Origin of the sequence: Arthrobacter sp. 179 (assembly GCF_052379645.1) — a bacterium.
Lineage (GTDB): Bacteria > Actinomycetota > Actinomycetes > Actinomycetales > Micrococcaceae > Arthrobacter_H.
The window spans coordinates 1-57,671 of the sequence record NZ_JBQSYU010000006.1; the positions used below are offsets into that span (position 1 = coordinate 1).

Annotated in this window: 47 protein-coding genes (1 of these 47 running past the window's edge); 14 read left to right on the forward strand and 33 right to left on the reverse strand. The window is 64.8% G+C overall.

Features of this window, described 5'->3' with window-relative positions:
• The 5 genes from ACT3UE_RS05355 to ACT3UE_RS05375 all read right to left on the reverse strand — a co-directional run.
• The coding region (locus ACT3UE_RS05355; RefSeq protein ID WP_444566329.1) for a BCCT family transporter at window positions 1-339 on the reverse strand (339 nt) is incomplete at its 3' end.
• Window positions 340-693: 354 nt separating this feature from the next.
• Window positions 694-1,479 (reverse strand): SDR family oxidoreductase, encoded by a 786-nt coding sequence (locus ACT3UE_RS05360; protein ID WP_444566330.1) that lies wholly within the window; start codon window positions 1,477-1,479, stop codon window positions 694-696.
• Window positions 1,476-1,976 carry a MarR family winged helix-turn-helix transcriptional regulator gene (locus ACT3UE_RS05365; RefSeq protein WP_444566331.1) on the reverse strand — a complete coding sequence of 167 codons (501 nt, stop codon included), beginning with the start codon at window positions 1,974-1,976 and terminating at the stop codon, window positions 1,476-1,478. Before ACT3UE_RS05365 ends, ACT3UE_RS05360 begins: the two co-directional genes overlap by 4 nt.
• The gene (locus ACT3UE_RS05370) at window positions 1,966-2,715 is read right to left on the reverse strand and encodes an SDR family NAD(P)-dependent oxidoreductase (RefSeq protein ID WP_444566332.1); all 750 of its coding nucleotides are present in this window, start codon (window positions 2,713-2,715) and stop codon (window positions 1,966-1,968) included. Before ACT3UE_RS05370 ends, ACT3UE_RS05365 begins: the two co-directional genes overlap by 11 nt.
• 112 nt (window positions 2,716-2,827) lie before the next feature.
• The gene (locus tag ACT3UE_RS05375; RefSeq protein WP_443411686.1) at window positions 2,828-3,718 is read right to left on the reverse strand and encodes a LysR family transcriptional regulator; all 891 of its coding nucleotides are present in this window, start codon (window positions 3,716-3,718) and stop codon (window positions 2,828-2,830) included.
• A gap of 139 nt (window positions 3,719-3,857) precedes the next feature.
• Between ACT3UE_RS05375 and ACT3UE_RS05380 the strand changes: the two genes are divergently transcribed.
• From ACT3UE_RS05380 to ACT3UE_RS05395, 4 genes are read left to right on the forward strand one after another with little or no spacing between them, the layout of a single operon-like run.
• Complete coding sequence (locus tag ACT3UE_RS05380) at window positions 3,858-5,225, forward strand: LCP family protein (RefSeq protein ID WP_443427313.1); 1,368 nt, start codon at window positions 3,858-3,860, stop codon at window positions 5,223-5,225.
• The gene (gene ftsW, locus ACT3UE_RS05385) at window positions 5,213-6,373 is read left to right on the forward strand and encodes a putative lipid II flippase FtsW (RefSeq protein WP_444566333.1); all 1,161 of its coding nucleotides are present in this window, start codon (window positions 5,213-5,215) and stop codon (window positions 6,371-6,373) included. The genes ACT3UE_RS05380 and ftsW overlap by 13 nt, the downstream gene beginning before the upstream one ends.
• Window positions 6,374-6,382: 9 nt before the next feature.
• Window positions 6,383-7,603: a multidrug effflux MFS transporter gene (locus tag ACT3UE_RS05390; RefSeq protein WP_444566334.1), complete on the forward strand. Its 1,221-nt coding sequence runs from the start codon at window positions 6,383-6,385 to the stop codon at window positions 7,601-7,603.
• Complete coding sequence (locus ACT3UE_RS05395) at window positions 7,600-8,814, forward strand: MFS transporter (RefSeq protein WP_444566335.1); 1,215 nt, start codon at window positions 7,600-7,602, stop codon at window positions 8,812-8,814. Before ACT3UE_RS05390 ends, ACT3UE_RS05395 begins: the two co-directional genes overlap by 4 nt.
• A 25-nt stretch (window positions 8,815-8,839) precedes the next feature.
• On the opposite strand, the gene ACT3UE_RS05400 is transcribed toward ACT3UE_RS05395, so the two are convergent.
• The 4 genes from ACT3UE_RS05400 to ACT3UE_RS05415 all read right to left on the reverse strand — a co-directional run bounded on the left by ACT3UE_RS05400 (window position 8,840) and on the right by ACT3UE_RS05415 (window position 12,232).
• Window positions 8,840-9,490, reverse strand: a complete 651-nt coding sequence (locus tag ACT3UE_RS05400; RefSeq protein ID WP_444555156.1) for a LysE family translocator — start codon at window positions 9,488-9,490, stop codon at window positions 8,840-8,842.
• Between the two features lie 67 nt (window positions 9,491-9,557).
• Window positions 9,558-9,719: a hypothetical protein gene (locus ACT3UE_RS05405; RefSeq protein ID WP_441380806.1), complete on the reverse strand. Its 162-nt coding sequence runs from the start codon at window positions 9,717-9,719 to the stop codon at window positions 9,558-9,560.
• A 158-nt stretch (window positions 9,720-9,877) separates the two neighbouring features.
• On the reverse strand, window positions 9,878-10,771 hold the full coding sequence (locus ACT3UE_RS05410; RefSeq protein WP_444555155.1) for a diacylglycerol/lipid kinase family protein: 894 nt from the start codon (window positions 10,769-10,771) through the stop codon (window positions 9,878-9,880).
• Between the two features lie 63 nt (window positions 10,772-10,834).
• Complete coding sequence (locus ACT3UE_RS05415) at window positions 10,835-12,232, reverse strand: DUF222 domain-containing protein (protein ID WP_444566336.1); 1,398 nt, start codon at window positions 12,230-12,232, stop codon at window positions 10,835-10,837.
• 185 nt (window positions 12,233-12,417) lie between these two features.
• On the opposite strand from ACT3UE_RS05415, the gene ACT3UE_RS05420 reads away from it, so the two are divergent.
• From ACT3UE_RS05420 to ACT3UE_RS05440, 5 genes are all read left to right on the forward strand, one after another.
• A complete protein-coding gene (locus ACT3UE_RS05420) occupies window positions 12,418-13,239 on the forward strand; it encodes an alpha/beta fold hydrolase (protein ID WP_086994457.1) in 822 nt (273 codons plus the stop codon).
• Between the two features lie 158 nt (window positions 13,240-13,397).
• Window positions 13,398-14,525 carry an AI-2E family transporter gene (locus ACT3UE_RS05425; RefSeq protein ID WP_087000793.1) on the forward strand — a complete coding sequence of 376 codons (1,128 nt, stop codon included), beginning with the start codon at window positions 13,398-13,400 and terminating at the stop codon, window positions 14,523-14,525.
• A 32-nt stretch (window positions 14,526-14,557) separates the two neighbouring features.
• Window positions 14,558-15,094: a TetR/AcrR family transcriptional regulator gene (locus ACT3UE_RS05430; RefSeq protein ID WP_444566337.1), complete on the forward strand. Its 537-nt coding sequence runs from the start codon at window positions 14,558-14,560 to the stop codon at window positions 15,092-15,094.
• On the forward strand, window positions 15,091-15,450 hold the full coding sequence (locus ACT3UE_RS05435; protein ID WP_441380753.1) for a DMT family transporter: 360 nt from the start codon (window positions 15,091-15,093) through the stop codon (window positions 15,448-15,450). The genes ACT3UE_RS05430 and ACT3UE_RS05435 overlap by 4 nt, the downstream gene beginning before the upstream one ends.
• Window positions 15,447-15,770 carry a DMT family transporter gene (locus ACT3UE_RS05440; protein ID WP_443348668.1) on the forward strand — a complete coding sequence of 108 codons (324 nt, stop codon included), beginning with the start codon at window positions 15,447-15,449 and terminating at the stop codon, window positions 15,768-15,770. Before ACT3UE_RS05435 ends, ACT3UE_RS05440 begins: the two co-directional genes overlap by 4 nt.
• On the opposite strand, the gene ACT3UE_RS05445 is transcribed toward ACT3UE_RS05440, so the two are convergent.
• From ACT3UE_RS05445 to ACT3UE_RS05500, 12 genes are all read right to left on the reverse strand, one after another.
• Window positions 15,767-16,870, reverse strand: coding sequence for an AI-2E family transporter (locus ACT3UE_RS05445; RefSeq protein WP_444566338.1), 1,104 nt, complete (start codon window positions 16,868-16,870; stop codon window positions 15,767-15,769). The two genes, ACT3UE_RS05440 and ACT3UE_RS05445, sit on opposite strands and share 4 nt — an antisense overlap.
• 36 nt (window positions 16,871-16,906) lie before the next feature.
• Window positions 16,907-18,634, reverse strand: coding sequence for a long-chain-fatty-acid--CoA ligase (locus ACT3UE_RS05450; RefSeq protein ID WP_444566339.1), 1,728 nt, complete (start codon window positions 18,632-18,634; stop codon window positions 16,907-16,909).
• Window positions 18,635-18,710: 76 nt separating this feature from the next.
• On the reverse strand, window positions 18,711-19,853 hold the full coding sequence (locus ACT3UE_RS05455; RefSeq protein ID WP_444566340.1) for a GH25 family lysozyme: 1,143 nt from the start codon (window positions 19,851-19,853) through the stop codon (window positions 18,711-18,713).
• Between the two features lie 181 nt (window positions 19,854-20,034).
• Window positions 20,035-22,557 carry a DUF5129 domain-containing protein gene (locus tag ACT3UE_RS05460; RefSeq protein ID WP_444566341.1) on the reverse strand — a complete coding sequence of 841 codons (2,523 nt, stop codon included), beginning with the start codon at window positions 22,555-22,557 and terminating at the stop codon, window positions 20,035-20,037.
• Window positions 22,554-24,029 (reverse strand): hypothetical protein, encoded by a 1,476-nt coding sequence (locus ACT3UE_RS05465; RefSeq protein WP_444566342.1) that lies wholly within the window; start codon window positions 24,027-24,029, stop codon window positions 22,554-22,556. The genes ACT3UE_RS05460 and ACT3UE_RS05465 overlap by 4 nt, the downstream gene beginning before the upstream one ends.
• 113 nt (window positions 24,030-24,142) lie before the next feature.
• Window positions 24,143-24,895, reverse strand: coding sequence for a copper homeostasis protein CutC (locus tag ACT3UE_RS05470; protein ID WP_444566343.1), 753 nt, complete (start codon window positions 24,893-24,895; stop codon window positions 24,143-24,145).
• Window positions 24,895-26,250: an alpha-L-fucosidase gene (locus ACT3UE_RS05475; protein ID WP_444566344.1), complete on the reverse strand. Its 1,356-nt coding sequence runs from the start codon at window positions 26,248-26,250 to the stop codon at window positions 24,895-24,897. Before ACT3UE_RS05475 ends, ACT3UE_RS05470 begins: the two co-directional genes overlap by 1 nt.
• Window positions 26,243-27,781 carry a M81 family metallopeptidase gene (locus ACT3UE_RS05480; protein WP_444566396.1) on the reverse strand — a complete coding sequence of 513 codons (1,539 nt, stop codon included), beginning with the start codon at window positions 27,779-27,781 and terminating at the stop codon, window positions 26,243-26,245. The genes ACT3UE_RS05475 and ACT3UE_RS05480 overlap by 8 nt, the downstream gene beginning before the upstream one ends.
• A 53-nt stretch (window positions 27,782-27,834) precedes the next feature.
• Window positions 27,835-28,809, reverse strand: coding sequence for an ROK family protein (locus ACT3UE_RS05485; RefSeq protein WP_444566345.1), 975 nt, complete (start codon window positions 28,807-28,809; stop codon window positions 27,835-27,837).
• A gap of 1 nt (window position 28,810) precedes the next feature.
• Window positions 28,811-29,782, reverse strand: a complete 972-nt coding sequence (locus ACT3UE_RS05490) for a carbohydrate ABC transporter permease (RefSeq protein WP_444566346.1) — start codon at window positions 29,780-29,782, stop codon at window positions 28,811-28,813.
• Entirely contained in the window at window positions 29,772-30,695 is a 924-nt protein-coding gene (locus ACT3UE_RS05495) for a carbohydrate ABC transporter permease (RefSeq protein ID WP_444566347.1), read from the reverse strand. Before ACT3UE_RS05495 ends, ACT3UE_RS05490 begins: the two co-directional genes overlap by 11 nt.
• Before the next feature lie 18 nt (window positions 30,696-30,713).
• Window positions 30,714-31,970 carry an ABC transporter substrate-binding protein gene (locus ACT3UE_RS05500; protein WP_444566348.1) on the reverse strand — a complete coding sequence of 419 codons (1,257 nt, stop codon included), beginning with the start codon at window positions 31,968-31,970 and terminating at the stop codon, window positions 30,714-30,716.
• Window positions 31,971-32,186: 216 nt separating this feature from the next.
• Between ACT3UE_RS05500 and ACT3UE_RS05505 the strand changes: the two genes are divergently transcribed.
• Entirely contained in the window at window positions 32,187-33,347 is a 1,161-nt protein-coding gene (locus ACT3UE_RS05505; RefSeq protein ID WP_444566349.1) for an ROK family protein, read from the forward strand.
• 107 nt (window positions 33,348-33,454) lie between these two features.
• On the opposite strand, the gene ACT3UE_RS05510 is transcribed toward ACT3UE_RS05505, so the two are convergent.
• From ACT3UE_RS05510 to ACT3UE_RS05565, 12 genes are all read right to left on the reverse strand, one after another.
• Complete coding sequence (locus ACT3UE_RS05510) at window positions 33,455-34,627, reverse strand: acyl-CoA dehydrogenase family protein (RefSeq protein ID WP_444566350.1); 1,173 nt, start codon at window positions 34,625-34,627, stop codon at window positions 33,455-33,457.
• A 13-nt stretch (window positions 34,628-34,640) separates the two neighbouring features.
• Entirely contained in the window at window positions 34,641-35,900 is a 1,260-nt protein-coding gene (locus ACT3UE_RS05515; protein ID WP_444566351.1) for a beta-ketoacyl-[acyl-carrier-protein] synthase family protein, read from the reverse strand.
• Complete coding sequence (locus ACT3UE_RS05520; protein WP_444566352.1) at window positions 35,897-37,405, reverse strand: class I adenylate-forming enzyme family protein; 1,509 nt, start codon at window positions 37,403-37,405, stop codon at window positions 35,897-35,899. The genes ACT3UE_RS05515 and ACT3UE_RS05520 overlap by 4 nt, the downstream gene beginning before the upstream one ends.
• 216 nt (window positions 37,406-37,621) lie before the next feature.
• Complete coding sequence (locus tag ACT3UE_RS05525) at window positions 37,622-38,230, reverse strand: hypothetical protein (protein ID WP_444566353.1); 609 nt, start codon at window positions 38,228-38,230, stop codon at window positions 37,622-37,624.
• A gap of 245 nt (window positions 38,231-38,475) precedes the next feature.
• Window positions 38,476-42,348, reverse strand: coding sequence for a C-terminal helicase domain-containing protein (locus ACT3UE_RS05530; RefSeq protein ID WP_444566354.1), 3,873 nt, complete (start codon window positions 42,346-42,348; stop codon window positions 38,476-38,478).
• Window positions 42,345-44,207, reverse strand: a complete 1,863-nt coding sequence (locus tag ACT3UE_RS05535) for a phospholipase D family protein (RefSeq protein ID WP_444566355.1) — start codon at window positions 44,205-44,207, stop codon at window positions 42,345-42,347. Before ACT3UE_RS05535 ends, ACT3UE_RS05530 begins: the two co-directional genes overlap by 4 nt.
• Window positions 44,200-45,381, reverse strand: coding sequence for a DUF6361 family protein (locus tag ACT3UE_RS05540; protein ID WP_444566356.1), 1,182 nt, complete (start codon window positions 45,379-45,381; stop codon window positions 44,200-44,202). The genes ACT3UE_RS05535 and ACT3UE_RS05540 overlap by 8 nt, the downstream gene beginning before the upstream one ends.
• Window positions 45,382-45,402: 21 nt before the next feature.
• Window positions 45,403-46,281, reverse strand: coding sequence for a GIY-YIG nuclease family protein (locus ACT3UE_RS05545; RefSeq protein WP_444566397.1), 879 nt, complete (start codon window positions 46,279-46,281; stop codon window positions 45,403-45,405).
• A 121-nt stretch (window positions 46,282-46,402) separates the two neighbouring features.
• The gene (locus ACT3UE_RS05550) at window positions 46,403-47,770 is read right to left on the reverse strand and encodes a hypothetical protein (protein ID WP_444566357.1); all 1,368 of its coding nucleotides are present in this window, start codon (window positions 47,768-47,770) and stop codon (window positions 46,403-46,405) included.
• A gap of 754 nt (window positions 47,771-48,524) precedes the next feature.
• Complete coding sequence (locus tag ACT3UE_RS05555) at window positions 48,525-49,301, reverse strand: TM2 domain-containing protein (RefSeq protein WP_444566358.1); 777 nt, start codon at window positions 49,299-49,301, stop codon at window positions 48,525-48,527.
• Window positions 49,302-49,378: 77 nt separating this feature from the next.
• Window positions 49,379-49,990 carry a hypothetical protein gene (locus tag ACT3UE_RS05560; RefSeq protein ID WP_444566359.1) on the reverse strand — a complete coding sequence of 204 codons (612 nt, stop codon included), beginning with the start codon at window positions 49,988-49,990 and terminating at the stop codon, window positions 49,379-49,381.
• 32 nt (window positions 49,991-50,022) lie between these two features.
• Complete coding sequence (locus ACT3UE_RS05565) at window positions 50,023-50,538, reverse strand: hypothetical protein (protein ID WP_444566360.1); 516 nt, start codon at window positions 50,536-50,538, stop codon at window positions 50,023-50,025.
• 238 nt (window positions 50,539-50,776) lie between these two features.
• Here ACT3UE_RS05565 and ACT3UE_RS05570 point away from each other — a divergent pair, with 238 nt between their 5' ends.
• The 4 genes from ACT3UE_RS05570 to ACT3UE_RS05585 form a co-directional block, all read left to right on the forward strand.
• Complete coding sequence (locus ACT3UE_RS05570; RefSeq protein WP_444566361.1) at window positions 50,777-52,852, forward strand: hypothetical protein; 2,076 nt, start codon at window positions 50,777-50,779, stop codon at window positions 52,850-52,852.
• A gap of 41 nt (window positions 52,853-52,893) precedes the next feature.
• The gene (locus ACT3UE_RS05575) at window positions 52,894-54,468 is read left to right on the forward strand and encodes a class I SAM-dependent DNA methyltransferase (protein WP_444566398.1); all 1,575 of its coding nucleotides are present in this window, start codon (window positions 52,894-52,896) and stop codon (window positions 54,466-54,468) included.
• Complete coding sequence (locus ACT3UE_RS05580; protein WP_444566362.1) at window positions 54,461-55,576, forward strand: restriction endonuclease subunit S; 1,116 nt, start codon at window positions 54,461-54,463, stop codon at window positions 55,574-55,576. Before ACT3UE_RS05575 ends, ACT3UE_RS05580 begins: the two co-directional genes overlap by 8 nt.
• Before the next feature lie 150 nt (window positions 55,577-55,726).
• Window positions 55,727-57,671, forward strand: partial view of a type I restriction endonuclease subunit R gene (locus ACT3UE_RS05585; RefSeq protein WP_444566363.1) — the 5' portion only. It continues 1,268 nt past the right edge of the window; the window shows 1,945 of its 3,213 coding nt (coding positions 1-1,945); its start codon is at window positions 55,727-55,729; its stop codon lies off the right edge, out of view.

A 57,671-nucleotide genomic window follows, 5' to 3' on the forward strand; every position in this document is an offset into this window, starting at 1 on the left:
GGAGATGTAGTGGGCGATCGGCTCGGCAGCGGCCCAGAACACGCCACCGCCGGCCAGCAGGGTGCACATGATCATGGAGACCCATTTGAACCTGCTGAATTCCGGCTTTTCGAATCCCAGGCGCGCCTTCGCGTACGGGGTGAAGGCCAGGATGATCGCCACGAAGAAGGTGATCAGCAGCAGGTACTGCCAGTAGGCGCCGAACCATTTGGCGGCACCGCTGAAACCGGAGTTGATGACGTTGGCGGTCCAGTCGGGGAATCCGAGGCTTGCCGCGACGAAGAGGACGACGATGCCGATGCTGATGCCGGCGACCTTGCGGTCAAGCCCCGCAGCCAAAGCGGAGGGAGGCGCATCAGCCTCGGGGGTGGTCAGGGGGGGTGGGCTCAGTCATGTGTGTCTCACTTAGCTGATTGAACGCAGCCGGGTGCGAAGCGACTACCGAATAAAGTTCTTGGAGACCCGCGCCATGGTGCGCGTTCGGCACGCGGACTGCGACACAGTCCGGCCACCCGGGTCAGGAAGGGGTTCCCCGGGATTGCTCCCGGAAAATGGCGAACCTATACGTTAGCATTTTTTCGTCGGTTGGACCCAATCGGCCTCCTGGCCACACCCCTCACCCGACCACGCACGACGCCTCCGGCGGCCCGTGGGAGCGGGGGCGTCGGAGGCGTCGTGGTGGACCGGAAGAGGCTAGCTCCAGATATCGTCTCCGCGCAGCGAGGCGTCTGCGCCGCCATCGGCGTAGATCGTCTGACCGGTGACGTGCGTATTTTCCACGCTCGTCAACCAGGCCAGCAGCCGGGCCAGCACGATCGATTCCGAGTGGTAATTCAACGGCATCGGCACGTGCTGATCCACCATGGCCCGGCCTTCGGGGGTGGAGAGCAGCTCAGTGGTCATCGGGGAGATCACGGTGCCCGGTGCGATCGCATTCAACGGGATGCCGGCGCCGGCGTACCGCTCGGTGATGCAGGCCCGACGCACCCAGCGGGAGAGGGCCCGCTTGCTGGAGGGGTAGTTCAGGTAGCCCTGCTCGGGGCCGGCCTCGGCCAGTGCGGTGCCGATCTCCACCGCGCGGTCCTCGTCCCCGGCGAGCAACGCGTCGACCAGCTCGGGGGAATTGGGCTGCAGCGAGGCCATGGAGCTGACGACGACGGCTCGGGGGGAATCGCTGTTGGCCAGGGTCGGTGCCAGCTGATCGAGGAACTCGGTAACCCCGAAGTAGTTGACCTTCACGGTGAGCGGTTTGGGCATGGAGATCCCGGCGCAGGCGATGACGGCGTCGATGCGGCCTTCGGCCAGGTCTATGGCGCGTTCGACGCCCGAGCTGCGGCCCTCGGGGGTGCTCAGATCGGCATCGATCTCTGCCCCCTTCAGGTCCACGCCGATGACGATTTCCCCGCGTTCGCGCAGCAATTGCGCGGTGGCGGCCCCGATGCCCGATCCTGCTCCGGTGATGACATAAGTGCGGCTCATGATATTTCTCCTGTGGTGGGTGGTTCGGTGGTTCCGAGCGTTCCTGCGAAGGATGTTGAGGCGACGGCAAAACGTTCGAGCAAGGTCACGAACGTCCGCCGGTCGGCTTCGCTCCATCCTTCAAGTAATTCGTCGACCATCCCGTCTCCGGCTTTCACGAAAGCCGCGGCGACGTGCTCTCCTGCGGGCGTCAGCTGCACTCGCTGAGCCCGGGCATCCTCGGGGTCGGTGGCCCTGACGACCAGCCCGGCCTCGGAGAGGCGCCGGATGATCTTGCTGATGTTGGAGGGGCCGGTCACCAGGTGGGCGGCGAGCGCCGAGGGGCGTTGGGGGCCCTTCTGGGCGATCACGGTGACCATGACGATCGCCGGCGGGTCCAGATGGACTCCTTCACGGGCGGCGACCCCTGTAAGGAATCCCGGCGCCGTCCATTCGCCCAGGATGCGGGTCAGGGCGGCAATCAGTGCCGGCCGGTAGTCCGTCTCGTTAGTCGTCATGGACGGTTCCACCATCGACGGGGAGCACGACGCCGGTCACGAAGCTGGCTTCGTCGCTGAGCAGCCAGGCCACGGCGTTGGCGATCTCCGCCGGCTGTCCCAGGCGCTTCATCGGGATCTTGGAGCTGTGCTCGGCCTTGGCCTCGGCCGGCAAGGAGGCCAGCGAGGCGGTTTCGATGGCCCCGGGGGCCACGGCGTTGACCCGGATGCCCTCGGGCGCATTCTCCATGGCGACGCTCCGGGTCAGGCTGACCACCCCGTGCTTGGACGCCCCGTACGGGGTGAGCATCGGCGTGGACTGCACGCCGGCGATCGAGGCGACGTTGACGATGGAGCCACTCCCCTGAGAGCGGAAGTGTCCGATCTGGGATTTCATCGCCAGGAAGGTACCGCGCAGAGTGACTGACATGACGCGGTCGAAGTCGGAGTTCTCGGTCTCTTCGATCCGGCGTGGCATGACGCCGATGCCTGCGTTGTTTACCGCGAGGTGAAGCCCGCCAAAGGTCTTCACGGCGACGTCGATCAGGCCTGCGACTTCCTCCGGATCGGCGACGTTGGCCCGCTGGTAGACGGCCCGTCCTCCGGCTTCGACGATTTCGGCGACCACCGCTTCACCGGCCTCGTCATTGATATCCGAAACGACGACCGCGGCGCCCTCGGCGGCCAGGCGGACCGCAATGGCCTTGCCAATTCCCGCACCGGCGGCCGTCACCAGTGCCACGCTGTCTTCGAAAAGCATGTTCATCCCCTACTTCCCGGTCGCTGCTCTGGGCAGTGGCCTCATTTGATGTCCTGAAGACACAATACCACCATTACTGTCTTCGCGACATCAGTTAATGGAGCACGTTCGACTAGGGCCGAGTATTGAGTTCAAGAAAACGCCTCAAGACCGGCGAAAGGAAGGCATCGCCGCGGTAGATCAACCCGATGGGGCGGTTGACCCGGTGGTTGAAGGCGCCTAGGCGGGCTCCGCTGGCGTGGGTGGCTTCGGCTAGAATCCGCGGCACCACAGTCAATCCCCCGGCGGCGATCGCCAGGTGGATCAGGGCATCGCGTTGCGTGGTCATGATGACCTGCGGCGGCTGGACACCCCAATGCGCATAGACAGCGTCGGTGACCGAGCGGGTGGAGGTGCCACGCGGCAGGGTCACCAATGTCCGTTCGGCCAACACCCTGGCATCCACCTCCATCGGCTCTCCGGCGTGCAGGTCGGCGGATTCGTCGGCGCCAGCCAAAACGGCCACAAACTCCTGGCCTTCGAGCGGCAGGACGGCGAGGTCATCGCCCACATGGGAGGTATCTCCGACGGCGATGTCAAAGCGGGCCAGCCGCACCGCGTCCACGAGCTCCTGGGGGTCATCCACGCCGGTAACCTCGACGCGCACATCCGGATAGCGCCGATGGAACCTGCCCAGCAGTCCGGGGACATGGGTGGACACCAGGGACGGAAGACCGGCGATCCTCAGGGTGCCAGCAGTCAGACCGCGCGTTGATTGCGTGACGGCCCGGACCTCGGCCACTTCACGCACCATCCGTCGTGCCGGAGCGAGAATATCGCGTCCGAAGTCGGTGATCATCATCTTTCGCCCGACCCTGACGAACACGGGAACTCCCAACGACTGTTCCAAATGCTTGAGGCGCTTCGAGAGCGAAGGCTGGCTGATCTGCAACAGATCAGCGGCGGCGGCATAGGACCCGTGGTCGACCACGGCGAGCATCGCTTCCAACTGGCCATGGTTCATGCCCCCACGCTAGCCCAGTGCGCAGACTTGCAGCATCCGCATGATTCCGGACGTGGAGGCTATTGGACGTCCCAACGAAAACGAAACTACGGTATGTCGAAACGTGCGGGCCAATCGTGCCCACCCCCACAATTTCGAGGTGGAAGAGATCTCCAGCCATATGCCGACCGGTCTCGGACCGCGCCGTAAACCGCTGAATGAGCAGTTGATGATCCGTGCCCGACGGCGACGACGTCGCCGTACCACCATCCTGGCCATGACCGTGGTTGTCCTCCTCCTCCTGGCTGGCGGTTTCGTTGCGGTCAAATACGTCTCCTTCGAGAACGGTCTGCATCGTTCGGATGTCCTGTCCGATGCCTCTGCCGCCGAGACGGGAGAACCGGTAGTGCCGTTATCCGAGGACACCAACATCCTGCTCATGGGGCTCGATAGTCGGCTCGACCAGCAGGGCAATGCATTGGCTGCCGCGGACTACGAAGCTCTGCACTCCGGCGACGCCTCAACCGGTGGGTTTAATTCCAATGTCCTGATGCTGCTCCATGTCCCGGCCTCCGGTGGGCACGCGACCATCATGTCGATACCCCGCGATGACTTCGTCTCCATGGAGGGTCTTTCTGCGGGTCCGCGGCAGGCCAAGATCAAGCAAGCTTATGGATATGGTTTCGCCGAAGAGCACCAGCGACAGGTCAGTGAAGGAACCGACGGCGAGCCAGAGGCTCACCAGCGCAGCCGTGACGCCGGACGAAAAGCCCAGATCGAGACGGTCTCGGCCTTCCTCGACGTGAACGTCGACCATTTTCTCGAAGTCACCATGGTCGCCTTCCTCGACCTGGCCCGTGCCGTAGCCCCCATGACAGTCTGCCTGAACCAGAACACCTCAGACACGTATTCCGGTGCCGATTTCGTTGCCGGAGAGCAGGAGATCGACGCCGAGGAGGCAGTCGCCTTCGTCCGTCAGCGTCGCGACACCGCCCACCCGGAGCTGAACTTCACCGATCTGGACCGCAGCCGTCGCCAACAGGCATTCATCGCCTCCCTGGCCCATCAGCTGAAACAGACCAGCACGTTGACCAACCCGGCGAAGCTCCAACGCATCCTTGATGCCGCCGATTCAAATATCGCCGTGGACTCCGACCTGAACATCATCCGGTTTTCGCGTCAGGCCACGTCCTTGCTCGGCGGGAACGCCGAGTTCGTCACCCTGCCCATCGAAGGCTTCGGCACCTCAGCCTCCGGCGAGTCCATCAACCTCGTCGACAGTGAAAAGATCCGCCGCACCGTGAAGGATCTCATCGCCGTCCCCGGCTCCGAGGCCTCCTCGCCGGAACATGCCGGGGGCCCCTCCACTGACGGCCCAGCTTCCAAGTCTTCTCCGCCGACTCCAGCCCGGAGTCCCGGCAGCCCCGCCGCCGATCAAACCCCAGCGGATTCCACTTCAGAGGGCAGTCGGTCCTACGACGATTGGCACGGCCCATTGCGGGGAGGTGCACTGCCTTGCGTGAAATAGACCCTGACGTCCAGCCAACCGCCCGCCGTGCTTCCTCCGGCCCCGAGTACCGGATCATCATCATCGTCACCGTGATCCTGACAGCCCTGGGCCTATTCATGGTGCTCTCCGCCTCAGCCGTCGGAGATTCCTCCACCTCCTACCGGCACCTCATCAAACAGGGTCTGGCCGCAGCGCTGGGGTTGGGAGCGATGTGGTTGCTTTCGCGCCTGCGGATCCAACAGCTCAGGAAACTGGCCTGGCCACTCTTCGGTGGCACCCTGGTGCTGTTGTTGCTGGTTCAGACCCCGCTCGGCCAGGAGGTCAACGGGGCTCGACGGTGGATCTCCTTGGGCGCCATCAGTCTCCAGCCCTCGGAACTGGCCAAGCTGGCCGCCCTCCTCTGGGGGGCCCAGATCATCGACGCCAAACGTTCCCTGCTGGGTCGTTGGTCGCATCTGATCGTCCCCTACCTCCTCGGGATCGGTGCCATGGTGGTCCTGGTCCTGCTCGAGAAGGACCTGGGCACCACCATGATGCTGATGCTCATCATGCTCGCCACCCTGTTCTATGCCGGCCTCCCCCTGCGCAAGCTGGCGGTGCTCCTCGCCGGATCCGGTCTCATCGCCGTGGCCGCTGCCCTGCTGAGCCCCAACCGGCTGATGCGCCTATTGAGCTGGGCCAACTGTGCCGAGGGCGCGGAACTCTGCCGGCAAGGCCTGCAGGGTCAGTATGCGTTGGCTTCCGGAGGCTGGTGGGGCGTCGGGCTCGGACAAAGCCGGCAGAAATGGCATTGGATTCCGGAGGGCCACACCGACTTCATTTTCGCCATCCTCGGTGAGGAACTCGGATTGCTCGGATCCTTGGCGGTACTGCTGCTCTTCGGAGTCTTGGCCGTGGCGATCCACAAGGTCTCCCTGCGGACCACGACGACGTTTTCCCGCTGCATCTGCTCGGTCACCCTCATCTGGTTGGTGTTCCAGGCCATCCTGAACATCGCCATGGTCATCGGGCTGACCCCCGTGACCGGGGTCCCCCTGACCTTCATCTCCTACGGCGGCTCATCGCTCTTGGTCTCGCTGGCCGCCATCGGGCTGGTGCTCTCCGTGGCCAGGAACACCGCGTCACACGTCGTCCAGAATCCCGCGCGTGACAGGCAGCGGCGATAGCATCGGCCCATGCCCGAGAGCCGATCCACCGCAGTCGAGGGGCGCTCGTTCAGGTTCCCGGCACTGTTGCTCACCGCGCTGGCGTTGTTGTCGATGGCAGGTCCGGTAGCCACCGACCTCTACTTACCGGCCTTCCCCGAGATGGCCCGCGAGTTCGGAGTCAGCGCCTCGGCCATCCAGCTGACCCTGACCGGCTTCCTGCTGGGCATGGGCGCCGGTCAGCTGCTCTTCGGCCCGCTCTCTGACAGGTTCGGGCGGGTCCGCCCCCTGCTGATCGGCTCCTCCGTTTTCGTCCTGTCCTCCGTCGCGGTGGCCTTGGCCCCCACCATTGAAACCCTCACGGCATTCAGGTTCCTGCAGGGGCTCAGTGCGGCAGCCGGCGTCGTCCTCTCCCGCGCAGTGATCTCCGACCGCGCCGTGGGCGGGCAGGCAGCCCGACTGTTTTCCATCATGATGACCATCAGCGGGGTGGCGCCGGCGGTGGCCCCCTCGGTGGGCAGCCTGATATTCACGACCTCAGGTTGGCGGGCCGTCCTCTGGGCGATCGCCGTGATGTCGGTGGTGATGCTGCTCGGCGCCCTGTGGCAGGTGCGCGAGACGCTGCCGGTGGCCCACCGACGCACCGGACCGCTGTTCGGGGGCCTGGCCGAAGCCATGAGGCATCGCCGATTCGTGGGCTACATCGTCCTCTTCGGGGCGGCGTTCGGGATCCTCATGGGGTACATCTCGGCCTCCCCGTTCCTCTACCAGGGGGTCCTCGGTTTGAGCCCCGGAACGTTCGCCCTGCTCTTCGGCGCCAACGCCCTGGGCATGATGAGCGCCGGGTTGGTCTCCGCCCGGCTCGCCACCCGGATCCCCCTGCGCAGCACCGTCACCGTCGCCGTCTCCACCTTGGTCACCGTCACCGTGGCCTTCACCCTCTGCGCGCTACTCGCCGCGCCCGGCTGGATACTCGCAGCACTGATTTTCGCCACCACCTGCAGCATCGGGTTCGTCATGGGCAACACCACCTCGCTGGCCTTGGCCGAGGTCAGGCAGATATCCGGCAGCGGTTCGGCCTGGCTCGGTGGCGCCCAATTCACCCTGGGGGCGATCGTCTCCCCGTTGGGCGGCCTCGGCGGTTCAACGAGCGCGCTCCCCCTCGGGTTCGTCCTGCTCGGGTGTTCCCTGCTGGCCGCCGGTGCCCTCGTCGCCACCTCGGACCGTTTCCATACCGAGGCCACCCGATGAGCCCGCCGACCGCTGTTCGGCCCGCCCTGCCGTGGGTCATCGCCGGGATCGTCATGGTCGCGTTGAGCCTGCGCGCCCCGATCATCGCCCCCACCGCGGTGATCGCCGACATCCGCGAAGGCACCGGGCTCAGTGCCGCCGGGGCGGGCCTGCTGACCGGCCTGCCGGTGCTCCTCTTCGCGTTGGCCACCCCGCTGGCGTCGCGGGTGATCCGCCGTTTCGGCCCCGAAACCACGATCGTGCTCTGCCTGGCCGGGATCATGGCCGGCACGCTCATCCGCTCCTCGGGGCCGGCCCTGGTGGTGCTCGGCGGCACCGCGGTCATCGGCGCCGCCATGACGCTGGGCAATATCGCGGTCCCGGTGCTGATCCGCCGGGACGTCCCCTGGAATAAGGTCTCCTCGGCGACGGCCGCCTATTCGGCCACGATGAATGTCGGCTCGATGGCGACCCTGCTGGGCACCGCACCGTTGGCCGGGGTGGCCGGCTGGAGGTGGGCGATCGCCGCCTGGTCGATCGTCACCGCCGTCGGACTCATCTATTGGGTCCTGCGACGGCGCAACGCCCCGGGGGCCCCGTTTTCCCCCGGCATGGCGGGCAAGACGACTGGCCCGGCGGCGGCCCCGACCCGCAGCCCGGAACAGCGGGCCCACACCCAGCGCATCGTGGCGCTGCTGGTCTTCGCCTTCTGCGGGCAGTCGGCGGCCTACTACGCCACCACGGCGTGGCTGCCGCTGCTACTCACCGAGACCCGCGGCCTGGCCCCGGCGGCCTCGGGGGCCTCGGCCTCGCTGTTCCAGGTCGCCGCGATCCTCGGCGCCTTCGGGGTCCCGTTGCTGGCGAACCGCACCAGGTTGTCGGTGGCGGCGATCGTCGTGGCCGTCTTCTGGATCATCCTGCCGGTGGGGCTACTGATCGCCCCGCAGGCCTTCGTGCTGTGGTCGATCATCGGCGGCATCGCCCAGGGCGGCGGGTTCACCGTGATCTTCTCCGTCATCCCGCGGATCTCGCATTCCGACGCCGAAGCAGCCTCGGTGTCGGCCCGCGTCCAGGGTGGCGGCTATCTCGCAGCGACAGCAGCCCCGCCGTTGGTCGGTTGGCTGAACACTCTCACCGGGGGCTGGACCGCTCCCCTGGTCCTGGTCCTGGCAGCAACCCTGACCTACACGACCGGTGCCGTGACCGCGGCCCGGCTCTCCGACCGGGACTGACCCCGGCCGCAGGCCAAACGCAGGACTATCTGCTATTCACCGCCAGCGAGGCCCCGAACCCCAGCAGTGCGACTCCCGCGCCGCGGTCGGTCCAGCGGATGAAGCCCGGCTTCTGGAAGGTTCCCCGGGCCAGATGGGTTCCGTTGATGAGCAGCGAGAACCAGATCAGCGCCAACAGGTTGTGCACCCCGGCCAGCGCAATGCCCATGAGCAGTGTCGAGGTTCCTGCGGGGATGAACTGCGGGATCATCGCGATGTAGAAGACCCCGACCTTGGGGTTGAGCAGGTTCGTGCCCGCACCCTTGGCCCAGGAGAACAGCAGCCCTCGGCTGGCCCGCGCGACGGGTTGATCGGCAACGACCGTGGGTGGGGTGCGACCCAGCGAACGCCAGAGCATGGTCGCGCCCAGCCAGGCCATATACAGGGCACCGACCAGTTTGAGGATCGTGAACGCCGTTTCGGAGGCGGCCAGCAAGGCCGATGCCCCGACGGCAGCGGCAATGCCCCAGAGCATGGCACCCGAGTTGACGCCCAATGCGGTCGCGTAGCCATGGCGGCGTCCTTGGCTGATCGAAGCGCGCAGCACCAGCACGGTGTCCAGCCCCGGGATGATGGTCAACAGGGCGGCCACGACGGCGAAGGACAGCAGGGCCGATTCGATGCTCACGACTGCCATGCTAGGGCCACCGCAGCCAGGACCGCATCCGGCACGTCGCCGGGCGGGCCATCTGGAAGCAGACTACCTAGAAACCGCGCCCCGGCGTCGTGCTGTGGTCTTCGGAGAGATCATCGAACTCGGCGTCGATGGCGTTGGCGTTGGCGTTCCGATCTTTTTTGATCACCGCGGACACCACCCCCGCGACCATTGCTAGACCAAGAATGTTCATGACGATCGTAAAGACCATGGCCGACGCCCTCCCCAGTTGTTGATACGTTCTCGCAGGCGACAGAATTCATCCAAGAACCTGTCTTAAGCCCCAAGGTACAGTCTCGACCCGCCCGGCAGGGGAGGCAAGGCCGCCAGATGTCGAACCGTGACCAAGGCAACCCTGCAGGTACCGCCTTAGCGCAGAATCTGGACGGCAGCAGGCACAACGTCGATCAGTACCGCCCCGCTGCCGACCATTCCCTCGGTTTCGCCATCGCCCCCGTAAAGAATCGCCGGCTCGGCCGAAAGTGTGATGGATCTGCCGCGGAAGGTGTGCACCGTGGGCAAGTCGACGTGGGTACCTCCGTAGACCTTCGGCAAGGCCCGGATCATGTCCAGCCGGCCGAAGGCCTCAATCACCACGATGTCCAAGAGTCCATCGTCGATGCTGGCTTCCGGGGCAATGCGCATACCCGAGCCGTAGTAGGCCGAATTGGCAACGGCCACGCAGGCCGCTTTGAAGATCCGCTCGGTCCCGTCGATGCCCACGGTCAACCGGGTGGGACGGAACGTGGCCAAGGCGTACAGGCCGTTCAGCGGATACTGCCACGACCGTGGCAGCCAGTGCCCGCGGGCGACCCGGTCGGCGACCACTGCGTCGATGCCTGCGTAGATCGAACCCGCCACCACTCGTGAGGTGCCGTCGGGGGCGGTGGTGGTGATGAGGTCGGTTTCCGCGGGTTCCTCGTCGAGCAGGATGGTTGCCACGGCGTGAGGATCCGTGGGCAATCCCAGCATCCTGGCGAAGTCGTTGCCCCGTCCGGCGGGGATGACCCCCAGGATCCCGCCGAGCCGGGCCACTTCTCCGGCGAGCGCCGAGACGGTCCCGTCACCTCCGACAGCGACCACCACATCGCCGCGGATGACGGCCTGGGCAAGGGCTCTTTTGCCCTCCGCCGGCCCCGAGGGGGCCACGGTTTCGACCCGGGCCCCGGACTCGCGTAGGATCCGCTCCACGCGGGCGGCCGCGGCCAGAGGGTCGCCGCTGCCGGCAGCCCGGTTGACCAGGAGGGTAAAGGATCGATTCACGCGGACCAGACTACGGTGCCGCGGGCGGCCCGCCGCTTTTCGCGTGCCGCGGTTGCTGTCGCCTCAGTCGGCGGTTCCGGGGAGTGCTGGTGCTTGCGAGCGGTAGACGTGTCCTGTCGGCGTTGTGGTTTCCACCATGTGCCGGGCTCCGGCGACCTTGCGGGAGTGCCAGTTCAGCGCTTCCTTCGTGTGGTTGCAGCGGACACAGGTTCCCTGCCCGTTTTCCGCGACGGTCGCCCCGCCTCCGGCCCAGGCCAGGATGTGATCCATATGCCGGATGGGAGCATCGCACCACGGGCGGGTGCAGGTCTGGTCCCGTACTTCGATGAAGCGCCGCAAGCCGCGCGGGAACAGTCTGGCCCGCGAATCCAGGCCCACGAGTTCCCCCGTGGCAGGCGCCGTATAGAGCCGTCGGATCCAGGCCAGGGAGTCGGGCCCGGGCGGCGCGTTGGACTCTTGCCCGTCGGTGGGTTCCTGGGGTGTCGCTGTCGACAGACGGGCAGCCCGAGTCGCTTCGCGGATCATGTCCCGGGCGACCTGCGCCGGAACGACCCCATAGCCCTGCAGGTGTGCCGGTTCCGTATCGCCCTGGAACAGCGTCCGGTCCGTCATCACCAGCTGGATCTCCACGCGCATACCCTCGGCCCGCTGCTGCCCGGTGACCCGTTCCACCAACGTGTCGGCCATGATCTGGCCGCGGCTGCGCGCATCCCCGGTTGCCGTCGCGAGATCCGCGGCCCGGGTCAGTGCCTTCAGCACCGCGACCCCCTGGCCCACGGGCAGGGACCCGGTCAGGATGGCCATGGTGTCCGGGGCCGGACGTAGGCTCACATGCCGGTCCCCCACGGCCCGGCGGGCGCGTTCGACCGCTGCTTTCGGGCTGGCCTGCTCGGCCAGATGCCGTGCCATGGCCTTCAGCTTCCGATTGCCGACCCCCTCGATGGTGCGTGGATCGGCCATCAAGGCCGCATCGACCTTTTTCCGGTCCTCCAACTCCAGGCAGGCGGTCTCACCCACCAGCAACGTGGCGCGCCATTCGCTGATCTCCCCGGCGCGGAACGCCTCATGGGTATGGGGCATTTCATCCACCATGGCCCGGGCGAAGCCCAGGAGCCGGGAGCCCTCATGCGGGGACTCACGCCGGGCCAATGCCACCTGCGCGCCGACCCCCTGTCCACGCTTTTCGGGGTCGACACCGGCGGCCGCTTCGCGTCTGACCGCCCGCTCACGCAGGGCCACGGCCGCCCGCGCCGGATAGGCGCCGGCAGCCGACTTCACCGCTTCCAACCCGGAAAGCAGATCCACCAGACCCGCTTCGCCCAACCGGGTTCCCCCGAGCGCCAGGGCCGCCCTCACCGCCTCGATCCGGGCGAGCGCGGGCTCCGCAACCGCCGCGGCGTCGGACACCCCGGGGGAGCCCGGGGCTCCGCCGGCATTTTCTCCTACCTCATACTCGAACATGTATTCGAGTTTAGTTTTCTTCCTCCGACCCCATCCCGACGGGATCCCGCCTGTGCACAGCCATCACCGGCACGGATCCTGTGGAGGGGACGAGCAGGGCTCCTGTACTTCACCGGGAGCTTATGCGTACGTTGGCTGGAAGGGGATGCCACCCCACCCATCCGACCAGGAAGAGGATGATTTCCATGCCACAGATCACCGGAGCCGACGGAAACACGCTGAACTACCAGGACACGGCGGGCGAAGGCCGTCCGGTCGTCCTGATCCACGGCTGGCCGCTCGATGGCACCTCCTGGGCCAACCAGGTGGGCCCGCTGGCCGAGAAGGGCCATCGCGTCATCACCTACGACCGTCGCGGTTTCGGCGCCTCCGAGCCGGCCGCACGCTACGACTACGACGCGCTGGCGGCCGACGTCGCGGCACTACTGGAGGGGCTTGACCTCAAGGACGTCACCCTCGTCGGGTTCTCCATGGGTGGCGGCGAGGTCGCCCGCTACGTCTCGGCCCACGGCGAGCAACGCCTCCACTCGATCATCTTCGCCGCGGGGGTGCCGCCCTTCCTGCTCAAGACCGACGGGAACCCGGACGGTCCGCTGGAGGAGGCGCAAGCCAACGAGATGAAGTCCCAACTGACAGCGGACCGCAACGCCTTCTTCGAGGGGTTCACCCCCGGCTTCTACTCGGCCGGGGACCAGTTGTGCGTCAGCGAGGACCAGCTGAAGGAAACCATCGCCGTGTCCTGCCGGTCCAACGAGGCGGCCGCAGTGGCCTGCATGGATGCCTTCGGCACCACCGACTTCCGCGAGGACCTACCCAGCATCACGGTGCCTACACTCGTGATCCACGGCGATAGCGACGGCGTCGTACCCTTCGAAGGCTCTGGCCAGCGCACCCACGAAGCCATCGGCCACAGCGAGCTCGTCGTCATCGAGGGAGCACCCCACGGACTCATCGTGTCCCACGCCGGGGAATTCAACTCCGCGCTGCTGGACTTCCTCGATCGCTAGCCGACACATCTGTCTGGAGGCCCACGGTCGTTGTGATCCCCTGCAGGGGGTGTGAGACTGGGCCCTGACCCGTCGACTCCAAGGAGGGGTGTGATGCCGAAAACCGGCCTCGAGAAGGAACGTTTCGCCGCATCCCTGGACCTGCCGGGGGCCGGCTCATGAGCGAGGCCCCGCCCCGCTCATTGGCCCGCGGCCTCACCACGGCCAGTCGCTGGACCGCCAAGTCCCTGGTGCTGGTCGTCGGGTTGGTGGTGTTGTGGCTGCTGCTGCGCACCTTATGGGCGGTGGTCTTCCCTTTGTTGCTGGCCCTGCTGCTGTCCTCGTTGTTGTGGCCGCTATGCCGGGGACTCCACCGGGCAATGCCCCGCGCGCTGGCCGCCCTACTGTCGTTGCTGGTGTTGTTGGCCGTCGTGGCGGGCGTCATCTGGGCGGCCATCCCCGCCCTCGGTTCAGGGACCCGCCGCCTGGGCGCACTCGCCCAGGAGAACCTCACCAGCTTCACCACGCAACTGCGCGATTTGCCGCTGGATCTGAGCGGGGTGGACCTGCAGCAGAACCTGGAGGACATCCTGGGCTGGGTGGGCGGCCGCTGGCAGGACATCCTGTTCGGCATCGCCTCGGGTCTGGGATCGGTGACCAGCCTCATCGTCGTGCTGCTGCTGACCCTGGTGCTGACCTTCTTCTGCCTCAAGGACGGCGAGCGCTTCCTGCCCTGGGTGTTCCACTGGACCTCGCCGGAGACCCACGTCCATGCCGGACGTCTGGGCGAACAGGCCTGGCAGGCCCTGTCCGCCTACCTGAAGACGCAGATCATCGTGGCCCTGGTCGACGCCGTCTTCATCGGGTTGGGCCTGTGGCTGCTGGACGTCCCGCTGGCCTTCCCGCTGGCGCTGCTGATCTTCTTCGCCGGATTCATCCCCGTGATCGGCGCCGTCTCCACCGGCCTGCTGGCCACCCTGGTGGCCCTGCTGGCGCACGGCTGGGCCACCGCCCTGGCGACCCTGGTGGTGGTGCTGGCCGTCCAGCAGCTCGAGGCGAACCTGCTGCAGCCCTACATCGTGGGCAAGGCCCTGCATCTGCATCCGGCCGTCGTCATCGGGGCCGTCACACTCGGCTTCACTCTCTTCGGCATCATCGGGGCCTTCCTCGCCGTGCCGGTGACCGCCGTTGCAGTCGTCGTCCTGCGCTACCTGCGCGAACAAACCCAACCCGCTCCCCCACCGGAAGCCCCCGAGACGCCCTCGGACGCGGCCGACGAGGATCCGGCGTCACCCACCCCGGCATGACGAACCAACCTTCCGGTTGGTAAAGTAAGGGCATGAGTGCCGATACCCGCGACCAGATCATCGATTCCTCCCTGCGCCTGCTGCGCCAGGGGGACACGGTCTCCCTGGAATCGGCGGCCCGCGAGGCGGGGCTGACCAAACCCGGGCTGATGTACCACTTCCGGACCAAGGAAGCGCTCATGCTCGGGCTGGTCGACGCGGTGATCGATCAATGGGTCGTCGAACTTTCGGCCCGTCTGGGAGATACCCCGGAACAGGCCACGGCCACCGACCGGGTCACGGCCTATCTGGAATGGACACTGGAGCGGAACTTCGACGCCTCCGATCTGGTGATGCTCACCGATCCGCGCCTGCGCGACCCGCTGACCGAACGGTGGAGTAAACGCTTCGGCCCGTGGTTCGCCGTGCCCGACGGCGCATCGGCGGCCCTGCGCGGACGGTTGGCAGCGGTCAGGCTGTTGGCCGACGGCATCTGGTTCGCCAGCGCCACCGACATCCTGCCCCCAGCGCAGGACGAGCTGGAGACCATCCGCACCGCCGCCGTCTCACTGTTGGAGGACCAGCCATGAAGAAGTGGCTTCTGTTGACCGGGGCCATCCTCACCGAGGTCACCGGCTCGGTGTCACTGAAGGCCGCCGTCGAACACCCCGGCTGGTATTTCCTCACCGCCGTCGGATTCGTGGTGGCCTTCGTCTTCCTCGCCGCCGTCCTGCGCGAAGGGATGCCCTTGGGCGTGGCCTACGGCATCTGGGGTGCCAGCGGTGTCGCCCTGACTGCTGCCCTGTCGGCAATCATCTTCGGCGAACCATTGACGGCCACCATGCTCGCCGGGATGGGGCTGATCATTGCCGGGGTGCTGACCATCGAACTCGGTTCCCAACGCGCCGCGGAGCGTGCACCTGAACAGCAAGGGACTCCAGCATGATCGGCTGGGTCCTGTTGGGTGCGGCCATCGTCAGTGAAGTCGCCGGCACCTTGTCCTTGCGCATGGCCACGTCCGGGAGTCGCCGCTGGTACGGCGCCGTCGCCACCGGGTACCTCGTCGCCTTCTCCTGCCTGGCCTTGGCACTGCAGACCGGGCTGGCCCTCGGCGTCGCCTACGGGATCTGGGCCGCCGTGGGGGTGGCGTTGACCGCTCTGGCCAGCAAGGTCCTCTTCGGTGAACCGCTGAACTGGGTCATGACCTGCGGCATCATCCTGATCATCGGGGGTGTGCTCCTGGTCGAAACCGGGGCCGCAGCCTAGGAAGCTACCGATCGGCTCCCGTCGGCGCGGTCCGCCGGAACCCCGGCCCACACCTGCAGGGCGGCCCAGGCTGCTGCCGTGAACGGGACCGCGAGGATGGCCCCGAGAACCCCGGCGACCACGGCGCCGGTGGCCAGCGCGAGCAGGACCACCAGCGGGTGGATCTGGAGCGTGCGGCCCATCACCACCGGCTGCAGCAGGTTGCCTTCGAGCTGGTTCACCACGACCACCACCACCAGGACGATGACTGCCGCCACCGGGCCGACGCCTAAAAGTGCGACGACGGAGGCCAGGATCCCGGTGACCGTGGCACCCAGGATGGGGATGAAGGCCCCGATGAAGATCAGGACGATCAACGGCAGCGCCAAAGGTACCTTGAGGATCAGCAGGCAGGCCCCGATCAGGACGGCGTCCACTGCGGCGACGATGGCCGTCCCCCGGACGTAGCCGCCCAAAACGGCGGTGATCCGTCGCCCGGCGATCCGCACCTTGGCGAGCTGCCGGCCGCGCAGCTTTCTTATGGCAAAGGCCCACATCTTCCCGCCGTCCTTGAGGAAGAAGAACAGGATGACGGCCATCAGCACGAAGCCCGTCGCCATTTCCGAGACGAGCGCCGCGCCGGCCATGGCCTGGTCCTGTGTTGCATCGCTGCCCAACAGCTGCTGGAAGGATTGCTGGGCATGCTTCAGCGTCGCGTCGTTGACCGGCAACGGACTATTTTTCAGCGCGGTCCACAGGTCCTTGGTCCGGTCCCCCGCCTGGTCCGCCAGGGACCCCCATTCGGCACGGATCGTCGTGATGACTCCGAGCAGGATGGCCCCGAAGGCGATGAGCAAGGCAGCGAAGGCGGTGCCCGTGGCTGGCCCCGCCGACCAGCCGTGGTGGCGCAGCCAGATCACGAGCGGGTTGATGGCCGCCGCGAGGATCAGCGCCAAGAAGAGCGGCACGATCACGACGGTGATCTGCAGGAGCCCGAAGACGACGACGGCCACCAACACCAGAAGGTACAGGATGCTGCGGGCCCACTCACCGGCACGACTCAAACTATGGGTCCACTGGAGACGTTCGCGTCCGTCGAGTGCCTCGTCAGGTTCAGTCATCGTGTTCTCCCGTACTGGTCCAGGGTGGATGACGGATCAGAGTCCGGGCAGCACCTGTTCGCGCACCTGCTTGCGCAGGATCTTGCCCAGCATAGAGCGTGGCAGGTCTTCGATGGCCACGATGCGCTTGGGAACTTTGTAGCCGGCCAGGTGTTCACGGCAATGTGCACGCAGCGCGTCTTCATCCAGGCCGGCCCCGGGTTCGAGTTCGACGGCGGCGAGCACCATTTCGCCCCCGCGTTCCAGGGGTTTGCCGAAGGTGGCAGCATCCTTCACGTCGGAGTGCAGGCGCAGCACGGTTTCGACCTCGGTGGGTGAGACGTTGAAGCCGCCGGTGACAATCAGTTCCTTGGCCCGGTCCACCACGGTGGCGAAACCGTCGTCGTCCACGGTGACGATGTCGCCGGTGCGCAGCCAGCCGCCGGGCAGCAGCGTTGTGGCGGTTTCCTCGGGGTTGTTCCAGTAGCCGCTGAAGACCTGTGGGCCCTTGATGAGCAGCTCCCCCGGTTCTCCGGCCGTGACCTCGGCCGATGCGTCCTTGGGGTCCACGACCTTCATGAGGGTCGAGGGGAAGGGCACCCCGATGGTGCCGTTGCGCCGGGTGGGGTGGAACGGGTTACCCAGGGCCACCGGCGAGGATTCGGTCATCCCGTAGCCTTCGACCAGCAGGCCGCCGGAGACCGATTCCCAGAGTTCGACGACATGGTCGGGCAGGTTCATGGCCCCGGAAATGCAGTATTTGGCCGAACGCAGCGATACCCCGCGTTCCTTCGCGGCGATGGCGGTGCGTTCGTAGATCGGCGGGACCGCGCAGTAGACGGTGGCCGGGGACTTCTTCATCGCGTCCAGGATCAGCTCTGGGTCGAACTTCGGGAACAGGACCAGCAGGCCCTGCTTGCGGATCCCGTAGGTCAGGTACAGCGTCATGCCGAAGGCGTGGAACATCGGCAGGATGGCGTAGAAGATCTCCTTGCCGTACTGCGCGCCTTCCATCCAGGCCTCGCCCTGCAGGGCGTTTGAATACAGGTTGAAGTGGGTCAGCATCGCCCCCTTGGGACGACCCGTGGTGCCGGAGGTGTACTGGATGGCTGCCAGATCACTCACGTCGGGGCGCGGGTGCAGCGGGTCGAGCATGCCGTGGGACAGCAGCTTCTTCCAGCCGGTGGTCCCCGGGGCCTTGGCGGTCAACGAGTCCCGGGTGGCTTTCAGTTTGCCCACCGGCAGGGCCAGCGCTGCACGTTTGAGCTTCGGGAAGGCCTCGAGCAGGTTCACCGAAACGATGTGGTCGATCTCGATATCTGAGGGGAAGTCGGCGAGCGCGGCTGCGGCTTTATCCCAGACAATGGCGATGCGTGCCTGGTGGTCCTCAAACTGGTGGCGCAGTTCGCGGGCGGTGTACAGCGGATTATGTTCGACGACGACGGCGCCCAGGCGCAGCACCGCGTAGAAGGCGACGACGTGCTGCGGGCAGTTTGGCAGCACCAGGGCCACCCGGTCCCCGGCGCGCACCCCGAGGGTGCGCAGGCCTTCGGCAGCCCGGTCGACCTGTTCGCCAAGTTCGCGGTAGCTGGTCCGTCGGCCGAAGAACTCCAGCGCCGGGAGGTTGCCGGCCTCGGCCACCGAGTGCTCGAGCATGTCGACCAGCGACTCGGTCGGCAGCTCGATCTCGGCCGGGACGCCCGGCTGGTAGTTCTTCACCCAGGGCTGCTGCGACGCTGGCTGGTCTGCAGATGACTGATCGGGGGCACCGGTGGCGTTATCCATGAGGCCCATCTTCCCGCGAATGCACGACGACGGCGAATTCCGTGCCTCTCCGTGCCGGGATTCCCGCCGGCGGTGGTTAGCCCTTGCTCTTGGCGAAGGAGCGCAGTTGGGTCAGGGAACCGTTGAAGACGTTGCCGTCCACTCCGGCGGTCTTGCTAATGAACCCGGTGTCCGTCGCGTACTGCCAGAGCCGGTAGCCGGTCCATCCGCCGGGCAGGGCGCCGGGGGTGTCCTGGGCCGATCCCGGGTAGCGCGCCACATGCAGGTCCCAGTTCTTGAACCGGGAGGAGGAATTGGTGCACTGGTTCCACCAGGAGCTGGCGGTGTAGATCATCGGCAGCCGGCCGGTCAGATTCCTGACCTCGACGCCGAAGGCATGGATCCAGTCCGAGAGCTGCTTCGGGCTCATCCCGTAACAGGTGTCCCCCTTGCCCTGCGGGAAGGTTTTGGCGTCATAGGGGTTCCATTCGATGTCCAGCAGCGGGGGCATGGTTTTGCCGTCGGCCGACCAGCCTCCGCCGTTGGCGACGAAGGCCCGGGCCTGGGTTTTGGCGCTGGAGGCTGCGGGCATGGCGAAGTGGTAGGCCCCGCGGATCATCCCGGCGTTGTAGGAGCCGTTGTATTGCTGGGTGAAGTTGGGGTTCTTATACACCGAGGTTGGCCAGGACTGCGTGGCCTTCACGTAGGCGAAGCGGGCCCCCTTGCCATAGGCGTAGGACCAGTTCACGTTGCCCTGGTGGGCGGAGACGTCCACCCCGGGAACCCCCGGCGGACGCCACCAGCCATTGCCGGAGGTGTACGACGGCGACACGGTCGAGTTCTGTGCTTTCGCTGGGCTTGAGGGGAGGTCGGGAATCGAAACGGTCTCGCCGCCCGCCGCTCGGCCCAGCTCGGCCAGTTCCTCCAGCGTGAGTACCTGGGGGTCGCCGGTTTCGGCGATGCGTTTCTGGCCTTGGCCCATCTGAGCGGGCAGCACCTTCTCCCCCAAAGCTTCGGAGGCCTGTTCGGCCAGGGCCTTCCGCTGGCCTGCAGGAATCTGCCCGTAGGAGAGGGACTCGGTGATCTGTTCTGCGACGGCGCCACGCTCCGAGGAGTCTGTGGGTTGCGGGGTGCTCGGGGCCGCCGAGGCTGCCGGCACCAGCGCGGAGGCCAGGGCGAAGGTCGCGGCCAGCGGGAGCGCGGCGCGGCGGAAAACATGTGCCGGTGACGAGGTCATCATCGGTCCTCTCATCAGTGCTGGACGGGCGAAGGGGGCGTCTCCGGGGAGTCTGGCACATCAGAATTCAGGTCACAAGACGATAAACCACTTTTTGGGCAATATTTCTTCGCTCCCGTCACAAGTCAATCCCCGGCTGTCATGCGCGGCGTTGTCTTCGACGGGGGCAGCCCCGGGCCACTGGCTATCCGCCGGTATCCCGGGTCGCTTCGAGCAGTGTTGCCGTGCGGCGGTGGACGTCGGCGTCGCGTTCGCCCAAGGTGGCCACGAGTCGTTGCAACCGGGTGACCCGTTCAAGGTAGCGCTGCGAGAGCCGGGCGGACAGGGGCAGTGCCGCCAGATCGGCCGCTTCGCGCCAGGCCATGACCAGGGCCCGTTCAAACAGGCGCTGATCGGCCTCTGCGCCGGAGGATGCGGCCCCCGCACCCAGCACGGCCACCGTGTTGAGTCGGGAATCGTCCAACCCCAGGGCCAGTTGGTCCAGGTCGGCCCGCACCGTGCGCAGGGCGGCAGCTCCCCGACCGAAACGGCCCAGCCCGGCCGAGATGAGACCACCGAACCGCACCACCTGGGCGATGGTGAGCAGTCCCAGGGTCAGCGTCGCGGTCAGCAACCAGAACAACAGCGCCCCGCTGACGTTCTGGTCCCGGAAACCATTGTTCTGCAGGCCGCGGGCCAGGCCCTCGAGCCCCTGGGACACATGGACCTCCGCCGAGCCCGGCGAGGAGACGTAGAGGTGTGGGACGTCCCAGTTCGGGGCTCCCAGCCGGTGCCCCTCGCCAAGGGCGATAGCCCCGGTGAGCTGCCCCGGCAACGCGACCCGACCGTCGTCGAACACCATGACCGGCATGATGACCTGGTCCGCCCGCAGTTCGCCGGTCACCGGGTCCAGCAGCTGCGGGAACTCGCCCTTCACCCGCCAGAGGGCGTCGAGGTGGCGCGTCGGGTCTACCTCGACTCCCAGCGTCGAGCTGGCTCTGGGGCTCGGCCGCAGATACTGTTCGGCGTCCCGGACGGCCACGGTGACGTCGATGGGTTGGGGGAACTTGTCCTCGAGCGAGTCGCGGATCCCTTCTTCGGTGATGCCCTCGGCCTGCCCGTCGATGCTCAAGCTACGCAGATGGTCGGTACCGGTCAACTCCCAGCCGGGCCGGCCCAGCACGGTTCCGGTGATCAGCCCCGCGGCGACGGCCGAGACCACGAGCGCGACGGCGGTGCCCCCGAGCCACCAGACCCGTCCGCGCCGACCGGTTGCTGCCGGGCCGAGGTCGTCGGGGTGGAGCCGCCGCAGGCCCCGACGGCCACGGTGGCCGCGGTGTCGACGGGTTTTGCGGGCCGGTGACAGGGCGTCGTAGGCTTCGACGTCACCGAGCAGTGCCCGGGCCACGGCATTGGCTTCGTCCAGGACCGTCAGAGCCAGCGAGGACTCCCCCGGCAGGCCCAGACTCTCGCGCAGTTCGCTCAGGTCTTCGGTATCCCGGCGGCGGGCCTTGACCTTCCCGTGGGGGTAGCGGCGCAGGACGTCGGCGATATGCCGGGCGATCCCCTCCAGGCTGCGCTCCGCCTCCGCCCAGGCGTGGACCCCGGCCCCTGTCGTCCCGCGGCCGGAGCGGGCCGAGGCCTCCAGCAGGGCACGTAACCTGCCGCGCAGATCGTCCATGGTCTTGGCCGAAAACACGTCGACCGGGGCTGCTTCGAGGCGAATGATCAGTTCACGGGCAGCGTCGTTCAGGGGTGTGGTGATCCGGTCAAAGACGTCGCCGCTGCGGGAGAGGTTCGCATGCACCGCCCCGGCGGCGAGGAGGGCATCGGCCAGGATGGTCAGTTCGCGGGCCGAGGCCTCAAAAAGATCGACCAGACCCCCGGCATGGAGGGAAAGCGCGGTCTCCGGGGCCCTGACGGCGGTCATCACCCCTGCCTCGGTGCGGGCCAGTTCCAGGGTTGAATCCCGCAAGGTCCGCCAGGCCACGGTGTAGCCGGCGGGACGGCGTCGTTCCGGCGTCGCCCGATAGGTGACCTCGAGGGCTTCCAAGTCCAGGACCACCCGGGCGAGACGGCGTTGGGCGGTAGCCAGCCGCCGGTACCGGTGCTCCCAGCGTCGTCGGCGGCGCAGCGAATAGGCCAGGGCGGTGCCGGTGAGCAGGATCCCCAGGCCGGTCCCGGCCACCCAGAACACGGGGGTGCGGATGGGCCCGCCGCCGAGCACGTCGGCAGCGGTTTCGGCGGCGGCCACCACGGCCAGCGGACCATGGCCGAGCCCCAGGTTTTTCTGGTAGGCGTTGCCGATGGCAAAGCGGGCGTCCGGGTCGTCGGAGGAGCGCAGGGCAGCCCCGGTGAAGCGCCGGTCGCTGGCCGGGTTCTCGGCGTTCTTCCACTGTGTGGAGAGGACGACGTCGGCGTTCAGGTCAGCTCGGCCGTGCTGTTGGTCGTAGCTGAGGTGGTCGGCGGTGACCTTGAGGGTCAGCGGCTTCCACGAACGGAGGGGCCCGGTGTGGGCGGCGTCGACGGTGGACTGGCTGATGCCGTGGCCCGGGGAGCCCTCTACGACGATCCTCACCTGGGCTTCCGGCTCGGACGTGACGGCGTTCCACCCGAAGCCGGCGAAGAGCAGGGTGATGACCCCGAGCACCAGGGCCAGCCAGGGGAAACCAAAGTGGGGGCGCGAATCTCCGGCGCGCACCAGGCGGCCCGTGGCGGCGGCGCTCATGCTGGCCTCCCGGCGTCCGGCGCACGGGCGGTTTCGGCAGCATCGAGGAGGGCAACGGCCCGGGCCAACTGGGCGAGGACGTCGTGGGCGCCGGGTTGCCCTCCGTCGGCGGTTCCCGGGCCAACCAGCTTCGGTCCGAGTTCCACTTCGGCCGCAGCGGCCTGGGCGAGGAGGCGCCCGGTGACGGCGTCGAGTTCGCCGCGCAACGCCTCCAGCCGGTCGAGCAGGTCGTAGCCGGGGTTCCGACGCCCGCGTTTGGCAGCCCGACGGACGGCCTGGTCAATATCGTCGAGCGCGCGGGTCTGTTCAATCAGCAGGGCAACCACGTCACGAGCTGCCTCGAGCTGCCGGGCGCCCGGGGCGTCGAGGCCCTCGGCGAGGTCCTGCAACCGTTCCCGGTGGGCGTGGATCTGGCGTTGCCGGGCCTGCCTCGCCTTCTTGCCGGAGCCCAGCAGCAGGTCGATCCCGCTCAGGGCGCGCTGCTGGGTGTTCAGTCGTTCCAGGATCGCCGTCACGCTCGCGGTGTCATCGGCGGCCGCGGCCTCAGCGGCCTGTTCCTCCCCCGCCGTCCGTTCCACCAGCTGCGTGGTCAACCGGGCGACGGATGCGGCGACCGGCCCGGGTTTCCCGCCCCGGGGTGGAGTGTCACCGCGTTGGCGCAGTTCCCCGGCCTTCTCATGGATCCGTGCCCGCAGGGACGCGACCTCTTCCTCCCGCGCCTGCTGTGCCAGTGCGCGCCGGTTCCGCCGGCTACTGGCCACCGCGGCGCCGATCCCGGCCAGGACCACGACCCCCACTCCCCCGAGCACCCAGGGCAACGGGTTGGAGCGGGCGTGCAGGCCGGTCCCGGCGGCCACGGCCAGTTCGGAGAGGCCCTCGGTGTACCGGCCCTCATCGAAGGCAGCCGTTCCACTGCCGGCGATGGCTTCGAGGCTGGTGTCGTCGGTGAGTTCGATATTGCGTCCGGGTTCAATGGACACGTCGACCGGGCCGCCGTCGTTTTCGGGCAGGATCACCCCGAGCACGATCCAGTCCTTCCCCACGTAGCCCTCGGATTTCCCGTTCTCCAACCAGTCATCGGCGAGGGCATCGGACTGCCCGAACATCAACGAGCCACGGACCAGCTGGGCGGCGTTCTTGATCTTGGTGGGTTGCTGGTCCACCGCCAACAGGATCCGGGTGCCTTTTCCGATGCCGGCGGATTCCGCCGCCTCGACGATGTCTGGGGCCTTGACCCGGTTCGCTGCGGCGTCGACGACGGCCAGGAACAGATGCTCGGATTCCGCTTCGCGCCCGGGGATGCGAATCTTCCCCTCGTCCTCATCGGGCCGGTCGGGGGTCAGCACCGACGGACTTGCGGGTTCGGGGGCCTCACTGGCAACTGCCGGGCCCGCCAGCGCACCGACCAGGAGGAATCCTGCGAGCGCCGCGCACACCACAGACAGTGGACGACGGCGGTGTGGTGCACTCATGGGGACTCCGGTCCGGTGCGAACGGGCAAAAATCTCTTCCCACTGTAGCCCGGGGACGCTAGCCATCCCCCACGTAGCGGCAACGGCCGTTCCCGGCAGCTATCTAGACCCCTCTAGACGAGAGTCCGCAAGGATGTGGCAGCCACTGCGTCCACGGCGGCCCTGACCAGTTCAGCGTCGGTCACATCGTAGGATCCTTGGCCGCCCCCCGGCCCACTGGGTCCTGCATCGTCGCGCGTCGTGCGGGCAGAAAGGTGGACGGCATCGACCCCTGAACCTGCCACGGCATGGATATCCTCGATGCGTACGCCGCCACCTGCCATGATCTGGATGTGCCCGTCGGCAACGGCGGCTAGCCGGGTCAACTGTTCCAGACCGTCCACGCTGCGTGATGCTCCGCCGGAGGTGAGCACCCGGCCAACGCCCAGCTCCAGCAGTTGTTCGAGGACTGCCACCGGCTGTGCGCAGGTATCGATGGCCCGATGGAAGGTGACCTCCAGATGTTCTGCGGCATCCATCAGGCGCCGCATGGCGTCGAGGTCCACGCGGTTGCTCCCATCCAGTGCGCCGATGACAACGCCTGCGACGCCCAGTTCCCGCAGCATTCTGATATCGCATTCCATGACCTCCACCTCGGATCCGTCGTAGCGGAATCCGCCTCCGCGGGGACGGACAAGAACATGGACGAAGTCCTCGTGACCTGCGGTGGCCTCCAGCACGGCATCGACCAAACCCAAGGACGGGGTCAGTCCTCCGGTGACCAACGCGCTGCACAGCTCGACTCGGTCTGCTCCGAGCGCCGCGGCAACGTCCGCACCCCGAGGGTCCTGGACCGCGATTTCCAGGGCCAGCCGTCCGGTCGGCATCAGAGGGCACCCCCTAGTTTGAGCACTGCTGCCGGAGCCTCGTGCAGCACTGCTGGAATCTCTATCACTCCGCTGGCGCCTACCTGCGCATGGTTGGCCCCCTCTGGAAGCAGCCAGGAAGCCCTGCCCTTTCCGAGCAGTTCCTCCGGTAGGCACAGTGTGCCGGAGGACGGATCCAGGGCGTGCACGTACACGTCTGCACCCTTGACCGTGTAGGCCACGGCGCCGTGGGCTGTCTGTTCTCCGAAGCGACCCCACGGCCGGGTGCCATAGATTCCCTCACCGTTCACCCGTAGCCAGTCACCCAACTGGGCCATGGCTTGTGCCTGCAGCTCGGGGATGCTGCCGTCGGCTCGCGGGCCGACGTTGATCAGCAGGTTGCCGTTCTTGGCGACGACGTCTATGAGCAGGCGCACCAATTCGTCACCGGTCAGCGAGTGCTCTTCGTTTTCGCTCTGGTTGTAGCCGAAGGAGTAGCCGAGGCCTCGAGTCGATTCCCAGGGGGTCGGAATGATCTCGTCGATGTTGCGGTACTCGCGCGTCAAATATCCGTGGTGGGGCACTCCCCACCGGTCGTTGATCACGCCCTCGGGGTTCTGGGCAAAGTATTCGTCCAGGAGCGAGGCGACGGCCCAGGGTTCGCACCCTTTGCCTCCATCGGGCCAGTCGATGTCGTTCCACAGGATATCCGGGCCGAATCTCTCGATCAGCTCGCGGAGTTGTGCTGCGGCGTATTGGGCGAATTGTTCGTCATTGCGTCGGAAGCGGAACAGGTCAGTGTCGGACTCGATCGGCGGGAAGTCGCTGACGTGCCAGTCCAGGGCGCCGGAGAAGTAGACGCCGAAACGCGCCCCGAGTTCACGGGTTGCTGCGGCGATCTCGGCGATCAGGTCACGACGGGGCCCACGGGCCTTGGCGTTGAAGCCCGTGGTAGCGGTGTCCCAGAGGCAGAAGCCTTCATGGTGTTTGGTGGTCGGCACGATGTATTGCGCACCGGCGTCGACCAGCTGGCCCACGAGGGTCCTGGCGTCGAAGGAGCCGACATCCCACCGGTCGGCGAAGTCCTCGTAGCTGGTCCCGGTTCCATAGACTTCCTGTTGGTGAAGCCAGGTGGGGCTGCCCGGGATGCGAACGGTGTTCCCATACCATTCCGCGTACTGATGGTAGGCGTAAGCATCCTCGGTGGGTACGGGGTCTTCGGAAGGTGGGGTACCCCATGCCGGCACCGAGTACAGGCCCCAGTGGATGAAGAAGCCCAGTTTCGCGTCCTGGTACCACTGCGGCACCGTCGTCGATGGATAGACCGGTGCCTGCTGACCGAAGTCTGGACCAATGCGTTTCTCGAAGTTAAGCACTCTGTACCTCCACGATCTGTTGTCCTTCACGGCGGGAGACGACGATATCCAGCTCCCCGGCGGTCGGGTCATCGGTAAACGGGAAAACCCCTGGAGCCAGTCGTGCGTGGCCCAGACGGATGAGATCCTGGTCGACGCCACCCGGTGTCAGACCCAGCTTCCACCCGGCGGCCAGTTTGTAGAGTTCGGGTTCCAGATAGCCGATCTTGACCACCACGATATCCGTGGCGTGTGGGTCCAGGCCCAGCTTCGTGAAGTCCTCGAGGTGATGGAACGGTTTGCGACGTTCGGTGATGATCGCGTGCACCCCGCCGGAGGAGATGACCACTTGGGTGCCGGCCTCAGGATCGCCTGTGGTGATCGAGAAAACGGTGCCCTTCAGGTTCACCGGCCCGGCCGGTCCCGCGTCGACGTTGGCGCCGACCTGCAAATCGACCTGTGCGCCCACCCCAGCGGCTACGGCCTGCGATACTGCTTGTTCGTCAAAGATTGAGGCGTGGATCAAGGTCACGGCCCCGTCGGCCAGTTCTGGTCGTTGAAGCAACTCGCCGAGGGTCCAGGACACGTCGCCGGCGCCGCCGGCGGTGGGGTTATCCCCCGAATCGGAGATCACATAGGGCCGCGGCGCCCCGGAAGCCAGGGCCGCGTCCAGGCAGGCGTCCAGATCCAGTGCGTCGGCCACAAAGGCGAAGTCGGCGCGGGCGTCCCAGTAGGCCGACGCGAGTTTCCGGGTCCCCTCGGCGATGGCCCGCGGGTCATCGCCGGTGACCACGACAGCTGCTTGGCAGCGGGGCTCATCGGCCCAGGCATAGCCCACCCAGATGGAGGCATCGAGTACTCCGACGCCCGCCTCGACCTCAGGCACCTGTCGGTAGATCGATCGGGCCGGTTCGATGCGGGTGCTCGTCTTCTCGCCGGGCAAAAGCACCGGGACCTGGACCCATGCCTTATACGGGCGGCGAGCCACGGGATCGGCGCCGCCTTCTGTTCGAAGCCGGGACAGGAGGTTGTGGACGGCACGGGCCTTGGTATTCCAGGCGTCTTCGTGGGGTGCCATCCGATAACAGGTGATCAGGTCCACGGCGTCCAGGAGCTGTCGGGACACGTTGCCATGCAGGTCCATGGACGCGCTGATGAGGGTATCGTCGCCCAGCTCGGCCCGGACCGCCGCGGCCAGATCCCCTTCCGCGTCGTCCATGTCAGTCACGCTCATGGCCCCGTGGATATCGAAGTAGAAACCATCGAAGGCACCACCGGCTCTGATCCCGGTGAGAATCTCGGCTTTGAACCGCTCATAGGTCTCTAGGGGCACGGCGCCACCGGGTAGGGAGCGGCACTGCAGCAGAGGGATCCAGTCCGCGGCATCGCGCATTTCTTCGCCGGCGTCGAGGAAGCCGTAGTAGTCCAGGAGCGTCTCGCCGCGGCGCTGGGTGAAGGCCTTGTCGCCGCTCTGATGTGGGGAGAAGGTGCTGGATTCAATGGAGATTCCGGCGATTCCGATCCGTGGGCGTCCTAGCCCGGTCTCGGACAGTTCCGGTAGGGCGCCGGGCCACAGGTCCGAAGCTTCTGGTTTGATGTGCTTGCTCACGAGGCAACCTGCACTTTCTTCTGGTCGTGCTCTGTGTTCGATATCAGTTGCCATGCGAGGGCCGCCGCGCCCAGGGCTGCGGCATGGCCGCCGAGTCGTGAGGGGCGGATCAGCACCGGAAAACCGGAGATGGGGCCCGTGCTTCCCATGGCTTGTTCAAGGTGGGGCCCGATCATGTCCCAGGCCCCCAGGACCCCGCCGCCGATGACCACGCGGTCCAAGTCCACCAGGTTGGCGGTGGCTACGATCGCTTGGGCCAGCGCGGCCGCGGCGTCGGCGAAGACCTGGGCGGCGATCGGGTCTCCGGCCCGTGCCGCTTGGGCTATGCCAGCAGTGCTGGCTACCGGCTCCGTTCCACCTGCTTGGAGGTAGCGGCGATGGATGGACAGCCCTGAGGCTACCGACTCCAAGTGCCCGCTTTGACCACACGTGCACGGCTCGCTGCCGTATCCGGGGGTGTGCCCGATCTCCCCGGCGGCTCCATGCATGCCGGTGAAGATCTGCCCGTCAAAGGCCAGTGCCCCGCCGACTCCGGTGCCCAGCGCCAAGGCCAGAACACTTTGGGAACCTCTGGCAGCGCCGTAGGCCAACTCTCCTGCCAGGAAGGCGTTCACATCATTCTCAACCACCACCGGCGTGCCGCAGAGATCGGCAAGCCGCTCACCCAGGGAAAAGCCTTTCCACCCGGTGAATGAATCGGAGGCCGAGATGACCCGCCCGGTGGATGGGTCGATGACCCCTGCCGCGCCCACCCCAACGGCGTCTGGGCCCGCGCCCACCCCGTGGCGCAACTGGTCCACGACCTGCCCCATGGTGTCGAGCATGGCCTCACCACCGGATGCTGCGGGGGTCGGCACGGTGACTTCGGCCAGGATCTGTCCGCTGAAGTCAGCGGCGATGGCACTGGTTTTTGTGCCACCCAAGTCGATTCCGATTACGTACTGGGGTGGTTCCTGGCTCGTGGTCGGCACTCTAGCGACCTCCTAGTCCGGCCATGGAAATTCCCTTGACCAGATGCTTCTGCAAGGCCACCACCAGGAGCGTGGTGGGGACCATGGAGATGATGGCCGCGGCCATTTGCAGATCCCAGCGGGTCCCGGTCAGCCCGGAGAAGGACGCCAGTCCCACCGGGAGGGTTCCCATCGAGTTGTAATCGACCGTGACGATCAGCGGCCACAGGTAGCTGTTCCAGAAAGCCATGAAGGTGAACACCGCGAGCACTGCCACCGCGGGTTTTGCCTGCGGCATGATGATCTGCAGAAAAGTCCGCAGCGGTCCCACGCCGTCGACCTTGGCAGCTTCTTCGAGTTCATAGGGAATGCCGCGGAAGAACTGGCGCATCAGGAAGGTACCGAACGCCCCGAAGGCGAAGGGAAGGATCAGCGCCTGATAGGTATCGACCCACCCGAACCACTGCATCACGGTGAACATCGGAATGACGGTGACTTCCTGGGGCACCATCATGGTGGCCAGGAACAGCACGAAAACAATATCGCGGCCCTTCCAGCGCAGCCGCCCGAAGGCGTAACCGGCGGTGGTCGACACCACGATGGTGACCAGGGTGCCGGCAACCGAGGTGAACAGCGAGTTGCCGATATAGGTCCAGAATGGCCCGTATTCGAAGACTTCGGCGAAGTTCGACCAGCGGATCTCCGAACCGATCAGGCTCGGAGGCATGGAGAACATCTCGTTATTCGGTTTCAGTGCTGCGAAGAACGCATAGATGAGCGGGAAGATGAATACCAGTGCCCCGAGATAAAGCACCAGGTGGTTCACCAGCAATTTCCACTTCGCTCCGGTGCTCATCGCAGCATTTCGGGCTCGGCGATCGGCCCGGGCCTGGCCACGCCGTTGGCGTCGTGTCGGCTCTCCGGTCGCCACGGCGGCGGTATCGTCGTCCGGCTGTCCGGTGCGGGCAGGGCGGGTGATTTGATCAGTGCTCATAGTGGACCCATTTCTTCTGCGCGCCGAATTGCAAGCCGGTGATCACGATGATGATGGCGAACAAAATCCATGCGGCCGCGGCCGCGAGCCCCATGTCCTGGAACTTGAAACCCTGGTTGTAGATGAACTGCACCAACGGCTGGGTGGAGTTGCCCGGTCCGCCGCCCGTGAGGAGCTGTGGCTGCACGAAAACCTGCAGGGAGGTGATCATGGTCATCACCGTGGCGAAGAAGATCGACGGCGAGATCATCGGCAAGGTGATGTTCCAGATCATCCGCAATCCGCCGGAACCATCCATCCGGGCCGCTTCCATCACCGAATCCGGCAACTGTTCCAAGGCTGCCGAGAAGATCAGCATGTTGTAGCCGAGCCCCTGCCAAACAGACATGACCACCACCATGATCATCGCCCAGTTCGGGTCTGCCAGGAAGTTGGGTAATTCGACACCGAACCACGACACCGAGAGCCCATTGAACAGGCCTTGGGGCTGCAGCAGCATCTTCCACACCAGGACGTTGGCGACCATCGGAGTGACCACGGGGATGAAGAAGAGGATCCGCAGGGCGCCACGGCCCTTGATGCGGGCGTGCAGCAACAGTGCCAGCCCCAGCGACAGAGCAACGCTGATCGGAACGTACAACAGGGTGAACACTGCCGAGTTGCGCAGCGCCGGAAGAAAATCAGGACTGCTCGTGAACAGCTTGATGTAGTTATCGAGGCCGATGAACTTCTTATCGCCGTAGGTGGGCCAGTCGAAGAAGGACATCACCACTGATAGGACAACGGGCACGATGGTGAAAAGGGCGAGGCCGGCAAGCGCTGGGCTAACGAACCCAAACGCTTGCCGTGATTCGGCCCTCGCCATCGCCCCGCGGCGTTTGCCGCCGGTGGTGGGGGTGAGGGTGGTGGTCATCTCGTGGGATTTCCTTAGTTACTTGGCGAACTGGTTCTGGGTGTTGCTCAGCATGTCGGCCATCTTTTCCTGGCCGTTGTAGACGCTGACCAGGTTCGGTTGGATGTAGGTGCCCACCTGAGACCAGTCATCAGTCACGTTCTGGCCTTCCAGCTGTTCGAAGGCCTGGTCGAAGACCTCCTGCACGTCATCGCGGTACTCCGGATCCAAGGATTCGAAGTAGACAGGCTGCGAGGCGGCGCGGGCCGGGTAGCTGCGGCCGGTGGAGGCAATGTAGTCCTGCGACTTCTTACTCAACAGAGACCCCAGGACCTTCAGCGCTTCGTCCTTATTGGCACAATCCTTGGCAATGCCGAAGCCCGAGCCCATGACCAGGCCCAGCGATCCGTTCTCGCCGGTGGGCAGCGGGGCCAGACCGGCCTTGAAGCCGTTGTCGTTATCCAGATAGCCGACGGCGTTCCACGTGCCATCCACGGCCATCGCCGCATTGCCACTGGTGTACTGGGTTTCGCCCCAGCCTGCTTCGGAGGCACTGGCTGCCGGAGCGGCCACCTTCTTCTCGGTCACCAGCGAGGAGTACCAGGAGGCGGCGTCGACGAAGGCCGGGTTGGTCATATCCAAGGTGCCGTCCGCGGTGACGGGTTGGGTGCCTGCCTTGGCGATGGGGAGGGCCTGCCACTGGAACTCGGCCATGCCGACGGCGAAGCCGTGTTTTCCATCCTGGGTGGCGTCTTCTGCTGTTTTTTCGAAGTCTTTGAAGGTCCAGTCCAGCGCAGGTTCATCGACGCCGGATTTCTGGAACATATCGGCGTTGTAGTAGACGAGCATGGTCGACACGTCGAAGGGAATGCCGTAGAGCTTGCCGTCCTTCTTCAGGATCTCCAATGCGCCGGGAGCAAAGTCGTCCTCGGAGAGGCCAGCAGTCTCCAGATCCTCTGCGGTCAGTTCGGCGAAGCCGTCGGTATAGCTGGAGAGCTGTCCGCTGTTCATACCCGAAACGCAGGCCATGTTCCCCGAAGCCATGTTCGTCGTCATTTTGGTGAAGTAGTCACCCCAGGGTGCCATCCGCATCGAAACGTCCATGTCGGGGTGGTCTTCCTTGACCATGTCCAACTGCTTATTGAGCACATTGGTGTCATCGTCACTACCAGCCCACATATCGACGACAATCGCCGAGGAATCTGCGGTGGCGCCGTTTCCTGCGCCGCCGCAGGCCGTCAGCGCGAGTGCCGTCGAGGCAATTATGGCCAGGCCACCGAGGTGAGTTCTCTTCATTCGTCCACTCCTTTGGGAAGAACCGGGCCGCACCCGGACTACGAATCTCGAATACCTGACCGTCAGAGGCTGGCAGGCACCAGGACTTTATTCAATATCGAACCAACTTCTGTTTGTTCGCGTAATTAGTTACTCTGTCAGAATGAGACGCGAATTACAATGGGGACATCCGATGTTTACGGCGTCCCGGTTTTCACACCGAAAGGAGCACGCTCGATGGCATCTTCCACGGCTCAGCAACGCCGCGTGATCCTCTCGGCGCTGGCGAGCGGTCAAGCCCGAACTCGTGGCGACTTGGTGCGCCTGTTGGAAGTGGCGCCATCGACGGTCTCGGCGCGTGTGAGTGAACTGCTCAATCAGGGAGTGGTCACCGAAAGCGGGGAAACCGCATCCCTGGGTGGCCGCCGCGCCACCATCCTGAGCCTGACGTCGGCCACCGGCTGTTTGGTTGTCGCCGAGATCGGTGGGCACCACGCCCGATTGGGCCTCTTTGATGCCACCGGACAATTGCTGCGAACCGGCGAGCTACCGCTTCTCACCACTGACGGGCCGGAGGCCACCATGCCCCAACTGGCGGGGGCACTTCGCTCCCTTGCAGCTGAAGGTGATGACTCCACACAGATCATTGGGGTAGCGCTTTCCCTGCCCGGTCCCGTCAACCCGCTCAGCGGAGAGCTCGACATGCCAGCCCGCATGCCGGGATGGCCCGGATTCGATATCCCACAGTGGCTGGAACAAGAATTCGAATGCCCCGCAGTGGTGGGGAACGACGCCAATTTCTGTGCTCTGGGTGAGCACTACGCACAGTTCGGTCCCGGGGAACACAGCATCACCGTCAAGGCAGGAACCGGGATCGGCGCTGGGATCATCGTTGAGGGGGCGATCCACTATGGCGCCACCGGAGCGGCCGGGGATCTCACACATACCCGGCTCCCCGCAGCCGGAGACCTACCCTGTAGTTGCGGAAATCTCGGGTGCCTGGAAACCGTGGCTAGCGGCGCCGGTCTCGTGAGGGCGTTGAAATACCAAGGCCTGCCGGTCGAGTCGACGGCGGATATCCTCTCGATGGTCTCGGCAGCCGATCCGTCCGCTACGACGATGCTGCGCCAAGCCGGCACGCATCTGGGGGATGTCTTGGCCGGGATCGTCAACTTCGTCAACCCTCACGCGCTGTTCCTCACCGGCGCCATGGCAGCCAGCGAGCTTTTCATTGCCGCCGTCCGAAGCCAGATCTACGAGGGATGCCACCCGCTAGCTACCCGCAGCTTGACCATCCGGGCCGCAAGCCTCGGCGCCAACGCCGGACTCCACGGCGCCGCCCGCGCATTGGTCACGCGGCTGTTCTCAGTTTCCGATCCAGCACCAGAGCCCATGTAACATCCGATGTATACCGTTGAGGCCAGGCGGCCCAGCCATTAGACCAACGGCCAATCAACGGATGGGGATCAGTCTGTGGCCCGTGAGGGCGAGGGTGGGCCGCCGGTTCAGTCGTCGAGCAGGGCCGCCGCGTACATGGGCCGCGCGGCGTCGGTGGTCGGCGGGTGGAACAGCCCGGCGGTGGCGTCACGGAACAGCCGGTTGAGTTCGTTCCCTTTGTTGAATCCGCTGCCGCTGGCACACATGAGCGCGGCTTCGGCAGCGTGGCGGGCGACGTTCGAGGCGTTGATGCGGGCGCTGACCAGCCGCAACGGCCAGCCCGCGCCGTGGTCGACGAGTTCGTCGAAGTCACGACTATAGGAATCCAACTGGGCCGGCACCGCCATGTACTCCATATGGGCATCGGCCAGACGGGTCCGGAACTCAGGCACCTCGGCGTAGGTCGTTCCGGTCTTGGCCGACTTCCGCTTCTTGAGCCCTTGCGCTCCCAACTCGAGGGCGCGGTGGGCGACCCCGGCATAAACCGAACCGATCAGCAGCTGGAAGTTGCTCGTGATCGCGAAGGTCAACAGGTCGGGGTGGCGTCCGGTCGGCATTTTCCGAACGACCCGCCCGGGCGCCATCCTGACCTTTTTCAAGGTGGTGGCCCGACTCTGGGAGGCGCGCATGCCGAGCACGTCCCACTGGTCCGAGACGGCGATGCCTTCGGCGCCCCGTTCGATGAACCCGTAGACGAGGGTCGGGTTCTCGGCGTCGGTGCTGTCCAGCCCGTGGGTGATCAGTCGCGTCCATACCGGGGACAGTGAGGTGAAGATCTTCACCCCGGTCAGCAGATAACCGCCGTCGTCCTGGGGTTCGGCGGTGGTGTTCGAGCCCTGGAGCACCCAGTCGTTGGCCGGTTCGCTGATCCCGAAGGCGAAGATCTCCCCATTCATGGATTCGCCGAACACATGGTCCAGCGACCGGTCACCGCGTTCGAACAGGGCCCGAGCAACGCCAGTGCACATGAGGTGCATGTTGATCGCCAGTGCCGTTGCGGGTGCCGCAGTGGCCAGGCGCTGCTGCAGGCGGGACACCTGGTTCAGGCCCAGGCCCGGGCCGCCGAATTCCTCGGGCACGAAGACGGTGAGGTAGTGCTGATCGATCAGCTCTGCCAGGTCCTCGTGGAAGAAACTGTTCTCCCGGTCGTAGCGGTCGGCACGTTCGCGGAAGCGCTCCAACAGATCCTCGGGCAGGTACTGCTCTGCCAACTCTGCATGGCGGATCTCTCGGTCTGGCATAGGTGCTCCCTCGTTAGTCATTCCCACGGGTGATCAAGACTGCGCCGTTATGTCCGCCGAATCCGAAGGAGTTCGACAACACGGCGCCGACCTGTTGCCAACGGGCCTCGCCGGTCACGATATCCCAGCCGTCGAACTCCGGGTCCTCGAGGTTGATCGTGGGCGGCAAGATCCCACTGCGGAGCGTTTGAACGGCAATGACCGCTTCGACGACTCCCGAGGCACCCAGCAGATGGCCCATGCTCGACTTGGTGGCACTGATCGGGATGGTCTGGGCCCGGTTGCCCAGTGCGGCCTCCAGGGCATTCAGTTCGGCGGCGTCGCCAGCGGGGGTTCCGGTACCGTGCGCATTGATGTGCTCGACGGCGTCCGCGGTGACACCCGCATCGTCTAGGCAGTCGCGCACGGCCTGCGCCGCTCCCCTGCCCTCCGGATGCGGAGCGGTCGGGTGATAGGCGTCGCTGGCGGCACCGAATCCTGCCAGTTCCGCCAATGCGGTGGCTCCCCGGGCGCGGGCACTCTCTTCGGATTCGAGCAGAATGGCCGCCGAGCCGGCCGACATGACGAAGCCGGACCGTGCCCGGTCAAAGGGCCTCGAGGCGGCAGCCGGGTCGTCCTCATACCCGGCGGCCAAGGCCCGCATATTCGCGTTCGACGCCAGGTTCACCGCATTCAGGCAGTCCTCCATACCGACCACCAGGACCGCGTCGGCGTAGCCGTGGCGGATCCGACGCATCGCCTCCCCGAGGGCGATCGCGCCACTCGCGCAGGTCGCCGATACCCCCTGCGCGGGGCCGAACGCCTGGTACCGCTGGCTGAGTATGGCCGCAGCGGCATCCGGTGCACCGTGGATCGCCAACGTCAACGGCACGGCTCGCGGGCCCTTCTGGTTCAGGGTGCGGGTGGCCTGTTGCATGGCATCGACCGGTCCGGAGCCGGTTGCGGCCATGATCGCGAACCGCTGGGGGTCCCAGGGCATCTCCCCCACTTCCGGGGTCCAGCCGGCCTGTTCCATGGCCTGGTCGGCGGCGGCCACTGCCCAGTGTTGGCTGCGGCTAAGCCGTCTGGCCAGGCTTGGCTTCAGGACCGTGGAGGCGTCGAAACCGTTCACGGTGCCGCCGATGCGGACGGCAAGGTTCTCAAACTCGGGGCCGTCAAGGGTCGTGATGGCGCTGCGACCGTTCAGGACGTTGTCCCACATTGTCGGGACGTCCAAACCGCTCGGAGTGATCGCTCCGAGCCCTGTGATGACCACTCGACGAGGACCTTTCACAGCCGCACCGCCTCGCCGTGGGTGATCAGCTCGGCGACGGCCGGGCGGCGGATTTTGCCACCGACGGTGCGCGGCAGCTGCTCCGTCCGGTACCAACGGCGCGGGACGAACTGCGGGGCCAGTTCCTGACGGGCACGGGCGAGCAGTTCGTTCTTCTCCGGTGCCTCTCCCTCGATGACGAGTGCGACGACGGTGCCGAGCCGATCGTGGGCCACCGCCACCGCGCAAACCGCTCCCAGCTGCAGCATCCCATCGAAGGCGCGTTCCACGCCGGGCAACGAGACTTTGTGCCCGCCGGTGATGGCGATGTCTCCGGCGCGGCCCTCCAACACCAGTGCGCCGTCGACCAGCCGGCCCTGGTCATTCACCGTCGCCCAGCCGTCGTTGTCTTGCAGCACCGCGTCCGTTGTTCCCGGGAGGTACCCGTCGGAGCATGAGGCGGCGTGGACCAACAGGGTGCCCGGTCCGCCGTCGGGCACTTCGGCACCCTGCTCGTCCCTGATGCTCACGTCGATGCCTTCGTAGACGCTGATGCGGGTGCCGTCACCGCCTCGACTGTCACCGATGAACCCGATCTCGGCGGCCCCGTAGTAACTGATCAGTCGCACGTGGGGTAGTACGTCGGCCAGACCCGTGCGCAGGATCGCGGGGAGATTGGCACCGCCGGTGACTACCAGTTCCAGCGTCGCCAGGGACTGTGAGTCGCGTCGGGCGGCGTCCACGAGTGTTTGGACGATCGCGGGCACGGCCACCACACGCGTTATCTTCTCGTCGTCAATACGGCGGCCCAGTACAGCCGGATCGAAGGCATCCGCGACATGGGCGCTGCCGCCGGAAGCCAGACACTCGATGAGCGCGTACAACGTGAGGCTGTAAGACACCGGACCGGGAGTAAGGGTGGCGACGCCGGCGAACGGCTCCAGGTACGCGCTGGAGACGGCGAAGTTCTCGCGGTACTGGTGCCGAGTCTTCAGGAACGCTTTGGGGTTGCTCGTCGTGCCGGAGGAGAACAACAGGAGAAACGGTTCCGCACCATCCCGCACCGTCGGTTCGGCTGCCGGGGCGGTAGATGCCTCTTGTTGCCTGAACTCGGCGAGGGTGATGATGGTGCCCGTCCACCCCCGCGCGATGAGGCCTTCCGCCAGGTCGGTCGAGTCACTGATGACGACTCCGATTCCCGTGGAGAGGATGACGCCGATCCGGTGGTCCAGCGGCCACTGCGGGTCGATGGTCGCCGACACGGCTCGGAACCCGGCTAGACCCGCGATGATGCGCGAGGTGTGGAACGCCGAGGAGATACTCACGGCTGTGATCGGGATGCCGCCGGTTTCCGCGGCCGGTGCCGGCGGTGTGGCTTGGGCACGGTGCAGGGCGTCAACGGCTGCGAACATCCGTCGGGAATCTTCGACGAGCTGCGCGTAGGTCAGCTGGCCGTCGTCCCCAACGATCGCCGGCTGGTCGGGACGGTGTTCGGATGCGTCCAGAACGGTCCGTGTGATCGGCACCCGCGACCTCCCTGTAATTCGACGCAATTGGGCTGGTTAGTATTTTCCAGCCACCCCGATTCTAGTGACTCTTCCCGCGTCGATGGGAACTGGGCCTGTGCCGCTTAGCTGTTGATGTTTGGGAACGCGGCGGCATCGAGCGGAAGAGTGCAACGCCCATGCCGATCTATTTTTCCGATCTAATCGTCGGTCTCCGCGCTGGGAGCATTCTCGAGTCTAGGCAGCGTTCCACAAGGCGGCGTCGAGGTCTCCGTGGCGCCAATTTCGCAGGTCGGCGGCCTTCCGCATGACACCTTGAACATGTGAGTAGGTCAGGTTGGAGACGCCTGCAGATTTCATGTGCTTTTTGATGCGGGAATCCACGGCTGTGCCTGTTTCGACGCCAGCCAGGATGTCCATGTAGTCCACCGTTTTAGGGCCCACGTGGCGAACTTTCCTCAGCACGGTCCGGAACTCGTCGCGTTTCGAGCCGGGCTGGAGGCGCTTGAACAAAGATTCAACGTCTTCGATCTCGAGGGCCTCGAACACTGCCACCATGTCCTCGATTTGCTGCAACCGCTGCTGCCCGTTCCACCGGATGATCTCTGACAGCCCACCCTGGTTGATCCGAGTCCTAAAACCGCTGGTCGTCGCAGCATCTGGCCACTCCTCCACGAGTGCCTGAACCCGGGGATAGACGGTCGCTTTGTACTTCTGACGACGCTGAAGGACGGAGTCTGTGATCAACGCACCAATATGGTGCCAGCCACGCGTGATCTGCTGACCGCCGTCGATTCCTTGGGCGTCCATGTATTCGAGGAGACGCTCCGCGTCCTGATTCATCATTTGGCTATCCTGCCACGAGTACCCGTCAGTTCGGACCGGGGAGCTACTGCATGACGTGAGACGCTACTAGTCGCCGAAATCGTTCATTTTGAGACCGCCCAGTTCCCACCCCATGGCCAGAAACTATGTATGGCCTCCGAAACCTCGGGCGGACTTCAACGGGGACGGCTCTGGACAGGCAACGCATCATTTCACCTGTGAAAGAGCGAACCAGGCGCTAGCCCGACTGCTGCCCCGCCGCCCTCCTAAAGGTCCGAATCTTCGAGAAGGTCCTCTTCGTCAACCACCGTGTCCACGGCGACCTCAATTTCGAACACGCGACGGGCACTCTTGATGAGTCCTTGGGCCATCACAAAGTTCATCGTTCCGCCGATGGCTGCGCCCACCCCGAAGGGGACGACTTTGCCGAGGACCACGATGCCCTGCTTGGTTCCGTATTTGGTGATGAAGTTCTTGCCCATCACCGAATTGACGCCTCGCAACCATTGAACGGGCACCTTGCTGACCAGTTTTGAGGACCAGAACTTGCCGGTTCTCCCAGCGACCTTCGAAGCAGCCCGCTGAGCGCCCCCACCCGTCAGCACGGTCAACAGCAAGGTTCGTTTGCGCTCGATGTCGATGATGCTGATCCCTTGCACCTCGGCGAGGGCCAAGATGTAGACCGCCGTCCAGTTCATCGTGGCGGCAGCTTCCCCACCAGCCATTACCAGCGCCACCGACGTTCCCACGCCGGGAGCTGCTGCGGCAGTTCCAACACCGACTCCTTGGCTGGTCAAGGCAACCACCAGATCCTTATCCAGGAGTCTCACGAGCTGGGATGCGTCGAAGTCCGGGTGACGACGCCGGTGGTATTCCACGCGGGATTTGGAGGTGCGCTCGGCGAAGTTGAGTGCTGCGTTCAGGAGGTCTTTTGGCGCTGGTAGTTCAGTCGGTTCTTCGTCGTTCATGTTTTCCCCAGTTTTTGGTGTGCCCGAAGGTCGCAAATCCAACGCCCGCACCTCATGATTGCGGATGGTCTCGATCAGGTCGTCCTGGCGGGCCTGTCCCAAGGCCAGCCGGTAGGTTGCGAGTGAAGAGAGCATTCGCTGGGTGCGTGGGACATCGCGGCTCAGCGGATGGTCGAGCAGTCGGCGCTGGATCTTGTGTTCGCCTGGCTGCACCCAATACGGCGCGAACTCACGGACCTTGCCCGGCAACGACTCAGCAGATACCTCGGCTTCCTTGAACAACTCCGCCCAAGGGTTCTTCGCCCCGCGGGCCAAGACATCGGCCCGGTGTTCTGCTGCGACGTTTTTTCGCACGGCGTGGCCCATATAGCGGTGCACCCGGCCTTCGCGCTGTTCGAAGTCCACGGGGTTCGTGGGCACGTTCCAATGGATGACCGAGTGGCTCCACCAGTGGAAGTCGATCCCTTCTTGTCCCACCGACGTCGACGTGAGGACGAAGGGCCAGAACGGGCTGTTGAAGGCTGCGCGCACATCAGGCAGACGTTGGGCCGAACCGTCCTCGCTCCGCCCTCCCCCGTAGCGGACGGCGAACCGGGTAGCGAGTGCCAATCCCCGGCCTTCTTCGCCGGGGTCCTTGGCCCGCAGCGTGGCCGATGTCAGCGACAACGCCCTCCGCATACCAGCAGCGATGTCGCGGAGCAGTTCCACCGTCATAGGACCGCGGGGTTGCTGGCTGCGCAGCTGGAACACGTATTCGTCGAGGACGGCTTGCAGGTTGCCGTCCGCGCAATAACGCAGGACCGCCTGCCAGTAGTCGAGCCTCGGGTAGAGGCTATCGATCAGGACGGTGGCGTCCTGGCGGTTGAAGAGGGTGCGCAGTCCCTCGGCGGCGAACAGTGCCGCCCGCCAATGCTCCACCTTGTCGAATGAGCCGGGAAGGACACGTCCTAGCGCGCGGTACACGCAGTTCGCCGGGGAGTTCAGCGCCAGATCGCCGGTCCCCTCACGCCAAGCGCCCCCGCCGGTCTCCGCCAGGTCGAGCATCCTTTCGGCATGGACCATGAAGTTCGAGCCTTCGGCCGGAGCCTCGTCTGTCTGCATGCTGGGATCCGCGGACGCCAGTTCGTCGACGGAGGCGATCCCCTCGACGGCAGCTTCACGGTCGCGCTTCCAGGCGTGCGGCAGGGCCTTGCCCGCACCATAGTAGGAGCCTGCAAGTGTCCGATCTGCGTAGGGTTCCCCCTCTCGCATGCGACCCCGGATGATGGTTTCGGCGCGCTCCCGGAGCAGACGGGGTTCGACCGGCTGGCCCTGATCTTGTTCGATGAGCTTCAGGGGATCCACGAGTTCGGCGAACTCCGCATGCGGAACCACCAGTCCCAACGCCGACATCGCCTGCGGCGCCCCGTCGCGCACCCTCCACGCCAGGCGGGCCGTAAAGCGTGCCCTGGCCTCGGCGGTGTTCTCCGCCTCGTCGTCAGCGAGGGACATGATCCGACGTTCTGCTTCGTAGGAGAGCAGGGTACTCACGGAGTTCGGGGTCGCGTTCCACGCCGAAAAGAGCACTTGCTTCGTGGCCCCGGACCCGACGTCCTCATAGGCTCCGGAGGGCTCGTTATAGGGGCATGACGGCGGCATCCACAGGAGCTTCCATAGGCCGGAGTCGAGCACATGATGCTCAACCGCCCGGTACTTGGCGTTGTCTCCTTCCAACCGTTCGAAGGAGTGGAACCGGTCCCGGTCGATCGTCGTCGTCGAGGACGCCAGGGAGCGAAGGTCGACGGCCTCCCCGGACACTGACCCGTCGAGCACCCGTCCCAGTTGGTATTCGCCGAGGAAGTTCGCGAAATAAGGAACGGATTTCCAGTACTCGACGGGATTGCCTGCACCGGCTGCGCGGGAGAGCTTCGTCAAGGACGCCAAGGATCGCAGATCTGCGGGCCGGACGTCGTTGGGAGCCATCGGGATCACCGTGAGCATGTTGTCGTCGCCCAGCTGTGGCCGTTCGGTCCGGCACATGTACTTCCTCAGGTGCCGCTCCACGGCTGTGGCGTTGTCACCGGGTTCGATGGCTGCCAGTTGTCGGCGTCGCCGGGCGAGGAGTTTGTCCAGCGTCGTCATCCATGCTGGCTCGTCGTGCGCGAGGAACCCGAGCAACTCGGTGAACTCCTTGGCATGGTCTTCGCCGGCATCGTCCTGCCCACTGGTCAGCGCCTTATAGGGGGTCGCCGACAGCAGCAGCAGTTTGGCGTCGTCGTAATTGAGGAACTGCCGCGCCAGTTCAGCCGCGTTCACCAGTTCGGCATTATCGGACGGTGCCCGGAGCAGATCCTGGAAGCGTTGGAACTCATCGAGGATGATCAGGTCAGGTTCCAAACATTCCAGTCCCACTTCGGCCAGGACAGCGCGGAAGTCACGGATGAGGTCAGGCATCTCGCTACGCAGAGCCTCGGCAGGTTCCTCGGAACGGAGCAGCTTCTTGAAGTGGCGCATCAGGCCCCGTTCGGTGGCGCGTTTCCGGAAGTCGTTCCGGACCGAGGGTTCGAAGCCTTCGGGATGCCGCCTTTTGAGCCGATTGATGTGGTAGCGGAATCCTCGTTCTCCTGAACCACCGCGCAGGAGCTCGACGACGGTCGGCTCGATGTCGGCGGGGAATCGTTTGGGTTCGGAGCGCTGCTCTCGCTCTCCGAACAACTCTTCGAGGACCAGGTAGACGGCGGCTCGCTCCTCGGCATTACCCAGGCGCTGCCCGTCGCTGAACGACGTGCCCGGAGTCAGTGAGATGAAGTTGACGCGTTTGGCCGTGTTCTCCGCCGGTGGGGCATTCAGGCGCACCAGTTCCAGCGGCAGCAGCGACAGTCGGCCGGATTCGATGACGTCGGTTTGTCGGGTCACGTTGACTCGGTCGATGTTCTGTTTGGCCAGATCGGTGTTGGAGCACATGTAGACGACGTCGATCCGGCCCACCTCGTCCACGGTTTCGAGATGCTCGATGGCCCGGGCGACGACGCCGGCGGCCACGACTGATTTCCCCAGCCCGGTTTCATCGGCGACCAGGAAACGGTCGGTGGTCTCAGCCCCGTGGTAGAACCGTTTGATCACGTGGTTGACGGTACGTTTTTGGAAGGGTTTCAGCCCGGCCAGGATGGGGCGGGCGTTGAAGGCGGTCATGGTCTGCCTCCCACGGCTTCGACGGCTGCTTCCCAGAGTCGGCGTACTTCATCGACCTCGGTATCTTCGCCCATGACGGTTTCCAGCCGATCCATGATGGGTTTCAGGTCGGCGAACAGTTCGGCTGCGTCGGGGCTTGCCGCGGCGCCGGCCACGGCTTCGAAAAGGCCGGCGAACGTCCCCGTGGTTCCTGCCGAACCGAAGAATCCGTTGAAGGCCCCGCTGCCTCCGAGCGGGGACAGCTCCTCCGGGGTCAGGAAGAGCAGCAGGAAAGCCCGCAGCTTTTCGGGGGTGTTGAGCTGGCTGGCGACGATGTGGTCGATCCGGCCCTCGACATCCGTGCGCAGGACCCCTTGTACGACGGAGCTGCGCACCAGCCCGCTGGCTGTATCACGGAGTTCGACGAGGACGTAGGGAGTCACTAGTTCGAGCAGAACGTTGCGGAACGTGTGGTGCTGTCCGGACATGCCCGGTCCCAAGGGCGTGAGTTGCGCCGGCAGAGTGAGGAGGCCGACGCGGCCGGTCATATGCGACGGCGGAGCGTAACCGTGCTCGATTCTCACCTCGTACCCGTCCCCCTTTTTCTCACGGATTGCATCGAGGGTGAAGGAGCGGGAAGCCGCCTTGATCAGTTCTGTTTGCAGCCGCCATTCGGCTTCGTCGTCCTCGGTCCGTTCCACCCCGCCTTCTCCGGCAAACTCGATGAAGGGCAGGCTGGTGAGTGATTCGCGGATCTTGTCCGTGCCGATCCGGCTTCTCGGACCGGTCATTTCCACGGAGAACTCGACGTTGCTGTGGAAGGCAGCGTGGGTGGCATTGGCGGAACCCATCAGGACGTGGGTGGTGTGGTCGAAATCGGTGAACAACGCCTTGGCGTGCAGTCCTCGCAGGTCTTCTGCCGCCGGGCTCGGTTCGGAGGGTTCGTCGTCCACCCCGAGACCGATGTCGTCGATGGCGTTGAAGGTGGTTCTGGTGTTCTCCAGGGTTTCCGGTGAGAGACGATCTAGTTCAGGCCCGCGGCCGAAGACCTCGAGCGAACGTGCTCCGTGCTGGGACAGGATGCTCAGGGTGGTGTCGTCGATGAAAGGGGCCACGAGCAGGCGCTGACCGCCAAAGGAACGATTGCTCCCGGTTTTTCCATTGAGCCCGGTGGAAGTTCCCGGCTTCTCGAGGAAGGTCGCGAGCGAGTCTAGTGGAAAGGATTCGCCACCGCCCAGCGGACGGAACGCGAACGAGTTGATGTCCTGCGGCAGCTCCCACCGAACCGTCGCCAGACGCTGGGCAAGGCCAGAGATCCGGCGCGCTCCTTCCTCGGGGAGCTCGACCGTTGCGAGGCCGGGAAGAGCGCTGATGAAGCGCGCCAAAGGGGCGTTGTCCACGGGGGCCGGAGCACCGACGTCGTACTCATTCTCGAGGCGACCATCCAATCGGACGAGCAGGTCCCACGTGGTGTCGGGCGTGAGATTGCGGCTGCTGCACAGGAACCGGTAGCAAAAGTCGTCCTCGGATTCGTATTCGAGGAGCCAAATCTTGGGGTGGAACAGCGTGCCGCGCCGGGGCGGCAGGACCTGGTGGACGATGGGTTCGAGGACGGCGAGCAGATCGTTCGCCTGGCGCGGTGCGCGGATGAGCCCGGCCTGGCAGAAGACGTCGACGCGGTCGGAGACCTTGCGCACCGCATTGAGGACGGCCACGGCGTTGGAGGGATCGTCCCCGGTTCCCTTGACGAAGCTTAGTGGGACGGCCAGTGCGCTGAGCATGTCGAGCGTGAAGGTGGTGCCGACGGCCTGGCTGAGCCGGTAGCCGGCAGGTGGGCGGAGTTGTTCGGTGAGGGCTTCACGGGCTCCGGGGTCAAGCACGGGCGAGTCCTTCCCTCAGGTCGACGATCATGGTGCGGACCTGCTGCCAGCGGAAGGTCTGCTGGTTGATCCGGTCCGGAGCTTTCCAAGACCGTAGACGACGTTCGTTGGTGAAGCGGGAGTTGGCTCCCTTGGCACGCTTCTCACGGTCCCGGACCATTCGCTGCAGAACCTCGTTGTCTCCGGGGTTCCGGCCGGATGCGAGCTCCTTGACCGCACGGCGCAGGAAGTCGGTGCTGTGTGGCTGGATGCGTGGGTTGGCCTTCTTAGCGCGAACGATGAAGTCATCGAGGTCCCAGTGTCGAAGCAGTTCACGGTAGTCCTCACCGGTATGCCACTCATCGACGAAATCCCGGTCCGGCTCGTCTTCGGCATTCCCATACTTGACATGCGCCTGCGCAGTGACCAGATCGTAGTAGGTCGAATCGAGCCCACGCTGAAGTGCTGAATAGGACTCGGCATGGGCCAACCAGACGGCGGCTTCTCCAGTGGCGCTCTTTGCGCAGGGGTCGGCCCACGGCGCTTCGCTCTTCTTGTGGAGGCTTTTCGGGTTGGCAGCCATCTGGGCGAGCAGGGAGTCGCCGATGGTTGCCAGGATCCGGTCCCGAAGCCACTCGGCTTCGACGCGGTTGAGTTCGATGCCTTGTTCGTCGGTTCCCGGAAATCCTGCCGGCACCGGCGGTAGGCCCGCGTGCCAGACCGGTTCCGTTGGGAGGCCTTGGGCCCGCAGATCGGTTTCCTCGGCCATGGCTTCGCCAATGCCGCTGCGTTCGACATCTCCACGAGCGATTCCCCAGGCGCGCAGTGCCGACCAATAGGCGGCAGAAGGCAACTGGGCGACACGGTCCCCCGCGCTGCTACCGATGAATCGTGCGGCGCCGACCTCCTGGAGGCGACGAATCAGCCGCCGCTCGGTCTGCTCACCGGCAACACGGACCTTCTCGCCGCTTCGGGCGTTGCCGGCGGCTTGAAAACACCACGGCACCAACACCAGATAGCGGGCAGCGACGTGCAGTACGGAAGTCCCGGGGAATAGTGCGTTGCTGATGGTGTCTCGGAACTGGCCGAGCGCCAGGTCGTCGACACTTTCCGGCATCTCGAAAAGCTTGACGAGCTCGCGCATCCGGCTAGTCTCCTCCGCGCTCGCGTCGAGCCAGGAAATTAGTGAACTCATTTCACCGGTCCCAAGCCTGGGTCATGCCTCATCCGCCAGTGGCGGAGCAAGCTGTTCCTGCCATTGGGCAAAGGTCTGTCCCGATACCGGGTCACGCCATGAAGTTCTCCCGTTGGCGGCTCTACCCGCCACTATGGCAGCAGCTGCGCTGGGACTGGCAAACGCATAGTCATCGGCGAAGACACAGCCTCCATCCTGGATTTTGAGCACTCCCATGGAGAACAACCGCTCATAGAGTCCCCCGTAGGAATGACCGACGCCTGTCCACTTCGAGCGGGCTTGCGATCCAGCCGCAACAACGAACTCACCGTCAATATCCTGAGCACGGGCCAAGCCGCCTGCTGTGGGCACCTTCATCTCGAAAACCGGCGAAGAATACTTGCTTCCAAGGGCCCCTACCGACTGCGTTGGGGTGGGACGGCGCCTGAACGCATCGAGCCCGAGGACCGGTAGAACGATCTGGGCCTGGCTAATGAAATACTCCATGTCTGAGAGGTCAGCTTCCGGGAGACTGATCTTGGACGATTCGTTGCCATTTTCCAACGAAGACCTGTTGGCCTCTATGGCCAGCGAAATGAATCGGCTCTCCAAATACCTCACGTGCGCCTTGGTGAGATTGGCATCTTTACTGGTCAGGAAGATCACGCGGTTCCAGAATTCCTTACCCGTACTGGCGCTGTTGTGTTGCCGCAGCCGTACTGCGACATCGTCGGCTTCTCCGACATAGACCGAACGCCGGTCGGGGTCCTCCGGGTTGTCGCCTAGCAAGAAATACACCCCTGGTGAATTTGCTTCGCCCCGACCTAGGATTTCGTTCAGATCTGACCTTGAACCGGAAACGACTCGGCCTGTCCAGTTCATGATCTCCGCCGTCAGAATGCCGCTTGGCGCTCCGTCCACCAAGAACAAACGGACCTGTCTCCCGTTTCCCATAGCTCCCCCGTGCTCTGTTGTGTACCTTCTTGGTTCTATCACCGCGAGCCGTCATTCTAGCCATCTGAGCACCATGGTTGGCGCTCGACTATGCTTTTCCGCCTCTTCGAATTGTGACCGCTGGGGTTCTCAGCGCTGTCTTGCCACTGGCGATATCCGCGTTGCCGCCCCTGGTATGCGGCTGAATCCAAGTTTTGTTGATTTCACCAACCCGAGAAATACGGCGCAAATGTCCCCGCACCTCATGTTGGCGCCGCCCTCCGTAGTCTTTGTAGAAGTCTTCGTCCAGCACTAGCCTGACTTCACGCCCGGTAATAGTGATTGGTATTAGCCATGCTGACTCCGGAATGTAGTTCAATGCCCGCCGCCGCGCCGGGCGCCCCATCGCCCCTACAAGCTCACTTCGACTCTTTAGGGTTTCGACCCGTTTCGTCGCCACCTTGTGCACGCCGGTCCTCAAGGACATTGCACAGGCGGCCATGAAGTGGACAACTTCGTAAGCGTCTCTTCCGTTGTGCCCCATCGTCACGAAACTGCCGGGCACGCATGCATACTGTCCACGGGCAAGCCCCAGTGCCCAATCTTCGAGATCGTCGAACGACACTGTCAGCATTCGATAGGCCGTGTTGGAAACATCCCAAGCGATGAACTGTCGTCGGGCCAAGTCAGTAAGAAGCCCGCGATGCATCGGTTGTAGCTTCTTAATGTCGGCCAGTAGAACCCTCTGGTCCCTCGTCGTGTCTGTTCGCGCAGCGCGCCACAACTCGCTCGCCATGGCGGAGTAAGCGAAGATTCCGTACTTCTCACGGCAGATGCTTAGCAGGAAGTTGTGTCGCTTCGCGCTCAAACGGTCGTCTTTCAACCGGCTGCAATCGACTTCTCGCAGGCACGCGATCAGCAATTCAAACAGATCAGGGTATCGACCGGGTGAAAAATCATTCATGACTTCGAGCAATTTCCTGGCCGTGTCCAAAGGATGCCCAGCAATCACTTTGCCGGACCCAGTACGTGGCTCCGATAATTTTCGAGCTTGAGGCGTTGGCGCCGTGATGAGTCGAGGGCCGTCTTCTTCATCACTGATTGACCTGATGGGATTGACCACCGACGCGGCAATCTTGGGACGTCTAATCGATGTTTGCTTGGGCCTCGATCTGGTCAATGATTCTGCATGGCGTCGAACTGTCGACCATGAACTACCCGGTGCAGAAGCAACTTGGGATCGTGCCGGTAGGAATTGCTTGGCCTGTAGCTCTGCCCTGAGCTGGGCGTCAATCAATTCAAATTCTTCAAAGCTCAGTTCCCCAGTCGGCTTCGGCAAGTACTCCCAGGGAGTCGCGGCTCGAACCAACGATCGCGCTTCAAACACTTTCCGAATTTGCCGAATTTGATCTGCGCCCAGAAGCCTCTCCAGCGAAATAACGCCCTGTAGGTGGAGGTGGTTGCGCAGCATTTCCACGACGTCTCGGATGGGAATCTCGAGATCTTGGGCGATTTCGACTACTGATTTTGCTCCGAAGGCACTTCGGTCTCTTCGCCGGTTGATATCCCCGGTCTTCCGAGCCCTCGATGGTTCTCGATCCACTGGACCCGGCACCTGCGGTGAAGTTCCCCCTGATTCGTAGTGCAGCGGCTCCGATTCGGCTGGCTCTCGAATCGATTCTTTTGACGGCGGAGCTGCCGCTATCCGTGCCGCAATTTGGCTTGCTCCCCGAGAAGAGTCTCGTGTGCTCCCTATAGCCAGCTGCTGCTTTAGTGCGCGTAATTTATCTAGATTCCCCGAATCCATTGTGCCCCCACAAGTTGCTTAAATCTCCACCCGATAATAGACCCTCGATCCTAGAAGAGAATGGCACCCGTACCTCGTCGAAGCCGAAGTATCTCGAACGGAGCAGGCCAAGACCGAAGAAGAATTGCCGTCACCCTCACCAGATCCTCGGCCAGTCACACAAATATTGATGGGACGCACATTTCTTGCACAACGGGGTCCCATTCGTTCCGGATCGTCGGTTTGGGAATGGGACGCGTTTCCCGACCAGGCAATCGCTATGTACATGGTGGACTTCCGGAGTGGGCAACTCATTTGAAAAGTAGGCAGGGACACGGATGGCTTCAATTCCGTTCTCAATGGTGTGATTTGACCGAAGTGCCGCTCTCGCCGATGCCTCTCTCAGCTCATTCGGCGCGAGTGGCACTCAAGGTGTGGGTTGTTCCTACTTCTTCTCTTCGATCGTCACGGTCCAGCCCGTGAAGCCGGCGCTGTTCACGTCCAGGAAGTAGGTTCCCGGCGACTTGTGAAGTGCCGTCGACCCCTTGCCGCCTTCGTCGATCATGACCTCGGGGACTCCGCCGTCTTTCATCAGGTCTGTACCTTCGGTCAGCAGGTAGATGCTGCCGAGGACCATGTCGCCGGAGCCTTCGAAGTTGTAGGTCATGCGGGCTTCGGCTCCGGTGAGTTCGAACGTCGAGCTGGCGGAGTCGGCCTTGCCCTTCAGGGTGGCCACCTGGGTCCAGGTTTCAGCCGCTTCCTTGGCGGGTGCGGGCTTCGTGGATGCTTCCTGTGCAGCTTCGGCAGTTTTCGCCGCCGGGGCTGCGGACGCTTCACTGGTCGGCACGGTCGCCGGCACGTCCGCCGCCGATTGGCCGGCTTGCGAGGCGGTATTCCCGCCCGTTACGGCGCTGATCACAATGAGGGCACCGGTGACGATCCAGGCGATGACCTTGCGTTCTGCGTATCCGCGCAGTGCCAGTCCGCGTTTGTCCCGCATCCCGCCGGACAGGATGATGATCAGATCCACGAGGGCCCAGACGCCGACACCGCCGAACGTGACCAGCTTGAGGATGCCGGTGCCGACCTTGCCAAGGTAGAACCGGTCGATGCCGAAGACACCCAGGAAGAGGGAAAGGAGCCAGGTTACGATGAACGACTTCTGGCCGATGGTGGGCGCCATGTCGGTGGCGGATTCCTCGGGATGAATGGTGGTGCTCATGATTCTTCTCCTGTTGGTGGTGGGGTTGGCGGCGGCTTCCATCCACTGGGGAGGAGGCACCGCCGTCGTGCATGGTTTTACTGTTTGGTCCAACTGCCGCAGCGGCTGGTGTTGAAGTCCTGGCCCTTGGAGAGGGTGACGCTGGGGCGTCCTCCCCCGGGGATGTCGTTTTCGATGAGGTCGCCATTGCTGCCGGTGCGCATGATGGCCCAATAGCATTCGGAATCCACTGGTTCGTTGGCGCGGTAGGTGCCGGCGGCGATGTCGAGGCCGACGGTCCAGGTGCCCCCGGTGACCGTGTTGGCGGCTTTTTCCTTTTCGGCAGCGCCGACGGCCTTCTCGCGCTTCTTCACGGCGCCCTGTTGCTCATCGAGTTCCTCGGAGCGCTGGCCGAGCGCTGCCTCCTTCTCGTCGGCGGCCAGTTCACGGTCGTCGATTTCGCCCGACAGGGTCTCGTAGTCGGAGGTGGTTTCGTCGAGCTGCTCCTGGACGGAGTCGCGTTCGGCAGCCGTCGTGGCGAGTTCGCTCTGCAGCGAAGCGTATTGCTCGCTACTCGTGGGATCGGTGCTCGCGCTACCAGCCCAGGCGCCGGCTCCCATGAGAACGACGGCGACGCTGGTGCCCGCAATCCATTTCCGCCAGTGGCGGGGAGCCTTGCTGTGGGGCGTCGCTCCGGGGCGCTCGGTCATTTGTTCCAAGGTTCCTCCAATAGGCATGGTGGCTAGTCCTGTGGCTGGGGTTCGACGACGATGTCCAGGCCGGTGTCCGGGTGGTATCCCCAGGAGGCCGTGAAGCCATCCCAGTCGGCGGTTTGTTGTCCGTCGAGGGCCCGGGTGGTTCCGAAGCGGGCGACGACGCTTTCGGGCACATCGAGTTTCTGCAACACGCAGATCACCTCGATGTAGCTGGCGCCGCTGGATTCCTCGCCCGTGGTGGACAGTTGCAGACTGGCCCCCTCATCCATGACGTCGACACCCAAGGAGTCCTCGACGTCGCAGTCGGCCACGGCGTCGGTGATGAGCTGAGTGGACGCAGCCGATTGGCTCTCGACCGGCACCGCCGGGGTGCCGGTCGAGAGTTGTCCGACGATCGCTCCGATCGCGACGCCGATGACCAGGCCGATGATGCCGAATGCCCAGGGCTTGCCGATCGACGGCCCCAGTCGAACCGGCTCGGAGAGGTCGGCGGGCGGCCCGGGCTGCTGCCAGGGATCGCGGGTTCCGGTTGGGTGTTCCATGGTGGACTGCCTTACGTCGAGGTGCGAGAGGTGGCGGGAGCCCCACCCCCAATTGCCTTTGAGAGCTCCCGCCGGTTCCGCCAGAAGCCCGGCGGAACACCACTGACATTAGAGAAACCGAGAAACGTAACAAAGATTTTTGTTGATAAGCAGGGTTATCAACCAGAATGCGTGCTTAGTGGTGTTTGTGCTTAGACTCAAGCCTCGACATCATCAACATCGGGATCAGGGAGGCATCATGGGCCGGCAACAGCTGCTCACCCTCACCGATGTCGCCCACCTGGCACAGGTTCGCCGCCCGGTCGTCAGCATGTGGCGCAAGCGCACAAGCCCCACGGGCCGCGCATTCCCCGCTGCCGCAACGATGCGAGGCGCCCAGGAGCTGTTCGACGCCGATGACATTGCCCGCTGGCTGACCGAAACGGGCCGCGGCAATAATCCCGACGCGGCGCTGGACGTGGCCGTCCACGCGATCTCGACGATTGACGATCCGCTGGCGGTGACCGCGCTCGTCACGCTCCAGGGCCGCACGGGCCAGGCACTGTCGATGCTGGACGAGGAGGATATCGTCGACGCCGCGGACGAGATGGACCCGGACGACACCTACCTCTACTCAGAGATCGAAGCGCTAGGTGACAAACTCCGCGGGTGCTCCGAGCTGGCCGGTGAGCTCGTTGATGCCGCCTTCAGTCCGGAGGCCGCCATGGAAGCCATCGTGCAGGAGATGCCGGGCAGATTCCTGGGGCTGTCTCAGACGCGCCTCGCGCCCGAGGTTGTGGCCCTGGCGGCGGGGACCGCGGTGGAGCTGGCCCGGCGCCTGGGCGAAGGCCGCGAGGTCGTGCCGACCTTCCTCGATGCCTCAGTTGGCGGCAGCGATATCCCGCTGGCCATCCTGCGGGAACTGGGGGAATCCCTGCCGGGTCGATTCGGGTTGGTGTCCTCCTCCGCAACCCTAGAGGGCACCGGGGCAGCACTCACCCGACTGGCCGAGCGTCGACTCAAAGTCCACCTGCGCAGCGACGGAAACCATGGGCCAGCGGACCCCGGCCTCACCGGCGGCCCGATCGTCCACGTCGCCCAGTTCCCGGCCCCTGGCTTCCCCTCCCCCACAGCCACCGAAGTGCTCACCAGCCTGGAGGATTTCGTCCAGCACCTCGGTACCTGGGACAGCGCGGTCATCCTCGCTCCCGCCGAAGCGTTGACCGACGAACTGCGCGGCGTCGGCGAGGGCGCCCGTTCGCGCATCCTGCGCACCGGGCGCATTCGCGCCTCGGTCCGGCTGCCTGAGAAGCTTCTGCCAGCCAGCCCGCGGCGGGCCATGGCGCTCTGGGTCCTGGGGCCGGCGCATGCGAACGTGCCCATTGCCGATCGGTGGACCATGATCGCGGATCTCTCGGCCGCGAATTTGGACACCGCAGCCCGGCAGGACCTCATCAGTGACCTCTCGGCTTCGCTGGGGACCCGGCGGGAGATTTCGGCCCACGCCTTCCGGTTCGCCCGCTTGGTCCCAACCCCCACTCTGTTGGCCTCCTGGTCGGCCTCGCCGCTTTCGTCGACTCCACCGACTGCGCCGTCGCCGGCGGGAGCGGAACCCTCAGCCGTGGACCACCTAGTCCGCCTCGAGTCAGCGATGGACGCCATCGAGTCGACGCCGGTTCCTACCGGCAGGCTGGGCATTACCTTCGACGTGCCCCCGAAAGAAGGCCAGAGAGCTCCCGCACAGCACAAAGCGCGCACCCAGCAGAGCCTCGGCACGCTGCTGGCGAAGAACCAGCTCCGCTACCTTCCCGGCACGCGTATCGAACCGGAAATCCTCGGTAGTGAAGGCTTCCCCGTTTGGGACGTCGACCGCCTGGAACCCGGCATCAGCCACCCCAAAGATCACCACATCAACGTCATGGTCCTCGCCGCAGAGCATCCGCGAGCCACCCTGACCGAACCCGGCGACATCATCTTCCGCACCGGCCCACGACCGCGAGCCGTCATCGACCGCGCGGGGTCCGCCGTCGTGCGGTATCCGGCGCGGATCCTGCGGGTGAACGCCGGCCAATCGACGCTGGTCCCCGACGTCATTGCGGCCGACATCAACGCGGCACCGGGAGGCCTCTGGCGTCAGTGGCCTGTGCGAAGCTTGACCCCGGAGGCGGCTTCCGGTCTGGGCGCCGTGCTGGCCCGGGTCGAGGCCACACGGGACGAACTGCTGGAAGGGCTACAACGGGTCGATGACCTGACCGCTTTATTGCTCGACGGCGCCGCCGCCGGCGTGATCGCTACTCTTGATGAAGAACTACCCACCATGGAAGGAAGGCCGTAGTGCCCCCGAAGAAGAACCAGGCCGCAACGCTGCCGTCGACCATGAAGGAACTCAAGGACACCCTCTGGAAGGCCGCCGATAAACTGCGCGGCTCCATGGATGCCTCGCAGTATAAGGACGTGATCCTGGGGCTAGTGTTCCTGAAGTACGTCTCCGACGCCTTCTCCGAGCGGCGCACCCAGCTCGCCGAGGAACTGGCCACCGACGGGATGAGCGAGGACCAGATCGCCCAGCTGATCGACGACACCGACGAATACACCGGGCGCGGCGTCTTCTGGGTTCCCGCCCGAGCGCGCTGGGAGCATCTGGCAGAAAACGCCAAGGGCCTTCCGGCCATCGACGGGGCTCCGCCGCGGAACATCGGAGAACTCATCGACGCGGCGATGGATGCGGTCATGGCGGCCAACCCCTCGTTGGCGGCGACCCTGCCGAAAATCTTCAACCGCGATAGCGTCGACCAGCGGCGGCTGGGCGAGCTGATCGACCTGTTCAACTCTGCCCGTTTCACTGGTCAGGGCGCCGGCCGGGCCCGTGACCTGCTTGGGGAAGTCTATGAGTACTTCCTGGAGAAGTTCGCCCGCGCCGAGGGAAAGCGCGGCGGCGAGTTCTATACCCCGGCCGGTGTGGTCCGCGTGCTGGTGGAGCTCCTGCAGCCGACCCACGGGCGGGTCTACGACCCCTGCTGCGGCTCGGGCGGCATGTTCGTGCAGACCGAGAAGTTCTTGGACGCCCATAACGAGGACCGCACAGCGATCTCCGTCTACGGACAGGAACTGAACGAGCGCACCTGGCGGATGGCGAAGATGAACCTGGCCATCCACGGGCTCAACGCCAACCTGGCCCCGCGCTGGGGCGACACCTTCGCCCGCGACCAGCACCCGGAGATGCAGGCCGACTTCGTGATGGCGAACCCGCCGTTCAACATCAAGGACTGGGCCCGCAACGAATCAGACCCCCGATGGCGCTACGGGGTCCCGCCGGTGAACAACGCGAACTACGCGTGGATCCAGCACATCATCTCCAAGCTGGCTCCGGGCGGTTCCGCCGGCGTGGTGATGGCCAACGGCTCGATGTCCTCGAACTCCGGCGGAGAGGGCCAGATCCGCGCCCAGCTAGTTGAGGCCGATCTGGTCTCCTGTATGGTCGCCCTGCCCACGCAACTGTTCCGTTCCACCGGGATCCCGGTGTGTACGTGGTTCTTCGCGAAGGACAAGACCGCAGGAGCACAAGGCTCCGTGGACCGGACCGGGCAGGTGCTCTTCATCGACGCGAGGAACCTCGGGCACATGGTCGACCGCGCCGAGCGCGCCCTCTCCGACGAGGACATCGCCAAGATCGCCAGCACCTTCCACGCCTGGCGCGGTTCCGCTGGCGCAGCGAGTGTGGAGTACGACGACGAGGCGGGGTTCTGTTATTCGGCCACCTTGGAGGAGATCAAGGCCACAGAATATGCCCTCACGCCGGGACGCTATGTCGGAGCAGTCGATGTTGAGGACGACGGCCAACCCGTCGAGGCCAAGATCGCACGCCTGAAACAGGAGTTGTTTGACCAGCTCGAAGAGTCCCAGCGGCTGTCGCAGGTCGTTCGCGAACAGTTAGGGAGGGTCGATGCCTGATTGGCAGACTAAGACGCTCGGAGAAGTGCTCAATTTTCAACGCGGATTTGACATCACCCGAGCAACCCAGCGTGCAGGAAACATCCCCGTTGTCTCATCCGGCGGAATCAGCAGCTACCACGACACACCGTCAGCGAGCGGTCCAGGCGTTGTCATTGGACGTAAGGGCACCTTAGGCAAGGCCTACTATCTGCCCTCCGACTATTGGCCACACGACACTACGCTGTGGGTTCAGGATTTCAAAGGTAGCGATCCCCGATTCGTCTACTACTTTATGTCGCGGTTTGACGTCTCATGGCTCGATGCTGGTTCCGCAAATCCAACCTTGAACCGCAACCACTTACACCCACTTTCCGTGAGCTGGCCGCCCGTGAAGGAACAACAAATTATCGCCGAAGTCCTCGGCGCCCTCGACGACAAAATTGCCGCCAACGACCGGCTCGCAAACAAGCTATTCGAGCTAGCGGCTCTAGAGCATGAAACTTCTCTGGATCTTGTCACCGCTCACGTTCCACTATCTTCTTTGGCCACGACAGTTCTCGGCGGAACGCCTAGCAGAGCCAAGCCAGAGTACTGGTCGAACGGCACCGTGCCTTGGCTCAACTCAGGAAAGGCTAACGAAGATCGTATCGTTGAACCCTCAGCATTAATCACAGCAGACGCACTCGCTAGGAGCGCTGCCAAATTAATGCCTGTGGCAACGACGCTGATCGCGATTACTGGTGCAACTCTGGGTAAAGTCGCCCGACTTGAAATCGAAGCTGCAGGGAATCAATCATTAGTTGGTGCGTGGTCTGACCGACCTGACCACAACAGCTGGCTTCACTTCGCAATTCGCAGCGAAATCCCGCAACTGTTAAGGAAGGCTACTGGCGCCGCCCAACAGCATGTCAATAAGCAGGACGTCGACTCTCTTCTAATTCCGATGCCCGCGGACGAAGACGTTCTGCGAGCAGGAAAATCGATATCCGTCCTACTCAATTCTGCCCACGCAACGGATCTCGAAAGTCGCCTTCTCAGGGAGACTCGGGATGCCCTGCTCCCACGACTAATATCGGGCAAACTACGAACGAAGGAAGCTGCGGAAGCCGTGACCGCTACGATCTGACTTCGAGGTGACAAGGACGAAGACCGCAGACTTCCGAACACTGTCTACTAGAAATCACACGGTGGTTTTGCAGATATTGACTGCAATATCAGAGATTTGATACTTCGGAATAGTTTTCATGACAGGGACAAGCCGGGGGAAAGGCACGAAATGACACTGCAAACCAGCTTCACCGAGGCCGACTGGGAAGACCTCGTCCTGGAACAACTCGGCGACCAGAACTGGCGGCCCACCCACGGGGACGAGATCGCGCCCGGCCCGGGCGAGCGGGAGACCTGGGACGACCTGCTGATCCGTCCGCGCCTGCTGACCGCGCTGCGCCGGCTGAACCCCGGCGTCCCGGAACAGTATCTGCAACAGGCCCTTGCCACCATCGCCGCCCCCACCTCGCAGGATGCGATCACCGAGAATCACCGGATGCACAGGATGTTCGTCGAAGGCCACCGGATCTCCTACCTGGACCCTGACGGCACCGAGCAGAACCCCACCCTGCGGATCCTGGGCACCGAGGAGACGGATAACGACTGGCTCGCTGTCAACCAGGTCACCCTCGTGCAGGGCGACTACCGGCGCCGCTTCGACGTCGTGCTCTACTGCAACGGGATGCCGGTGAGCATCCTGGAACTGAAGAAGGCCGGCTCCCAGGCTGCCGACGTCGCCGCCGCGCACGCCCAGCTGGAGACCTACCTGCGCGAATTCCCACTGGCGTTCAGGTTCTGCGTCTTCACATTCGCCTCCGACGGGATCGACGCCAAGTACGGGACCCCGTTCACCCCGCTGAATCACTTCTCCCCCTGGAACGTGGACGACGACGGCGAGCCCGTCCCGCCCGGACACACCGTGGACGGTGATGCGGTCCTTCCCATCGAAACCGCGTTGGCCGGGCTCTACAACCCCACCCGCTTCCTGCAGCTGCTCCACTCCTTCACCGCGTTCGACGGCGGCGCCGAGGGACTGCTCAAGCGCATCGCCAAGCCCCACCAATACTTCGCCGTTACCAAGGCTGTCGGCTCCACCATCGACGCGGTGCGGACCAACGGCAAGGCCGGCGTCGTCTGGCACACGCAGGGCTCGGGCAAGTCCATGGAGATGGAGCTCTACACCAACCGGGTGATGCGCCACCCGGCGTTGAAGAACCCCACCGTCGTGGTGATCACCGACCGCAACGAACTCGATGGGCAACTCTTCTCCGGGTTCGCCCGCTCCCAGCTGCTACCCGATACGCCCAAGCAGATCCGCCGTCGTACCGAACTACGCACCGAGCTCTCCGGCCGGGTCACCGGCGGCATCTACTTCACCACGTTGCAGAAGTTCAGCCGCACCACCGAGGAAAAGGAGTCCGGGACGGTGCACCCGCTACTCTCGGACCGGAAGAACATCATCGTTATCGTCGACGAGGCCCACCGCAGCCACTACGACGACCTCGACGGCTACGCACGGCACCTGCGCGATGCGCTGCCCAACGCCACGCTGATCGCGTTCACCGGCACCCCGGTCTCCTTCGAGGACCGCAACACCCGGGACGTGTTCGGCGATTACATCGACGTCTACGATCTCTCGAGGGCTGTGGAGGACGGCGCCACCGTTCCGGTCTACTTCGAGCCGCGGTTGATCAAGGTGCAGCTGGCCGCCGACCTGACCCAGGAGGACCTGGACACCGCCGCCGACGAGGCGACCACCGGGCTGGACGACACCGAACGGGCGAGGATCGAGCAGTCCGTCGCCGTGGTCAACGCCGTCTACGGAGCCCCCGAACGACTCGAGGAGCTTGCCCGGGATCTGGTCGCGCACTGGGAGACCCGTCGGGACACCATGGCCCCGTTCATCGCCGACACCGGCGGTTCGGCGACGCATGGCAAGGCCATGATCGTGGGCGGGACTCGCGAAATCTGTGCGAATCTGTACAACCAGATCATCAGGCTGCGACCCGACTGGCACTCCGACGAGCTGGAGAAGGGTCGGATCAAGGTCGTCTACTCCGGCAATGCCTCAGACGGCCCTCCGGTTTCCAACCACGTCCGCCGCGACTCGATGAACAACACCATCAAGGAACGACTCAAGGATCCGGCCGACGAGCTAGAACTGGTGATCGTCA

Coding starts and splice junctions, on each gene's coding strand:
- ACT3UE_RS05395 (WP_444566335.1), top strand. CDS start 7,600: ATGAGCCCGCCGACCGCTGTTCGGCCCGCCCTGCCGTGGGTCATCGCC.
- ACT3UE_RS05560 (WP_444566359.1), bottom strand. CDS start 49,990: ATGACCGAGCGCCCCGGAGCGACGCCCCACAGCAAGGCTCCCCGCCAC.
- ACT3UE_RS05465 (WP_444566342.1), bottom strand. CDS start 24,029: ATGAGTGCACCACACCGCCGTCGTCCACTGTCTGTGGTGTGCGCGGCG.
- ACT3UE_RS05420 (WP_086994457.1), top strand. CDS start 12,418: ATGCCACAGATCACCGGAGCCGACGGAAACACGCTGAACTACCAGGAC.
- ACT3UE_RS05570 (WP_444566361.1), top strand. CDS start 50,777: ATGGGCCGGCAACAGCTGCTCACCCTCACCGATGTCGCCCACCTGGCA.
- ACT3UE_RS05500 (WP_444566348.1), bottom strand. CDS start 31,970: ATGAAGAGAACTCACCTCGGTGGCCTGGCCATAATTGCCTCGACGGCA.
- ACT3UE_RS05505 (WP_444566349.1), top strand. CDS start 32,187: ATGGCATCTTCCACGGCTCAGCAACGCCGCGTGATCCTCTCGGCGCTG.
- ACT3UE_RS05430 (WP_444566337.1), top strand. CDS start 14,558: ATGAGTGCCGATACCCGCGACCAGATCATCGATTCCTCCCTGCGCCTG.
- ACT3UE_RS05470 (WP_444566343.1), bottom strand. CDS start 24,895: ATGCCGACCGGACGGCTGGCCCTGGAAATCGCGGTCCAGGACCCTCGG.
- ACT3UE_RS05405 (WP_441380806.1), bottom strand. CDS start 9,719: ATGGTCTTTACGATCGTCATGAACATTCTTGGTCTAGCAATGGTCGCG.
- ACT3UE_RS05400 (WP_444555156.1), bottom strand. CDS start 9,490: ATGGCAGTCGTGAGCATCGAATCGGCCCTGCTGTCCTTCGCCGTCGTG.
- ACT3UE_RS05450 (WP_444566339.1), bottom strand. CDS start 18,634: ATGGATAACGCCACCGGTGCCCCCGATCAGTCATCTGCAGACCAGCCA.
- ACT3UE_RS05425 (WP_087000793.1), top strand. CDS start 13,398: ATGAGCGAGGCCCCGCCCCGCTCATTGGCCCGCGGCCTCACCACGGCC.
- ACT3UE_RS05360 (WP_444566330.1), bottom strand. CDS start 1,479: ATGAGCCGCACTTATGTCATCACCGGAGCAGGATCGGGCATCGGGGCC.
- ACT3UE_RS05440 (WP_443348668.1), top strand. CDS start 15,447: ATGATCGGCTGGGTCCTGTTGGGTGCGGCCATCGTCAGTGAAGTCGCC.
- ACT3UE_RS05370 (WP_444566332.1), bottom strand. CDS start 2,715: ATGCTTTTCGAAGACAGCGTGGCACTGGTGACGGCCGCCGGTGCGGGA.
- ACT3UE_RS05460 (WP_444566341.1), bottom strand. CDS start 22,557: ATGAGCGCCGCCGCCACGGGCCGCCTGGTGCGCGCCGGAGATTCGCGC.
- ACT3UE_RS05415 (WP_444566336.1), bottom strand. CDS start 12,232: ATGTTCGAGTATGAGGTAGGAGAAAATGCCGGCGGAGCCCCGGGCTCC.
- ACT3UE_RS05375 (WP_443411686.1), bottom strand. CDS start 3,718: ATGAACCATGGCCAGTTGGAAGCGATGCTCGCCGTGGTCGACCACGGG.
- ACT3UE_RS05530 (WP_444566354.1), bottom strand. CDS start 42,348: ATGACCGCCTTCAACGCCCGCCCCATCCTGGCCGGGCTGAAACCCTTC.
- ACT3UE_RS05580 (WP_444566362.1), top strand. CDS start 54,461: ATGCCTGATTGGCAGACTAAGACGCTCGGAGAAGTGCTCAATTTTCAA.
- ACT3UE_RS05455 (WP_444566340.1), bottom strand. CDS start 19,853: ATGATGACCTCGTCACCGGCACATGTTTTCCGCCGCGCCGCGCTCCCG.
- ACT3UE_RS05435 (WP_441380753.1), top strand. CDS start 15,091: ATGAAGAAGTGGCTTCTGTTGACCGGGGCCATCCTCACCGAGGTCACC.
- ACT3UE_RS05490 (WP_444566346.1), bottom strand. CDS start 29,782: ATGAGCACTGATCAAATCACCCGCCCTGCCCGCACCGGACAGCCGGAC.
- ACT3UE_RS05445 (WP_444566338.1), bottom strand. CDS start 16,870: ATGACTGAACCTGACGAGGCACTCGACGGACGCGAACGTCTCCAGTGG.
- ACT3UE_RS05365 (WP_444566331.1), bottom strand. CDS start 1,976: ATGACGACTAACGAGACGGACTACCGGCCGGCACTGATTGCCGCCCTG.
- ACT3UE_RS05575 (WP_444566398.1), top strand. CDS start 52,894: ATGAAGGAACTCAAGGACACCCTCTGGAAGGCCGCCGATAAACTGCGC.
- ACT3UE_RS05495 (WP_444566347.1), bottom strand. CDS start 30,695: ATGACCACCACCCTCACCCCCACCACCGGCGGCAAACGCCGCGGGGCG.
- ACT3UE_RS05390 (WP_444566334.1), top strand. CDS start 6,383: ATGCCCGAGAGCCGATCCACCGCAGTCGAGGGGCGCTCGTTCAGGTTC.
- ACT3UE_RS05510 (WP_444566350.1), bottom strand. CDS start 34,627: ATGCCAGACCGAGAGATCCGCCATGCAGAGTTGGCAGAGCAGTACCTG.
- ACT3UE_RS05525 (WP_444566353.1), bottom strand. CDS start 38,230: ATGATGAATCAGGACGCGGAGCGTCTCCTCGAATACATGGACGCCCAA.
- ACT3UE_RS05555 (WP_444566358.1), bottom strand. CDS start 49,301: ATGAGCACCACCATTCATCCCGAGGAATCCGCCACCGACATGGCGCCC.
- ACT3UE_RS05565 (WP_444566360.1), bottom strand. CDS start 50,538: ATGGAACACCCAACCGGAACCCGCGATCCCTGGCAGCAGCCCGGGCCG.
- ACT3UE_RS05540 (WP_444566356.1), bottom strand. CDS start 45,381: ATGAGTTCACTAATTTCCTGGCTCGACGCGAGCGCGGAGGAGACTAGC.